Here is a 57671-nt window from a genome sequence, read left to right on the forward strand (position 1 = left end):
GCATCTTTTTTAGTATATCTTTGTCCCGTGAAATTGATCCGTATTCACGGCGTCTTTTAATACAGCTAAGTCAGACTTTTTAATACCCTTGCCAACGATAAACTCAAGGGCCCCATTCGCATAATCAATTAAATCATTAATCTCGTCTTTGTTATCTAAAACAGAGCAATCGGGTTGACTACCGTGAAGTAAAATCCGCTTAACGCCAAGTGCTATGCACTGATCAATAGCATCTTTTTTATCTTCAGCGTTAATTAAATCGAAGGCCATATGAAAAATAACATCTGATTGGGCAACACGCATAAGTTGCTTCATAGCGTCTAAATCAATCTGATTATTTTTTGTAAGAGCGCCCATTACTAAGCCATCTACATCTAGTCTGTTTAACTGTTGAATATCTTCTATCATAATAGCTAGTTCATCTTCTGTATAACAGAAATCCCCACTACGCGGTCGAACCATTGTAACAACTTGAACGTTATGAGTGTGAGCGACTTGAACCGTCTTTTTAACGACACCATAACTTGGGGTTGTACCTCCGCATGATAAATGATCGCATAGCTCAATTCGGTCAACGCCACGGTTAATCGCCTCTTCAATGAATGTGAAGTTTTCTGCGCAAAATTCAATTAACAAGTTTTCTCCACCTTTCAAATAATCCTTGTTCACACAGCTAATACCCAAGTCCTTTAGTTAATTGAACTCAAAGAACTTAGGCATGTAAGGCTGTTTCATTTAAAAAAATTTATAGTTTAAACTGCTTAACTAACTCGTTTAATTGTTCGGCAAGTTGAGCCAATTCATCCGAACTAGCAGCTACTTCTTCCATCGAACTACTCGTTTGTTGGATAGAGGCAGAAGATTGTTCAATACCAGCGGCAGACTCCTCAGAAATAGAGGCGATTTCTTCAATTGACGTATGCATTTTTTGACTATTGGTCGCAATTTCAGCTAAATTACTTGAGATTTCTTGTACGCGGTCGACCATGTCTTTTAATGCTTGATCGATATGGTTGAAGGTTTTAACTGTTTCGTTAATTTCTTCACTGCCTTTTTCTACTTCTTGATACCCTAATTGTAAAGAATCTGTAACCGATAACGTCTCCGTTTGTATGCCATCAACGATTTGGGTAATGTCAGTGACAGACGCGGTGACTTGTTCGGCAAGTTGTCTGACTTCATCGGCAACAACAGCAAACCCTCGACCGTGCTCACCGGCTCTAGCTGCTTCAATGGCAGCATTTAAAGCTAAAAGATTCGTTTGATCAGCAATATCTTTAATAACATAAACTAACTTAGAGACTTCTTTTGATCGATGATCTAAGCCCGATACTTTCTGTACCGCTTCTTGGACAATTTTATGGATTTGCGACATCTGATTACTTGAATGTGTCATCAATGTTTTACCTTGTGTCGTCATATCTAACATCTGGTTAGATGTGTCGTAAATGAGTTGCCCTTTTTCGTTTGCTTGTTCTACTACAGTAGTAAAAGCACTCATGTTATAGGCTAAATCACTTGAATGACTCGCTTGCGTTTCAGAACCTGAAGCAAGTTCTTGCATTGTCACCGCTACTTGATCAGATCCCGTTCTTACTTCGCTTGCCGACTGATTGAGCGTTTGACTATGAGTGGTCAATCGACTAGAGGTATCCGCCACGCTTGAAATCATGTCTTTTAAATTAGTTTGTAGATGATTCATCGCCTGAGCTAATCTGCCCGTTTCATCTTTAGACTTAAGTGTTAATTCCTCTTGTGTTAAGTCGCCTTTAGCCAAACGGTTCATATGCTCTGTAACGATACCAATTGGACGAGCGATACTATTAGAAAGTAACCAGATAATAAATAGACCAATGAGTAACGTCACGCCAACAGTAATAGAAACGAATAGGAGAATATGATTGGCCGCCTGATTAAAATCGCTCATATAGGTGGAAGAACTGACCGTCCATCCCCAGTTAGGATCGGTCTTTGAGTAAGCGATCCAAGGAACAATTTGCGAGTCATTATCTGGATGAGGGAAGTCGTAATAAGTAATACCCCCACCTTCATTACCTGTCTTAATCATATTTTGAACAAATTTCACACCGTTAGAATCTTCAAGTTCCCACGTGTTTTGTCCTTCAATATTAGGTTGCGCGAGACTTGTTCCTTCGTTATCTAATATGAATATGTAGCCTTCCTCACCGATTTTAATATTTTCATTTAACGGTCGAGTACCATCTGATTGTTTTTCACCTAAAATCGCCACTTTGACGCGTTCTTCAGCTTCGGCGCGGTCAAGTGTGCCTTTCTCTACTTCTTCATTCAAGTGATCAATCATCAGTAGTGTGAACTCAACACTATTCTTTAAATTTGTTTCACCTGCATCATCCAGGCTCGTACGACTTTGTTCGTAACTCATCCATCCTAAAATAATGAGAGGAATCGTTAATAGTAAGAATGATAACGCCATCAATTTCGTCTTGATTGATTTAAATGTCATAAAAAAACACCTTTCTAATTATCCAATTTAGATTTGATACACATGTTGCTTTGAAATCATCTTGCGTGAGAATACATGTTGCCATTTAATGTTTAATGATTGACGCGCCTAATGTATATATCGACCTATTGTAAAATATTTAAAGAATTCTACATATGACTTTTTATGTGACTAACAGAAATTCATGCGCTCAAAGGAACTATAGCCATATTTATATCAAGCGTAGTCGTTAGTATCGTTCAATTTTAATCATTTGAGTAGTAAGAGAAGAAATTATAAAAAAATTGCTTACATCAAATTTTCACTTCTGTTATACTGAGCTCTACTCAGAAGGGAGAGATAAATATGCCAACAACAAAAAAAGAAGGATTAATCTTTGGCGTCATGATGTGTTTTGGAATGGTGATCGTTATGTCTACTTATAACGTCATGTTAAATGGAGGGTTTAGTCACTTACCTATTAAGCATGTCATGGTAGAAATGGTTATGGGATTTTGTGTTGCGTTAATTTTAGACTTGTTAGTAGTGGGACCATTAGCGAGGAAACTAACCACCACACTACCATTTAATCAATCAAATAAGTTAGCAAAGATCCTTTGCATGTCTAGTATGATGGTTTTAGGCATGGTGTTTTTCATGTCTATATTTGGTCTAACGATGATGGTTCTTGCACAAGGTGTGAATGGAGGAAATATTTTTAAATTATATGGATCGATTTATTTAAGTAATTTCATTGTCGCTTTCCCACTCCAATTTCTCATCATGGGTCCGTTAGTACGCTATCTATTCACGAAGCTTATTAAAAATCAAGTGGTATATAGTTAAGAAGACTAGCGTTTTTTCAAAAAAGATATATTCTTTATCAATCATCGCATCTCTTCTCATCCTATACGAAAGTCAGGAAAGAGAAGGGGGATTTTTGTTTCTTGCATAGGTGTAACATTTGAAAAATAGAGATCGAAGCGATCAAAAAAAATAATAAGTTATTAGTAATAGCTAAACAGCTACATGAGTACAAGGCTATGCCGATAGATTATACGATTAATGTCGCATCTTATTACTACTTTTGATGTATCAAAGAAATTTTGTATGAATCAAAACGAAAGGAAAAGATCACGTATATGTGTCTGTTTAACCTTAGTTAATTATACGTATAAAATATAAATAAGAGCCTGTCATAATGATGGGCTCTTGTTTTATGTTAAGAATAAGATTCAGTCTCTTTTTAAGACGTTTTTAAATCCACAATTAAGTTGTTTAACTAATCTACTTGTTGATTTAAGAAATCAGCTAACTTATTTATTTCACTGATTAAATCATTTTGATGGATCACTTTTGTTTCAACATCTTCTGCATAATCAGCTATCTCTGAGGCAATCTTCGTCAGCTGTCACGAGTAAAAAGATGACGCGAATCATGACCATCATCAACGTGTATGATCACACCCTGTAGACGAAGATGGTTACGACAGGTACGAAAAAACTTAGAAGTGTTACTCAACCTTATCTTCCCTGCCGATAATGGTTAAAACACCCTCAAATGTTAACATAAGTGTTATATAAAATGCGAAATAGGGCAATCGGAACACCGAGGAAAATCATTGAAACAAGCGTAAAATAGTCGAGTTTTGTCATCATTTCTCCATGCATATTCATTATCTCAATTAACTCGTATGCGTGAAGCATATGTACTGCTCCCATTTTCATGAGGGTGATATAAGATAAACCTAACATTAATTTGTGTTCTTGCATCGTCGCCCTCCTTAATATAATCAATATAAATGCAGTACAGTGACAATATTGACAAATCCTAAATGACTATTTTCACATTAAAAGTTAGAAAGGTTATAATAGTTATAACGCAAGATGTCACGATAAATACGCCCGCATCGTCCTAAGAGAAGTGAAATCAATGACTTATTAGAATATAGACATAAAACCAGAATAAAGGATGGTAAATGACGATGGAAAAAATTATGATTGTCGAAGATGATCCGAAAATTGCTGAATATTTAGCGCAAATGTTACAGAAATATAACTATCAAGTAGTCAAAGTAACCGATTTTGAACAGGTTTTAGAAACTTTTCAAACAGTAGACCCACAACTGGTCTTGTTAGATATTAACTTACCAGCTTTTGATGGTTTCTATTGGTGTCGTCAGATTAGAAAAACATCCGTCTGTCCGGTGATCTTCATTTCGGCGCGCACAGGTGACATGGATCAAGTGATGGCACTTGAAAATGGGGGAGATGATTACATCACCAAACCGTTTCATCCGGATATTGTCATGGCCAAAATTAGAAGTCATTTAAGGCGTGCCTATGGTGAGTATGCACAAAATAATCAAGAAAGAACGCTTGAGTTGACGGGTTTAATATTAAGGCCGGAACGACTGGAATTACTCTTTAACCAACAAACGGTAACATTAACACAAAAAGAGGCCGCTATTCTAGAAGCGCTGATGGAGCGTTATCCACGGGTGAAAAGCCGGGGAGATTTACTTGAGTTATTGTGGGATGATGAAACATATGTCGATGAAAATACTTTAAATGTGAACATTACCCGAGCGCGAAAGAAGCTCCATGAGCTTGGGTTAAACAATACGATTGAAACCGTTCGTGGGAGCGGGTATCGCTTTAATGTCTCTTGGCGTGAGGATAAGTGATGCGTTTATTTTTTAGAGAACATCGACCACTTGTCTTGCTTCAATGTTTGTACCACTTCATTGTTAATAGTCTACTTCTACTTGCAGGTTTTAGAGATATCGGGGTCTTGTTGTATCTGAATCTATTATTGGTCGTATTTTTCGCTGGTTATCTGGTGTATCAATACGTGACAAGAAAAGCAATGTATCACCAATTAACCCGTGACATTACATCACTGGATGATGCCTTAGAACCAACCGGATACACACCTTTAGCAACGGCGGTAAGTGAGACGTTAAAAAAGCAATATCGTCTCTACCAAGAAGAGCTAAGCCATTTAGAACATCAACAAGCATAACATGTTCTATTTATGGACCGCTGGGTCCATCAAATGAAAACACCGCTCTCGGTACTAGAGCTGATGACGGAGGATGTTGATGAACCAGAAGCGGCGAGTATGAAAGAAGAGCTAGAACGACTCAGACATGGCTTGTCGATGGTTCTTTACACGGCTAGACTACGTAGTATGGCAGAGGATATTCACGTAAGTGCAACGGAATTACTACCGCTGATCCATGCGGTAAATAAAGAACACCGTCGCTACTACATTCGTCATCACGTCTATCCAAAAGTCATCACAGATGATGAGAAAGTCGTTGTGATGACCGATGAGAAGTGGTTAGTGTTTATCTTAACCCAACTCTTACTGAACGCGGTGAAGTACTCATCAGGTAAGAGTGATGTGATTCATATTCAAGTTACCTCAACAATAAACGGCGTCACATTAACAATAAAAGACTTTGGCGTAGGCATTCCTATCGCCGACCAAAAACGGATTTTTGATAAATTCTTTACCGGTGAAAACGGACGACGTTTTAGAGAATCAACAGGTATGGGGCTTTACCTAACGAAAGAAATGAGCGAGAAACTTCATCACCAAATCGAGGTAAGTTCTGTTCTTGGTGAAGGGACAAAGATAACACTTCATTTCACAACAACTCAAAACCTTACACCGATGTAAGGAAACTGAAAGTAAAATCGATCGTTTCGTTTATAGCTTTCACGTATAGTCAAGGTATCAACGGATTAAACGAAAAATCGAAGGAGTTTTTAAGGATGCTAAAAGTAAACAAAGTTAGTAAAGTATACGAGGGGAAAGTGAGCTATCGCGCTTTATCAGATATTGATTTAACTGTAGAAAAAGGTGAGTTTGTCGCCATTATGGGGCCGAGTGGCAGTGGAAAAACAACCTTACTTAACTTAATTTCAACAAATGACACACCAACAACAGGGAAAATCATGTTAAATGACCAACAACCGCACACACTGTCCAAAAATCAATTGGCGACGTTTCGGCGGACAGAGTTAGGGTTTGTATTTCAAGATTTTAATCTCCTACACACCTTAACTGTTGAAGAAAATATGGTCTTACCACTAACGCTTGAAGGAATAAAAGTCAAAGTAATGAAAGAAAAGGCAAGACAAATTGCGGAAAAATTAGGCATTGATAGCATCATGTCTAAACGGGTGTATGAAATCTCCGGTGGACAAGCACAGCGTGTGGCTATTGCCAGAGCAATGATCCATCAGCCGTCTTTGCTACTGGCGGATGAGCCAACAGGTAACCTTGACTCAAAAGCATCGAAAGATGTGATGCATTTACTGACTAAATTAAATAAAGAAGAAAAGACGAGTCTCTTAATGGTCACCCATGATGCGCAAGCAGCGAGTTATTCTGACCGGGTCATCTTTATCCGTGATGGTCAATTAGAGTCAGAGATTCATCGCGGGGATAACCGGCAGACGTTCTTCCAAAAGATTATTGATATGTTGTCATTGATGGGAGGAGAAACAAGTGAACTTTCGTCAATTCGCCTATCGTAATGTGACGCGGAATAAGCGGACCTATGTGGCTTATTTTCTAAGTAGTATGTTTACGGTGATGGTGTTTTTCTCATTTTTACTGTTTGCCTTTCACCCAACATTTGAAACCATTAACTCGAGCGTACGAACAGGGCTGTTAACGTCTGGTGGCATTATTTATGTCTTTTCTTTCTTTTATATTCTCTATTCTATGAGCACCTTCTTACAATCACGTAAGCGTGAATTTGGCTTGTTGATGATGCTTGGGGCATCTAATACGCAAATCAAAGCGATGGTCTTTATTGAGAATTTACTGATTGGAACATTTTCAACGATGTTTGGAATTAGTTTGGGCTTATTGTTTGCCAAAACCATTCTTCTAGTTGCCGAGAATGTGTTAATCATTGATGAGCGTCTTCACTTTTATGTCCCGTTTGAAGCGATCATTATTACGCTCATTAGCTTTTTAGCGCTGTTTGTCATAATCTCATTATTCGTTGCCTTCGTCCTCCGGACGAGTAGATTAGTAGCACTTATTAAAAGCGACCAAACCCCGAAGAAAGAACCGAAAGCATCGATTTTTCTATCGGTACTAGCAGGTCTTCTTTTAGCGATTGGCTATGGGATTGCTTTAACTGTTAAAGGTGTCGCTGTCGTAATGGCACTTATTCCGGTTGTGGTTATTGTCATGATTGGGACGTATTTCTTCTTCACTCAATTAAGTGTTTTTATCGTTCGATTTTTAAAGCGGCGTGACTATATTTTTTATAAACGGACGAATATTATATTATTTTCGGATTTATCATTCAGGTTAAAAGATAATGCCCGTACGTTCTTTATGGTTGCTATGATTTCAACCGTTGCCTTTAGTGCGATTGGGACCTTATTTGGTCTCCATTCTTATTTGACCGATGGTGTTATTGAGATAAACCCCTATAGTATCTCATACAAAATGGATTCAGATGACCAACCAGAAATAATGGCAGAAGAAGTTAACTATATTCATTCACAGCTTAAGAGTATGGGGGTAGAAGCTACTTCTGAAACGATTGATGTGGCCTTTGTTGATATGAATGAAGGGTATATTGTGCCTGTTTTAAAAGAAAGTGACTACAACAAAGCAGCCAAACTAATTGGTGAGCCGATCATTGACGTGGGTGAAGGTGAAACAATAATTAATGACCAAACTGTCGCGATGATCAGTGACGGACCTAAAGCGAGTGAAACATTAATGACTTTTTTAATTGATCTCGAAGGTGACCATACACTGACCCCAGCCAAGGTAATTCAAACAAATGTTTTTAGTTCGATGAACGGCTCTTATGTCATCAATGATGCAGACTATGTTAAGTTACCAAAGACATCGATGAACCGGACATCTAAACAGGTGTACTGGATGACTGAAGAGCTCTCAAGAGATGAGATTGTTGAGCTAGGTGAAGCTCTCGAAGAAATACCACCTTATCGGGTCTCGATGATTGATTATACCGTCTTCCAAATAGAACGTGGGTATGGACCGGCCTTATTTGTCGGCTTATTTATCGGGTTGATTTTCTTTGTCTCAGCCGGTAGTTTTCTATATTTCCGTGTGTTTACGGATGTGGATAAAGAAAAAGAAAAATTCACCATGGTAACAAAGCTAGGACTTAAAGAAACAGAACTAAAAAAAATCATTACCCAACAACTGGCGATATTATTCTTCTCACCGATTATCGTTGCGCTTATCCATGGGGGCGTCGCACTAACGGCGTTATCACATTTCTTTGATTATAATTTAATCAACGAATCTGCGCTTGTGTTAGGTGGTTTTACTGTTATACAGTTACTCTACTTTGTCCTCGCAAGACATTTCTATATTAAACAGGTGAAACGAATTTTATAAGTACAGTGTCCTCACCGAATGAACATAAAAAAGTCGAAAGAACAGCTGATGTTCTTTCGACTTTTTAAATCTGTTACTTAAGGTATTTGAGTTCAAAGTCTTGATTCGAGGTAATGTATGATGTGAAGAATTCTTGAGTTATACCGGTCAGGTTACTTAAGAAACCAACATCTATCAGCCAATCTTTATCCAACATGGTTCTCAGATCAATCAAATCTTTTTTAAAAACGAGATCAAAAATAGATCTTGTTTTTTGGGGTTTTTGAATCAAGATGATATCATCTAAAGGTTCTTGTTTTAAATAACCTTTACGATGCATGGCGGCATAAAAGTTACGATGCTCCTTGGCATCTAGTATACCTAAATGGGCCGCGCGATATCCTAGTACTTGTAAAGATGTTTTCCATTTCTTTTTTAAATCAAGATAGGCATCAGGGTTTTTAGGATTAATAACAGTTTTTATATCAACTAAGAATGCTGCTTCAGGTAAAAGAAAGGCACCGGCGAATAAATCTGCTTCTTTTTCAAGTGCTTTATGTTCCTTACGATCTAGGTGAGTGAAGGCCACTTTATAATGTAGCAATAAATGACCAAGTTCATGGGCAATGTCAAAGTTCCTACGGACACTGGATCGTTTTAAGTTCCCTAAAATAATATATGGGCGTTCAGTCTTTGTCCATAAGCTATAAGCGTCAATGTCATCTCCAATGGCCTTTTCAAAAACGAATACACCGCTTTTTTCGACAAGAAATAATAGGTCGTCATTTGTGTCTGGTCTTAACCCTAAAAAGTCTCGAGCGAGTTTTGCTACATGAGCAATCTGTGTGTCTTTCTTTTCATCTGTTTGCTGTAGATAATTAATGACACTATTTCTTAATTGAATAATTTTTTTTGAAGGAAGAACCAACTGATAAGCTAAATAATTAATTAGGCTGTCAAGAAATTCAACGTGCTTAGCTTCGGTCTGAGTTTTAGCCATTAAGTTAATAACTTTAGATCGATAAGCAATGTGCATCAGTGGTATCGTGTCTTTTTCGATGTATTTAGATAATATATCTGGTTGATAAAAATATGTGCTTTTTACTTTAAATAACTGCTTTAATTGATTGATTGTTTGTAACTTTGGGGTTGTGTAGTTGTTTTCATATTGCCATATAGCTTGTTCTGTGATCTCTAGTTGCTCAGAGAGCTGTTTGCGAGAATAGCCATATAGTATTCTTAAGTTTGATAAGTTCTCACCTATAAACATTAAGCTCTCCTCCCTCTTTAAAAATTGCCTTTTGAGTCTTAATTACTTGCCTTGTTTTCTTTATCTAAGATTCCTATATCAAAAGCGGCTGGGTCAATAATATCATGTTCTTGTTCAGGTGCTATAATGCTACGCTCTTCATCTGTTAGTTCAGCACCTGCTATATATCTAGATAAGTCTTCAATTTCGTATGCGATGTTATTTTGCGGATTTGGAAGGTAATGAATTATCTTTGAAATTTGCAGGGCTTTATCAATTTCATATGTTAGAATGTGGAACTCATCATACTCCTTTTTTAGGTTTTGAAGATCCTCATTAGCATGTTGTTCACTTACAAAAAATGAAAGTTGTTGTGTATTTTCAACTCTGTTTATCTTTGCGATGTCAGGGAAGTCTACGCTGTTATTTATTTGGGAAAGTTCATGTAAGTATGTTCTTTTAGTGCCCGTTCTATTAGTACTAGTTGGTAAAGTAGCGTAAGAAAAATTATCAGGATTGAAATAATGAGCATTTTTTATCAAAAATAAAATATTTGAATCTTTATGAGAGAATTGCAAGTAATCCCAAGAAAGTCCGGCCTTTGCTGTTTTATAAGATAATTTTAAATCTGAACTGTGTTCAGCAATTTTGCTTTCGATAAAATTTCCTTTTGTCCAAGCGAACGCACTACTTATATGCATCTTGGCTTTTCTATCTAGTCTGTGTTCAATGTATTCACGATACCCTTCAATTATAGCCGTGACAATTTTAACACTGTCTTTTGAATCAAAACGAAATCTATTCATTTGCACACTCCTAATAATATTATTTGTAATTCTGAATGAATAATATTATTTTACAACAAAATAATTAAAATATATATGATTTTTTCTGTTATTTTTAAAGTTATAGCTATATCACCTACTAATGGTTAAGATTATGCGTAACAAAAACAACATAGATTATTCGTGATAAAAAATCCATGTTGTTTTTCAATTACTTATTTTTTAAAGTAATCTAACATTTCTTTGGCACTTGTCACTTCTTGATCCGCCGTGTAAGAGCACGCTTGATCAGCTTGTCGCTGGCGATGATTCATCCAGACTGCTTGCCAGCCGACTTGTTTAGCGCCGACAATATCTTTCTCGAAGGAGTCGCCCACATAAATTGTCGATTCGGGTGTTGTTGGTAATTTGTCTTCAATGATATGAAAAATTTCTGGATTTGGTTTCGCAATCCCGTAAGCACCTGAGATAAAGGTGTTTTCTTTTGGTATCCACTTTTCTAACTGTAGCTGATCAATCTTCATTGACTGATGCGCGACTTCTCCGTTTGTGAGGATAGCTAACGTCACGTCTTTTGTTTTTAAATAATCAAGTAAGGTTTCGACTTCAGGAAAAAGGGTGATTTTTCCTTGCGCCCGTTTATATTGCTTATGAAATTCTAAAGCTAAATCGTCATTAATATCAATCCCAAAGTCTTGAAGTGCTAACTTATACCGTCCTACTTGCCAATCAAGGACAGTAATCTCCCCGCGTTCACTTTGGTCAAACAGTGTTTCACTATGTTTTCTACTTGCGTGATAAATACGATCTATTTGATCGTAGTTGTATGTGTCATTAATTAAATGTTTAAATGTCTCGTGAAAAGATAAGGCTTGGTCGTATAAAGTATCATCAACATCAAAAATAATGGTTGTCATTGTGCGCCTCCTGTTATTTATGTATATAAACCATCATATCAGAAGATTTGTCATTATAAAATTGACAAATATAAAATAATAGCGCTAGTATGTAAGTATCAGAACGTATGAGTTGTTTAAAGTGGTTTTATGAAAGCGCTTGTATTATGGGTGAGGATCTATGATGGTAAGGTTAGAGCGGATAATGAAAATTTACATGAAGGAGACTAAATGTGATAGATATAAACAAGATAACGCATGGGAAAGATTTAACCGATTTGGATGAACAGTTATTAACGTATATTTTAAGTAACATGGATACTGTCTTACAAAAGGGGGTTAGACAAATCGCAAAGGAAAACTACACCTCTCCAGCGACAGTAATAAGATTGTCAAAGAAATTAGGTTACAACGGCTTTATAGATTTATACTATCAGTTATTGCCGATGGTTAATGCGAAAACAGACTGTATTGAAGACGATTTAGACTTTTTTAAATTAGATCATGGGTTGTTGCTTCAATACAATACAGTAGAAGATATGGATATATTCATAAAGAAGGTTTTGTGTCTAGATCAAGACTTTATTTTCATTTATGCGGCAGGTTTCTCATCAATCGCGGCCGAATACATGTACAAAAAACTGCTTTTACTTGGGAAGAAAGTCATTATTGCTACAACATTAGACTCTGTAGGTGTATTAGAAAATAACATAAAAAACATTGGTGCCTTTGTATGTTTTTCGAAATCTGGAGAAACAAAGAGTGTATTAGAAAAACTGGAGGCTGTAAAGAAAGAAGGTATATTTTCCGTCTCTTTTACTAGAGAAATTCCTAATAGAATCGGAGAGTGTAGTGATTTAAATTTTAAGATTACTGATCAAAATAAACTAGATGACCGTAATCTGTTACCCAATACCTTTTTCCCTTTTGTCTTACTGTTAATAGAGTATTTACTAAGCCGATATTTAACTGAAATACATGAAGTAGAATAATATAATAATTTAGAATTCCTGAAACGTGTTTCGTCTTAACGAAACACGTTTTTCAATTGGCTGAAAGCCTTTTCTAAATATGAAAAACCCGCTAGACTATGGTTAACTTATTAAACATTGGAGGTACTGAAATGAAAGAAAAAGTCATGGGAATTATGCAACGTTTTTCAAAAGCTATGTTTATTCCAGTATTAATACTACCTATTGCTGGTATTTTAATCGCGATTGGGAACCTATTTACTAATGCAAGGTTACTCGAAGTTGTTCCGTTTTTAGACAATCCTATCACTACAGGATTTGGTACGATTCTTTCGGGATCACTCGTATCCATCTTAGTAAATTTAGGACTTGTCTTTGCGGTTGGTTTAGCCGTAGGACTTGCTAAAAAGAAAAAGTCAGAAGCAGGTTTTATTGCAGTACTTGGTTATTTAGTATTTATTAATGCGATGAACCGCTTTATGGACTTACAAGGAATATTAATTGATGGGGATTTACAAGGGACCGGACAAACACTTGTTTTAGGGGTGCAAGTGCTAGATATGGGTGTGTTCTTAGGTATTTTCCTTGGTATTATCACAGCCTTTGTCCATAACCGCTATGCTGAGAAAGAATTTGATAATGCCTTTCAAATTTATGGAGGTACACGTTTTGTCTTCATCGTTCTTATTCCAGTCGTTGTTATCTTAGCTATTTTATTTACTTACATCTGGCCATTTTTCCAAATGGGAATCAGTAATTTAGGTGAACTTATTAATCAAAGTGGTAACTTCGGGATATTCTTATATGGATTACTAGAACGACTATTGATCCCTACGGGATTACACCATTTAGTATATACACCATTCTTATATACAGAGTTAGGAGGCGTTGCCGAAGTTGCTGGGGAAGTGTTTGAAGGCGCTCGTAATATTTATTTTGCAGAGATCGCTAATCCTAATGGAGGGTTACTTGCACCAAGTGTCATTTGGGATGCTCGTGGTATATCAAAAATGTTCGGTTTAATTGGTGCATGTTTAGCGATGTATCACACAGCCAAACCTGAAAACAAGGCAAAAGCTAAAGCAATTTTAATTCCAGCAGCTGTAACGTCATTTATTGCTGGTGTCACTGAACCTATTGAATTTTCTTTCATGTTTGTTGCTCCGATATTGTTTGTTGTACACGGTGTGTTAAGTGGGTTAAGTATGGTTGTACTAAATATCTTTAATGTTAGAGCCATTGGACCAAATGGGTTTATTGATTTTCTCCTTTACAATGTCCCATTAGGAACAGAAAGAACGGTATGGCCGATGTACATTGTTGTTGGGTTGATTTTCTTTGTTGTTTATTATTTCCTATTTAGATTCTTGATTACGAAATTTAATTTTAAAACGATTGGTAGAGAAGTGGGTAATCAAGAAACTAAATTATATTCTAAAAAGGAATATAAAGATAAAAAGGAGAAAAATGAAAACAAACAAAAGGATAATGTAGGAGCCGATCTTGGTCTTGCGCATCTTATTGTGGAAGCACTTGGCGGCGAGAATAACATTAAAACGGTCACAAACTGTTATTCGCGATTACGCTTAACAGTAGATAATCCCGAGATTGTCGATGAACAAGTGTTAAAAAATGAAACAGGCGCGAGTGGGGTTATTAAAAAAGGTGAGAATGTCCAAGTCGTCTATGGGTTGCAAGTCACAAAAATACGTAAATCCGTTGATCATGTTTTAAATAGAGAAACAGCAGAAGAATAAAACAGGAAGGGATGATTTAATATGAAAAAATTTTCAGTTGTAATTGCCGGAGGAGGAAGTACATTTACACCGGGGATTGTTATGATGATGTTAGATAACCGTGATCGTTTCCCTATGCGTGAATTAGTACTTTACGATAATGATGAAAAAAGACAAGCGGTGCTAGGTGAAGCACTCGATATTCTTATTAAAGAGCAAGCTCCAGAGTTGAAATTTTCTTATACAACCGATCCAGAAGTTGCCTTTACCGATCGTGACTTCTGTATGGCGCATATTCGGGCAGGGCAATATGACATGCGTGAAAAAGATGAAAAGATTCCACTAAGACATGGTGTTATTGGACAAGAAACATGCGGTCCTGGTGGTATTGCTTACGGGATGAGAAGCATCACAGGTATGCTAGAAATTATTGATTATATGGAGAAGTACTCGCCAGATTGCTGGATGTTAAACTATTCAAATCCAGCTGCTATTGTAGCTGAAGCCTGTCGTGTTTTACGTCCAAATGCAAAAGTGTTAAATATCTGTGATATGCCAGTTGGAACGTTAAGACGGATGTCACAAATTATCAATAAACAGCCACAGGATTTAGAAGTGCGTTACTTTGGTTTGAATCACTTCGGTTGGTGGACAAGTGTTAAAGATAAAGAAGGTCATGAATATCTTGATGAAATTAAAGATTATGTTGCTGAAAATGGCTATTTAACGCAAGTAGAAGTGGACACACAACATATGGACCCTAGTTGGCAAGAGACACACAAAAAAGCTAAAGATTTATTGGCGGTTAATCCAAGATATTTGCCTAACACATATTTAAAATATTATCTCTATCCGGATTATGAAGTGGCTCATTCAAATCCTGACTTCACGAGAGCAAATGAAGTAATGGAAGGGCGAGAGAAACAAGTCTTCACAGCTGCAAGAGAAATTATTGAAAAAGGAACAGCTAAAAATAGTAATTTCCATATCGATAGCCATGCTTCATTTATCGTCGACCTTGCTCGTGCTATTGCGTTTAATACGCATGAACGAATGTTGATGATTGTTGAGAATAATGGAGCAATCGCAAACTTCCCTGATGATGCCATGGTTGAGGTACCTTGTATCGTTGGCAGTGATGGTGTCGAGCCGTTAGCTCAAGGGAAAATCCCCAACTTTGAACAGGCTTTAATGTACCAACAAGTAACGGTAGAGAAATTAGTAGTAGAAGCTTATATAGAGGGTAGCTACCAAAAATTATGGCAAGCGTTGACACTTTCTAAAACGATTCCAAGTGCAAAAGTTGCAAAAGATGTGTTGGATGATCTAATCGAAGCAAATAAAGAATATTGGCCAGAATTAAGCTAAAGCTAGATGGTTGATTATGAAGAAAGAGGCCGTTGTGAAGCGGTCTCTTTCTTTAAACTTGTCAATAAAGGAAGAGGGCATTTGGTATCTGGCATGGCAAAGACTTAACTATAAAGAACACGAGGAGTATCAAAATGAAAATAGGTATGATAGGTTTAGGGAAAATGGGATTAAACTTGGCAAAAAATTTGAATGATCATGAGATAGAAGTGTATGGGTATGATATTGATCAGACGATCAAAGGTAAAGTAGAAGAATCAGGCATTCAATTTATTTCATCAGTTGATGAGTTATTGCATCAATTAGAGGGCGAGACGAAAACAGTATGGATGATGCTTCCTGCTGGTGAGATTACCGAGACAACTTTTACTAGGTTATTAAGCAAATTAAATAAAGGTGACCGAATTATTGACGGGGGGAATGCCCATTTTGAGGACTCCAAGCGTCGAGGAGAATTATGTGGAAAACAAGGTATTCACTTTTTTGATGTAGGAACCTCAGGTGGCATTGCTGGTGCTAGAAATGGTGCTTGTATGATGGTTGGTGGTAATAAGGAAGCATTTAAAGAAATAGAATATATCTTTCGAAAAATAAATGTGGATAAGGGATACTTATATACGGGACCAACTGGGAGTGGCCACTATTTGAAAATGATTCATAACGGTGTTGAGTATGGTATGATGCAAGCGATTGGTGAAGGATTTAATTTACTACATCACTCAGAATATTCATATGATCTGGAGAAAGTCGCTACTGTTTGGAATCATGGCTCTGTGATTCGAAGTTGGTTAATGGAGTTAATGGGAGAAGCATTTGAAAAAGGGAATATCGATGAGATTGAAGGTATTATTCAGTCCTCAGGTGAAGGTAAATGGACGGTAGAAGAAGCACTCAGGTTACAAGTTCCTACGCCAGTCATTTCTCAAGCGCTAATGGTAAGATTTATGTCACTCGATCAAGAAAAATATGGAGAAAAATTAGTTTCTGCTTTACGTCAAGGCTTTGGTGGGCATACGGTAATTGAGAAGAGGCAGCCCATTGAGAGCTAGGTATACATTAGGCTTAGACATTGGAACAACAAATAGTAAAATTGTGTTATATAATGAACGATTAGAAGTTATTGATAGTGCGTATACGGTAAATAGAACGTATCGTGATTACTTAGGGATGGCAGAACAGCAAGCAGATGAAATCTATCTTGGGGTAAAAAAAATAATTAAAGAAATAATCCATCGACATGTTGAGATAAAAGATTGGATTCAATCGCTGTCTTTATCTAGTGCCATGCACAGTGTCCTACTTATTTCTGATAATTACACGCCGTTGTCACCAGTATATACGTGGGCAGATAACCGAGCTAACGATACTCTTAAAGAAGTGAGGAGCCAAGGAGATCTAGACTGGATTTACCGTCGTACCGGGACCCCCATTCATTCTATGTCGCCATTTAGTAAGTTAGTCTGGCTGAAAAGTACACAGTCTAACATTCTAGGAGAAGCCAAGAAAATTGTAGGGATAAAAGAATATATCACGTATAAATTAACAGGTGAGTGGAAAGTTGACTATTCGATTGCTTCTGCGACGGGATTATTAAATTTAGAACAATTAGATTGGGATGATGACGTACTGGAAATTATTGGCATTAACCGTGAATCGTTATCTGAACTAGTCGATACAGATTATTTATTTCATCAAAAAAATCTAAAAGAACTTGAAGAATTAGGGTTAAACCATCAATTGGATATTCATATTGGGGCAAGTGATGGAGTTTTATCAAACGTTGGTCTTGGAGCGATAAACAAAGGTGAAGCGGCTCTTACTATTGGAACGAGTGGTGCCATTCGAGTTATTAGTGATGAGATCAAACTAGATTATCAAGGTCGTACATTTTGTTATTACCTAAAGAAAGATACATGGGTCATTGGAGGAGCTGTTAATAATGGAGGTAATACACTAGCATGGCTTTCAACGTTATTAGAAGAAACCAGTTTAGATGAGATAAATGCACGTGCTGAAGAAATATCCGCAGGTGCTGAGGGGTTATTATTTTATCCTTATATAAATGGTGAACGTGCGCCTCTTTGGGATGCAACAGCAACAGGTCATTTTATTGGTATCAAGCCCATTCATAACAAAGGTCATTTTGCAAGAGCTGTTATGGAAGGGGTCATGTACAATATTTACGATGTTTATCAAATACTCACTAATTTAGTAGGAGATATTTCAACAATTAAAGTGACGGGTGGGTTTTTAAAATCCAACTTGTGGAAGCGGATTGCGGCAAATATTTTTAATCATGAGCTTATTGAAAGTAACCGCATTGAAAGTTCATGTTTAGGAGCAGTCATACTAAGCATGAAGGATAATCAAAGTGACATTACATCTATGGAACAAAGTATTAAACTAGACCAAAAAGAAGTAGAAATATATAGGCGAACTTTATCAGTGTATCAATTGTTGTCTAAGCCTGTTCTTGAGCTTCATGCTATAAAATCTGAGCTGGTAGGATAGACATCATAAATAAAGTCTATACTATAATTATGTGAGTAATAACACATATATCTAAGTACAAATAAAGCGTGAGCTAATGAGGATAACTCAAATAGCTCGCGCTTTATTAAATGATTGATAAGGATTAGTCGTTTAGAAACATCCATTCCTGTGACCAATGTTCAATAGATTTTAATATTGGCTCCATTGAACGACCTTTATCCGTTAAGGAGTATTCTATGACAACGGGCGTATCTGGAATGACGTCGCGCTTGACTAATCCTTTTTGTTCTAGGTCTTTTAATCGATCGGATAAGACTTTACCGCTAATGCCAATCGCAGACTGAATCTCATTAAAACGTTGCGTGCCATTTAATAGTTGGTAGATGACAAGTCCTGTCCAGCGCTGGCTTAAGATAGAAATCGCTTTTTCGAATTTTGGACAAATGGTTGGTTGTGCCATAATCTTCACCTCTTCTAATGGTATTATAGCATATGTTAAAACTTAATAACAAATATTAAATTAATTACTTGACGAATATTAATCAATAATATATAGTAGGTTACATAAAGTAAGTTAAAAACAAAAAGAAATGAATCCATCACTGAAAGATGGAGAGGAGGAAATACAATGGGCTTTCATGAAAAACCAACAACATTTGTCAGCCATGTCACATTAAAGGTAAGTGATTTACAACGGTCACTCAACTTTTATCAGACGGTTATTGGGTTTAAAGTCTTATCTCAAACAAATATGACGGCTGAATTAACAGCTGATGGGAAGACAACGCTTCTTACCTTGACTCAACCAGACGGTGTGACACCGAAAATCCAACAAACAACGGGTATGTATCACTTTGCTTTACTCTTACCTAAGAAGAAAGATTTAGCGGATGTAATTGTTCACCTAACGCGTCACAACATTGACTTAGGGGCAGCGGATCACTTAGTCAGTGAAGCGATTTATTTAAGTGATCCCGATGGTAATGAGATTGAGATTTATATCGACCGTGATCCTGATGAATGGACATGGCACAGTGGTCAAGTCAAGATGGCAACTGATCCATTAAATGCAGAAGCCTTAATGTCTCATCGGATTGAGGGGAGCGAGTGGCAAGGGTTACCAGAAGAAACCATTATGGGGCATATCCACTTATATGTGGCAGATTTAAATAAAACAAAAGCCTTTTATGTCGATGGATTAGGTCTTGATGTCGCGAGTGTGTTTGGCAGTAAAGCGCTCTTTCTATCTTCCGGTCACTATCACCACCATGTCGGTGTAAATACGTGGAAAGGGGAAGGGTTACCACCTGAAGAAGAAACAAGTGTCGGTATGCAGTCATTTAAGATGGTGTATCAAGACACCGCAGCACTTCATAACATCGTGCAGCGCTTAAGGGAACAGGGAGCGACCGTTGAGGAGATCAATCATCATATCTTTACTAAAGACCCATCGGGAAATCGGATTGAATTGACGGTTTAATGGGAAGAGAGAAAGTAGGTTAGCTAAATGAAATGGTTAAATAAACTATTAGGAACACAATCTAAGGAGGAAAAAAACATGAGTGAAAAAATGAACATTGGGATTATTTTAGGAAGTACGAGAGAAGGCCGCGTTAGTCCAGCCGTAGGAGAATGGGTAAAATCAATTGCTGATAAGCGCGAAGATGCAAACTATGAGATCGTTGATATTAAAGATTACCAATTACCGTTATTAGGTGAAGGAGATGCGCCGGGTATTGCAAAATGGAATGAAAAATTAGCGGAACTTGATGGTTTTGTCTTTATTGTACAAGAATATAATCATAGTTTATCAGCCTCACTTAAAAATGCGCTTGATTTAGCGCGTGACGCTTGGCATAATAAAGCAGCCGGTATGGTAAGCTACGGTTCAACTGGTGGTGCACGTGCCGCTGAACATTTACGCGGAATTATGGGTGAATTAATGATTGCCGATGTCCGTACACACCCAACGCTCTCATTATTCTATGACTTCAAAGGTCAAGAGTTTGCGCCACAAGACTTGCACTTAGAAACCATCAACTTAATGTTAGACCAAGTCAATGACTGGAGCGGAGCACTTAAGCCGTTAAGAAAATAATTAACAACTGATTTTTACTAACTATCATTTAAAGCTAGTGTCGCTCTTAGAGAGGGATGCTAGCTTTTTACGTGGATTGAAACTTGTATCAACGTGTATAGCTTAGGTTAAGTGCTTATACCGCAAAAAATATAAAGGTTAAAAGATAGGTGAGCGGGTAGATATTGATAAAGGTACCTATCAGAAAGGGGGACGCGTGTTGAATCCACTCATACGTTTTTTTAGCCAACCGTATGCGATGCAGCTTCTCGCAGCTATTGTCGGGATTATCGTAATTCTCATTATTAGAAGCTTCATTGAAAAGCGTTTGAATCATTATATTAAGGACTCCGATAGTTCTTATCGCACGAAAAAAGCGGTCGGGATTGTGGGGTATTTCTTAATTGTCTTACTCATCTCGGTCGTCTATCGTGACCGGTTAGGATCGTTAACGGTCTTCTTTGGTATAGCGGGTGCTGGAATCACCTTTGCCTTACAGGAAGTGATTGTTAGTTTTGCCGGCTGGCTGGCGATCTTGTTTAGTGATATTTATAAGTCAGGGGATCGTGTACAAGTCGGTGGAATAAAAGGGGACGTTATTGATGTTGGCATCCTTCGAACAACCATTATGGAGATCGGTGGTTGGGTTGATGGTGATTTATATAACGGCCGGATTGTCCGGATTGCCAATAGCTTTGTTTTTAAAGAACCGGTTTACAATTACTCAGCTGACTTTCCATTTTTGTGGGATGAGATTAAAATCCCGGTAAGGTTTGGCAGTAACTATAACATGGCTAGACAGATGTTTACTGAAGTAGCGAACAATGTTGTGGGTGATTACACGAAAGAAGCAGAAGAACAGTGGGATCAGATGGTTAAGAAATACTTAATTGAAGATGCGCAAACAGAACCGCTTGTCTTAATGGTGGCGAATGACAATTGGGTTGAGTTTACGGTGAGGTACGTTGTTGATTACAAGAAACGGCTCGGTATTAAAGATGAGTTATTCTCGCATATTTTACAAAAAGTTGAAAGCAGTGACGGAAAAGTCGCTCTTGCTTCTGCAACCTTTGAGCTGGTAAATACACCAACAGTAAATATAAAATCAGACAGAAAAAATGACGAAGCGTAGATAATCACTTTTCTTCCTTAAACGACTATACTAAATAAGAAACACCGCTAAATAAAGGGGTAAGCCTTTATTTAGCGGTGTTTTTGTCTATTCAAACAGTAGGTTAATTAAACATCTTCATGAAAATCAGACGTGATAATCGTTGTTAATGCCTTTTTTAATACAAGCGTTTCATCATCAGCTAAGTCTTTTAGAACGACGGTATTTAACTGCTGAGTGACCTTTTCGATAGGGTCTTTCATGGCATTTGCTTTTTCCGTTGGGATGACCCAGACGTTTCTTCGACTATTTTCATCAATCGATCGCTCGATTAAATCAGCCTTTTGCATACGATCAAGAATGCCAGACACCGTTGGCGCTTCTAAGTGTAAAAGAGCCCCAATTTGTTTTGGAGACAGAGCCCCATCTTGCCACAAACAATTTAATACCCCATACTGAGCGGGTGTTAATTTATATTCTTGAAGTAGTTTGCTGAAATGTTTGAATACCTTGTTTTGACTGACACTAAGTAAAAAATTCATACAATCATGTAATTCCATAGACAGCCCCCTTTCCTATGTTGACGTATCCATCATAGCATGTTAATCTTTTATAGCAAACATTTTTGTTTGCGAACTGTTTTTATAAAAAACAAAGGAGAATATGAGATGAATTTATTTAAGGCGCTTGTTGTTAGAGAAGAAAATGACGAAGTGAATTATGACTTAGAAGATGTAGCGGTGGAGGCATTATCTGAAGGAGACGTACTTATTAAAGTGGCTTATTCTTCGCTCAACTATAAAGATATGCTGGCGGTACAAAAAAACGGAGGTGTCATTAGAAATTACCCAATGATTCCAGGGATCGACTTAAGTGGGACGGTTGTTCGTTCACAACACGAAGCGTATGAAGAAGGACAAGAAGTCATTGTGACAGGCTTTGAACTTGGTATGACTCATACAGGTGGATTCGCTGAATATGCAAAAGTGCCAGCTGATTGGCTTGTGCCTTTACCTAAAGGCTTGACGTTAAAAGATGCCATGGTTTTTGGTACAGCCGGTGTAACAGCGGCCCTTTCGATTGCAGCTTTAGAAAAAAACGGCCTAAGACCTGATAATCATCCTGAGATTTTAGTGACAGGTGCAACAGGTGGCGTCGGTAGTCTCGCGCTGCAGATGTTAGCTAAAAGTGGCTATCCTAACATTACGGCCTTAGTCCGTAAAAGTTATCAAGTGGAGATCGCTAAAAAATTAGGAGCAACAGCAATTATTTTTCCAGAGGACTTGGGTGAACTAAAAAGACCGCTAAATAAATCTAAATATGACTATGTGTTAGATACGGTTGGCGGGGACGTTGCCTCAACCATTATCCCTCAACTATCCTATAGAGGAAGCATAAGCATGTGTGGGAATGCCGCAGGCATCCAGTTAACGTCAACGGTCTTACCACTGATTTTAAGAGGGGTGAACATCTTAGGTATTGACTCTGTCAACGTACCTATCACAGAACGGTTTGAATTATGGGATAAGCTTGCAGGTGACTGGAATGTGTCGCAAACGGCATTAGTAAACGAAGTGTCGTTAACAGGTTTAAAAGAGAAAATCACCGCAATTAAAAAGGGTGAACATCTTGGAAGAACGATCGTAAAGTTTGATTGAATGACTTCTTTTTATGAGATAGTTTAGGGGTCAATTCATCAGCTAGTTTATTAGTATGAAACCTTAAATCAAATATACATTCAAAATAACGGTAACCGACGTGATGAACATTGGTTACCGTTATTTTTATGTCTAGCATTCTTTTACTGCTGTCGTTGTTAACGTTTCCTCTAACCAAGCAATGATTTGTGCATAGATTTTTATGCCGGTCGTATCGGTCGTATCTCGGTCAAAATCATGTGTGTCATTATAGATGGTGAGACATTTAGCTGACGGTATTTTCCGGCTCATCTGTTTCGATAGTCGGTAAGGCACGTCAGGGTCATGTGTAGCGGCAGCTAGTATGGTCGGTGGAAACTGTTTAAATGTTTCATCTGAGACGTGATAAGTCTCAAGTGGTGAGTGAGGTTGTAAGTAACGTAACCAGTTGCCTTCTTGTCTTGCTTTTAAATAGAGGGCGAAGCGCTTTTCAAGTGAACCCTCTGTCACATAATGGTCTGAGATAATGCCATTAACGACGCTGTCCTCTACGGCTGGAAACTGTAAGTAATGCTTACTTGGTTTTTTGAATTCATCTACGTCAAAGCCTGGATAGCCATATAAACTTATGATAGCAGCAGGTGTCATATCTGTTTTTTCTAACAAAGTCTCAGCTAGTTTAAGAGCTAAATAGGCTCCTGCTGAGCGTCCAAATAAAATCAAACGATTATGCTCTAGTTGAAAAATGTCTTTTCTATGCGTCGCGTAATGCACACAAAGTTCATAGGTAGACTGCAAGATTATATCTAGTGAGACCTCTGGCGCCAGTGGATAGTCACACGTTAATACATCATAACCAGCCGTCACTAGCTGATCGACGTAAATGTTTGGCAAGTCATCGCGATGACCATATAATAGTCCCCCGCCATGAAAATAGACAATCGTAGCCTTCTGTCTATTCTCACTGGCACGATATAATGTCATCATCATATTTATATTGTGAGTGGATGTATAGTGGTAAATCTCAGGTGTGTGCAACAGTATGTCCTCCCTTAAAACTAATGTAACAGTTTAAATAATCGCGTGGCGATTTGAATTTGTAAAATATCCTCAGGTTGATCAAAATTAATAGTGAGTAACTCTTTCACCTTGTCTATCCGGTATCGAATCGTTTTATGATGTAAAAATAGTCGTTCAGCTGTTTTAGTGTAGCTCTGTTGCGTATCAATAAAAACAGACAGTGTTTCAAATAATTCCGGATGCTGTTCCTTAAAGTCAACAATATGCGGCGAGATAAAACTCTTAGCTTGATCTAACTTATCTAGGTCGAGTAATAGCTTATAGATACCTAATTGTTGGTAGTTTAAAACGGAGTTTTCTGGATAAAATAAATCAAGAATTTTTTGAGTTTTCAACGCTTCAGTATTTGCTCTGTGAATAGCTTCCTTGTGTACAACTGAGCTCATACTGATATGGTAATAATCTTTTTTATATCCCTTCATGACTTGTTCAACCGTTTCTTTGATTTTCTTCTCATTGAGTGACTGATCAACTTCTCTAAGGTTAGCTAATAAAACAATTCGGTTCGTATTTTCCATATAGGCAAAACGGTTGGTTGGAACCTTTAATAGATAACGCATCTTTTTTAACAGCTTGGTGTAATCCTTTTGAAGTGTGTCGACTTGCTCTTTTTGATAGAGTTTTACGATGGCGACTTGATAATAGTCATATTTATCAATATTTAAGTAATCTAAAATGTCATCGACATCTTTCTCTTCTTGAATGCGGTTATTTAATACATCGTTTAAGATGTTATTTTTTTGTTGATAAATATTTTGTGACAGCGCATATTTCTTCAACAATTCCATTTGAAGAAATTTGACCGCATTCTCTAACACCATAAAGTCTTCTTCGCTAATGTGATGAGTCCCTTCGTGAATAATCAGCTCATATTCATCATGCTCAAGACAAGGGATTTGTACACTGATTTGAGACCCCTTACTTTCTTCGCTCCCAATGGTGTAGATCACCTCACGTCGTTTATAACTATAAAACATATATTTTTCCTGTTTAATGGCTTGTTTACTAAGAATGTGGTAATTTGATAAATCGGCGTTAGTAGTGATTTGAGTCTTTTTTAACATATTCAATAAGGTGAAATCAAAATGAATCATCTGTTTAAACTCTTCCAAAATAGCTTGGATTGACGGCATCTTTAAAGCAATCTGCGTAATCTCACTATGAATCTCATAATAACGATTGAGTAAAGCAACATTTTTATTAATGATTGGTTCTAAAATAGCTAAAACAATGGCTTCATACTTAACTTCTTTATCAATTTGGATTAATAAGATGCCGTGCTGATGGCAAAGTTCAATCATCAATTCAGGCACATGATGTACGAAACGATCGACTTTAACAATAATCGCTGCAATCCCGATGATCGCCATCTTCTTAAAAAAATCGGTTAAGGTCTTTTCGGATAAATCTTTAAATGCGAAAAAACTCGTGAGAATGACTTGCCCTTTTTTGCCCCAATTTTCGATATCTAGGGCTTCTAATACATTAACACCGGTAATCTTTTTATCACAACCAGCCTCGCCTGCGATGATTCTTGCTTTTTTTAATGGTTCCAGTCGCATCAAGTTAAGCGCCTTCATTTTGCCACCCCCTTTATCCTTTTCGTCTAAAAAAACAATAAAATTCTAGATTTCTTAGCCAATGTATTCTAAAAACTCTCGTGCTATATTTATCTTACAGCAAACAAGGAGGTTTGAAAATGTTAAAAACAGTGATTAGAAAAAATAGTTATCAAGATTCAATTAACTTGATGCTACTAACCAACGCTATCAATGGTTTGGAAGGAGTGAAAAAATGCTCCATTATGATGGGGACGGATGCTAACAAAGACATTTTTAAAAACAGTGGCTTGTTAACAGACGAAGCAAAAACAGCCTCACCGAGTGATATGGTCATCGTGATCGACGCTGAGAATGAGGAGATTTTTGAAAACGCTTTATCAGAGTCGGATAAGTTTTTAGATGATTTAGCCGTGAAAGGTGAAACAAGTGGATTTGAAACAGTCAATAGCTTTAAAGCTGCTCAAGATAAGTTGCCAGAGGCAAACCTCGCTTTATTATCTATTCCAGGCGAGTACGGTGTGGATGAAATTGAAAATGCTCTAGATCAAGGTCTACATGTTTTCTCATTTACAGATAATATTCCACTTGAGGAAGAAGCCAGATTAAAACGAAAAGCCCACGAAAAGGGCGTTATGTTAATGGGGGCAGATTGTGGTACGGGTATTATCTCTAGTACACCGCTTGCTTTCACTAACGTTGTCAAACCAGGTAACATCGGTATTGTTGGTGCTTCTGGCACGGGGATTCAAGAAGTGACCACCATTATTGACCGTCTCGGAGGAGGGGTTGTTCATGCGATTGGCACAGGTGGACGTGATTTAAGCGAAGAAGTTGGAGCGATTACGGCAAAAGATGCGTTACTTGGATTAGAGGCACATGATCCCACAGACGTGATTGTCTTTATTTCCAAGCCACCTGCAAAAAAAGTGCGTGATGAGATTGTAGAATTATTGCATAGCTTATCTAAACCAGCTGTGGCGATTTTCTTAGGTGAAAAACCAGATCATCATGAAGGTGATGTTTACTTAGCACATACACTTGAAGAAACAGCACGCATCGCCGTTGATTTAGCAGAAGGAAAAGCCGTGCAGGTAAATTACAGTCAGCCGCTAGCAAATAGCGTTGACGTTGTTTTATCTGAAGATAAAACAGTCAAAGGGCTTTATTCTGGCGGAACGTTAGCGGCTGAAGCGGGTATGCTTATCTCAGATGCTCTTGACTTGGGCGGGTTAATTAAAGAGGAAGGGTATATCTTAAAAGCCAATGGCTATGAAGTCATGGATTTGGGTGATGACATTTATACGCAAGGAAAACCACACCCAATGATTGACCCAGAAGTACGTATCAATAAAATGAGAACATACGCCAACGATGCAGATACAGGAGTTATTTTATTTGATTGTGTCTTAGGTTATGGTTCACATCCAGACATGGCAGAAGCCTTATCACCAGCGATTTTAGAAGCGAAAGCAACAGCTGAAAAAGACGGAAGAACCTTATACTTTGTCGCAACAGTCTGTGGAACAGACCAAGATCCTCAAGGTTATGACAAAGCCATTCGTACATTAAAGCGGTCTGGTGTGTTTGTGGAAGAAAGTAATGCGAAAGCTGTGCGTCTTGCGCTTAAACTAAAAGGGATTGATTATGAAACAAATAATAAAGACCAACAAGAGGTTAACGCGGCTAAAAATACTTTACCAAAACTAAGTGAAGCGATTCGTGATTTACTCAATACAAAACCACGTGTCATTAACATTGGTTTGAAGAGCTTTACTGAATCCATTATTGAACATGGTGGTAAAACGGTACAGTACAACTGGAAACCAGCTGCTGGTGGAAATAAAAAGCTGATAAAAATTTTACATGCTTTAGCAAAACTAGATGAAGTAGAAGAAGGTAATGCAGCGGTTGTTGAACAGATGAAAAATACTCAGCCGTTCTTAGTCGATGTGCGTCCAGCTAAAGAAGTGATGGATGTGTTAAATGATCGTGTCATCCTTCATGCTGGACCACCGATTGACTTTAAAGATATGACAGGACCTATGCAAGGGTCATGTATTGGTGCGGTGTTATTTGAAGGTTGGGCGGATGACGAAGAAAGTGCACGGAAGTTACTTGAAACGGGTGGCGTGACCTTCTCACCTTGTCACCATCATCATGCGGTCGGACCAATGGGGGGAATTACGTCTAGTAATATGCCTGTACTCGTGGTTGAAAATAAACTCGATGGCTCACCTGCTTACTGTACATTAAACGAAGGTATCGGGAAGGTTCTTCGGTTTGGGGCTTATTCACAAGAGGTTGTCGATCGTCTTCACTGGATGAAAGATGTATTAGGACCAGTGCTTTCACAAGCGCTCAGACATAAAGAGGGTGGCCTTAACTTAAGTGTTATGATAGCAAAAGCCATCACGATGGGTGATGAGTTCCATCAACGTAATATCGCGGCCTCGCTTAATTTCTTAAAAGAAGTGACACCGCTCATTGTAAAATTAAAAATCAATGAAAAAGATAAATATGATGTCATTAGTTTCCTTGCTGATACAGACCAATTCTTCTTAAATATCATGATGGCGGCAGGAAAAGCAACGGTTGATACCGCGCGTAAAATCCAACGAGGAACCGTTGTGACAACCATGGCAAGAAATGGTCGCGACTTTGGTGTTCGCATCAGTGGTATGGGTGATGAATGGTTTACAGCGCCAGTCAACACACCAAACGGTTTGTACTTCACTGGCTATTCAGAGAGTGACGCGAACCCTGATATTGGTGACAGTGCCATTACAGAAACTGTCGGTGTCGGTGGTATGGCGATGATCGCTGCCCCAGGTGTGACTCGTTTTGTAGGTGCTGGTGGTTTCAATGATGCTCTTGATGTTTCGGAGGAAATGAATGAGATTTGCTTAGCGAACAATGCGAATTGGAGTATTCCAACATGGGACTTTAAAGGTGCATGCTTAGGCATTGATGCACAAAAAGTCGTTCATTCTGGGATTACACCAATCATCAATACCGGTATTGCCCATAAAGAACCTGGCATTGGTCAAGTAGGCGCAGGGACGGTGCGTGCACCGCTTGCGTGCTTTGAAAAAGCTTTACTTGCCTATGCAGACAAACTTGGCATTACTGTTGACTAATCATGGTTAACAACATTAAGGGTGGAGCAATTAGTAGTTTGTTGCTCCCCCTGATACACAAAATTGAAACAGGCCGTGTACATAGCCTGTTTAAACGGGGCATTAATATCGAATTTGATGATACGCATCTCTTTTTAAGTGCAGCGAGTGAGCCGCTGTCTGCTTTTGGCATTAACATAGCGCCAGACAAATTAGCTGATGTTAAAGCGGTTGTACGAGTAGGTGACTTAGTTGTTAAAAAACAACATGCACTTGTTATTTACGGCGAAGCAGCTATCATCGCGATTCATTACAATGATCTGTCAGTGATGGATCTATCTTTTCCTACTGTTATTTGTCAAAAAAAAGCTATACAAGAGACGGTGTTGTACCAAATGCTAGAGCAAAGCAAGCTAACAGAACAAATCGGGTTAGAGCTGAATGATACAGCAGTTGAACACATTGAACAGCTCATCAATCTACCTAAACAAAATAAACAAACACAGCTTGCTCTTATAGATTATTTTTTAGGTCGAGGTTTAGGGTTAACACCGAGTGGTGATGATTTGCTTATGGGTTATACGATGGCTGTGATGGCTTTTCAAGTGAGTCAAGATTGGTTAGACTGTTTAGCTTATAAAGTATCAGAAAATAAAACAACTTACATTAGTATCGCTTATTTTCACGCTTTATTACATGACCATTTAAGTGAGAATTTTGTTGCCTTAGTAAAATTATTAGATACAAATAATCGAGAAGTGATTGAAACAGTCATAAAAGAAATTCAGCAGTATGGCCATACGTCAGGCTATGATACGTTATATGGTTTTTGGTTAGGACTAACAATGGTGTCTAAAAGTTGAGGAGGGTTTTAAATGGAACAAGCAAAACAAATGAATATGGTTGATAAGTATAAAGCTATGCCGGTATCGGAACGTTATTGGTGGAAAGTAGTCGCGTTAGGCTTCTTCGGATGGATTTTGATGTATGCTGACCGGACGATTCTTAATCCGGTTATGGGTAATATTGGAGCAGAGTTTGGTTTAAGTAACGCGCAGCTCGGCTTAGTCAATAGTGTGTTCTTCTTAGCGTATGCGGTAACTCAAATTCCATTTGGTGTATTAGCAGATAAAGTTGGACGAAAGCTCGTCATTTCCCTTGGTTTTATTCTCTTTGGGGTTACCACCTATTTAAGCGGTGTGGCATCAGCTTTTGGTGTATTTATGCTTTTCCGTGTGTTAACTGGTATCGGTGAGGGAGCTTATTATGGCCCGGGTTATGCCTTGTCTACTGAAGCGATTCCAACGAAGAAATTAACCTTAGGTACAGCCATTATTAATAGTGGGATGGCGTTTGGTACATCTCTTGGTTACTTATTATCAAGTAAATTAGTGCTTGAAAATGGTGCGCACTGGAGTCAGCCATTCTATATTATGGCCGTTCCAACAGTGATCTTGGGTATTCTTTATTATACGTTATTAAAAGAAAAGATTGTGCGACCAGAAGATCAAGGCAAAGAAGAAGTAAATAATAGTGATGCAACACAAGCTGTTGCTAGTGAAAAAGTTAGTTTTAAATCAATTATTACGAATAAAAACTTAGTGGTAACATTTATTTTAGTTTTCTGTTCTATCTATGCTAACTTCGTTATCATTACGTGGTTGCCAAGATTCTTACAAGTAGAACGTGGTTTTGCGGGCACAAGTGTTGGGTTTATTTCATCGCTTGTACCATGGGCATCCATTCCAGGTGCACTTATCTTAGCGCGATTATCTGATAAGTATAAAACAACGAAGAAATTTATTTATTTCCTTGTCCCACTATCGATTATTACATCATTCGGGATTGCCTTTGTAACGGATCGTACGTTACTGATTGTCGCTTTAATTGTTTATGGTTTAACAGGCAAGTTAGCACTTGATCCTATTTTAGTGGCGTTTGTAACAAAAAATGCACCGAAAAGTTCTTTATCTACCACATTAAGTGCCTATAACTTCATTGGGATGTCAGGGGCGATTTTAGCACCGTATATCACTGGATGGATTGCGGATACAACAGGTTCTATGAAAGTTGGTTTTTACCTGGCATCCGTCTTACTGACGATCGGGATGATTATATTTGTCCTCGTGGCTAAAGATAATGATCAGATAGAAGAAGCAAAATAATGCTCAAACGATAGAGGGAAAGAGGGAGAAAGTATGATTGAAAATAAAAAAATAATTGTGGCTCTTGGTGGGAATGCGATTCTTTCAGATGACCCAACAGCAGGTGCTCAAATCGAAGCCATTCGACAGACATGTGATCGTTTAGCGGATTTAGTTGAACATCATAATCAATTGATTATTTCGCATGGAAATGGGCCTCAAGTAGGGAACTTATTATTACAGCAACAATTAGCAGATAGTGAGAAAAATCCAGCCTTGCCACTTGATACATGTGTCGCGATGACAGAGGGAAGCATTGGGTACTGGATGCAGAACGAAATGAGTAGTATATTAAAGAAGCGAAATATTGATAAATCTGTCGTTTCTCTTGTGACACGTGTAGAAGTCGATAAAGATGATCCTGCTTTTACCCATCCAACGAAACCGATTGGTCCTTTCTTAACAGAAGTGGAAGTGGCTGAAGCAAAAGAAGATGGGGCTAAATATATTGAGGATTCAGGAAGGGGTTATCGTAAGGTAGTGCCTTCACCAAAACCCGTCGGGATTGTTGAGTTTGATACGGTCAAACAACTCGTAGAAAATGATGTCATCACCATTTCTTGTGGAGGTGGCGGTATTCCAGTCCTTAAGACGGAGGACGGTTATACAGGTGTTGAAGCGGTTATTGATAAAGATTTTGCCTCAGAGAAATTAGCTGAACAGGTCAATGCTGACTTATTTATCATTCTTACCGGTGTCGATAATGTGTATATTAACTTTAATAAGCCAAATCAGAAAAAGCTTGAAGAAGTGTCTGTTGAGGAGTTAAAGCAGTATATCGGTGAAGGGCAATTTGAACCGGGAAGCATGTTACCAAAAATTGAGGCGGCAGTGAAGTTTGTTGAAACATCTGATCATGGTAAAGCGATTATCACATCACTTAGCAACTTAGATAATATTCATCAAGGAGCTGGTACTGTTGTCGTAAAACATAAAAATAACAATGAGAAAGTCGAATCGCTCAATGTTGAAATGCATGAATCTCTAATAACTAGCGAGTGAAAGCCCGTTTGTAATCAATCTATAAACAAGAAGCGGGTGCTAGCTATTAGCACCTGCTTACATGTTGTTAGTCGGGAGGCCGTTATGAAAAAGCTAAAGTTAAGTATGACAACAAAAATCATGTTGGCGGTAATACTAGGTGTCTTATTCGGGGTACTCTCTGATGGGGATTTAACAAGTTTAAAGCTTATCGGCGATATTTTTCTTCGCTTGATTCAAATGTCCATTATCCTTCTCGTTATGGGGCAGATTATTGAAGCGGTAGGTAGTTTAAATTCAAAGGAATTAGGTAGGAGAGGCTTAAAAACCATTGGGATTTTTCTTGGAACATCCTTTTTAGCCGCATTATTTGGTATTATAATTGGTTATTGGTTAAAGCCAGGTGTCGGCAATCAGTTAGATACATTGACAAACGGTGTTGACATTGACCCAAACAGTATTGGAACATCCTCTGATGTGATACTGAATTTCTTCTCACCAAACGTCATTCAATCGATGGCAGAGGGGAATATCGCACAGATTATTATCTTTTCTGTCCTATTTGGTATTGCGATGAGTCTAGTTAGAGTGGAGTCTGGCGCAGAAAAAGTACTTGGATTTATTAAAGAATTTAATCATATTATCTTAAAACTTGTCTTAATGATAATGAATTTAGCGCCGATTGGTATCTTTGCATTGATTGCAAGTACCATCGGCAAGCTTGGATTAGGTGTTATGATGCCGCTATTAAAATATTTAGGTGTCTACGGTTTAGCTACAGCTATCTATTTATTACTTTTTACTGTATTTATTTCCGTTACGTGTCGTATAAAATTACCTAAGCTTGTTCGAGGGATGTTTCAAATGTCTGTGATCGCGCTCGCAACGACATCGTCAGCCATTACATTGCCGACGGCAATGAAAGACGCTAAAGAAAAATTAGGTATTAGTGAAAGAGTATCAAAGTTTGTCTTGCCACTAGGCATGACTTTAAATAGTAACGGTGCAGCGATGCATATGGCAATTACGGTCATCACTATTGCTCAAATATACGGAGCGGAATATACGCTCACTCAATATATTTTCATTGCCGCTCTATCAACACTGGTTTCACTTTCGAATGCGGTTGTGCCAGGTGCGGGTCTTGTATCTATGGCGATAATTATTCCGCAGATGGGCTTGCCACTTGAATCGATCGCAATCTTTGCTGGGGTAGAGTGGTTTGTGGGTATGCTTCGAACGATTTTAAATGTTGACTCAGATGTCTATGCCGCCTTACTTGTGGCCAAAAGTGAAGGAGATATTGATTACTCTGTGTATGATCAATAATTGTGTCAGATAGATTATTTACTAGTAATGAAAGTATAGATGAATAAAGATAATCGGGATATTGATGGTATAGTGGAAGAAATACAATGAGTATCACGCTTATATCGAGGGGGAAATACTGAATGGTATCTATCAAATAGAGCCATTTAAACGGCTAAGCATATAAATGAATAAAGTATTCCTTACTAATGTTACTGGGCTTCTGAACGTGATCACGTTCAGAAGCCCAGTGCTTTGATAGCTGATTTTTTAAGATGATTAATCTGGTAAATTGTCAATCGCATATTGAGCTTGTTCGGCTGTAAAGTCTTCAAAAATCAGTTGGTCATATAATCCTTGATCCGAGAAGGATGAATAATCTAAGTAATCAATCGCTGCCCCCAGCGCTTGTTCGTTCCAATCCACGTTAATATTATCAATCGCATATTGTGATTCTTCAGCGGTATATTCTTCAAAAATCAGTTGATCGTATAGACCTTGTTTAGAGAAATGAGAATAATCTAGATAGTCATTAGCAGCACTTAGTGCTTGCTCATTCCAATTGGTTTCTATGTTATCAATGGCGTATTGTGCAGCATCTTCAGGAAAACTTTCAAATAGGAGTTGGTCATACAATCCTTGTTTTGAAAAGCTACTGTAGTTTAAGTAATCCTTGGCAGATTGAAGAGCATTACGAAACTCTCGCGATACATCAGATTCAGTTTCACTTGGTGCGTTTTCAACGGGAGCTTCAGTATCCTCAGTATCTTCAGTTTCATTTGTATCTGATGGGGATGTGTCGTCGTTATTCAAATCTGAATCATCTTCAGATTCAGATTCATCATTGGACATTTCCACGTTCATATTATTTTCTGTGGTGTCCGTCTCCTTCTCTGGTTCTTCGCCTGTTGAGTCAGTTTCGTCGTTTCCTCCTGTCAGGGCAGAAACAATGATTGCCGCCACAATGAGAATAAACCACCATTTCTTGTAAAAAGGCTTACGCTGTTCATTTTTGTTTGACATAATAACGCCTCCAATTTTAATAGTATTTTTTACTCAATTTTCTTTAACTATAACGGTCATTTGCGAAAGACTATCTACCAATTTTAACTTATGTAGCATCGAAATAGTAAAATAGTCTCTATTCAATTGTAACATTAACTTCTAATTATTTGAAGTTAATTTTGAAATATATGTATAGAAAATGTCGGACAATGTCTATTGAAGTAGAAGTCTGTTAACACCTGTCACAAAATTGTCATAACTAAAATGAAAGCCGACATGAGTTGTTTTCATGTCTGTTTCATCATTTTTAGACCTTTTTATGTGACAAAATTCACTATAAAATGAGAAAGGCTTATGATAGAATAATACAACATATAGTGTTCGTATCAGTTAACTATTCTATATATTGTACATACATGCTTAAGGAGTGGATTTTATGGTAGTGATGACAGAAATAAAGGAACAAGGCTTAATTGACGCCTTAACAGAAGTGGTAGAGGTGAGTAATCAAGATCTTATTCAAGAAAATGCGAATGTAGATGGTGCCTCACCAATGGGGCAAATGTCGAAGTTTGGTTCTGAAGCGGCAAAGTTTTTCGCAAAAGAAAAGCTCTTATCAGAAGAAGTTGTTAGAATGATGGAAGAGAACTTCATCCATCCACACGATTTGGATTTTTATCCAACGGGTACGACAACATGCGCCCAAATTCCGCTCGGTAAAATATTAAAGGACGGTTTTAATACGGGTCACGGATTTATGCGTGAACCAAATGATATTATGAGTGCGATGGCACTTTCATCGATTATCTTTCAATCTAATCAAAATATGCAGCACGGTGGTCAGAGTTATCCGATGTTTGATTACGACTTAGCCCCATATGTTGAAAAGACACATAAAAAACACTTAGAACGCCTACAATCTTACCCGACCAACTGGACTGAAACAGAGCTAGATGATATCGCTTGGCAAGAAACGGATCGTTCAACGTATCAAGCGTGCGAAGCTTTTATCCATAACTGTAACTCGATGCATTCACGTGGCGGGGGCCAAGTACCGTTTGTCTCGATCAATTATGGTACCGATACATCAAAAGCAGGTCGGATGTTGATGAAAAACTTACTACAAGCGACAAAAGCGGGTCTTGGTAACGGAGAAACACCAATTTTTCCAATTCAAATCTTTAAAATGAAACAAGGCGTAAACTTTAGTGAAACAGATCCAAACTATGATGTGTACCAGTTAGCCCTTGAAACAACAGCGAAGCGCTTATTCCCTAACTTTAGCTTTATTGATGCTGAATGTAATATCGTGCATTATAATGGCACGAAAGAATCGGAAGTGTCTTACATGGGGTGCCGCACACGAGTGATGGATAATCGCCACGGGGACAATAATAGTATTGAACGCGGAAATCTATCGTTTACGTCGGTTAACTTAGTGAAGCTAGGTCTTGTTGCTACTTCACTGGATGATTTCTATTACCGATTAGATCGCGTGCTGGATGTTGTCATTAAACAGCTGTTAGAACGCTTCGAGTTTCAAGCGAAAAAACAAGCCCAACATTTTTCTTTCCTTTATGGCCAAGGTGTGTGGAAACACAGTGAGACACTTCAAGCAACAGATGAAGTACGTGAGGTGTTAAAACAAGGCACGCTAAGTGTTGGTTTTATCGGTCTAGCCGAAGCACTCGTGGCGTTAACGGGTGAACATCACGGTCAAAGTACAAAGGCAGATGAATTAGGTTTTCAAATGATCTCTTATATGCGTGAAAAAGTGGAACAAGCATCTAAGCAGTACGATTTAAACTTTAGCCTAATCGCGACCCCGGCAGAAGGCTTATCTGGTCGGTTCACGAAAAAAGACCGCGCCACTTTTGGTATGATTCCAGGTGTCACTGAACGTGATTATTATACGAACTCTTTCCATGTACCGGTCTATTACAATACCCGAGCGATTGACAAGATTAATGTGGAAGGAAAATATCATAACCTTTGTAATGGTGGGCATATTTCTTATATTGAAGTTGATGGAGATGTAACGAAAAACACCCAAGCGCTCGATACATTAGTCAAAGCGATGGCAAAGGCTAATATCGGTTACGGTTCTATTAACCACCCAGTTGACCGTTGTACGTCTTGTGGTTATACCGGTATTATTAATACGTCGTGTCCGACATGTGACAATCATGATGAAGAAAAGATTGAGCGGATTAGACGTATCACCGGCTATTTAGTAGGCGATATGAAAAAATGGAACAGTGCGAAGCGTCGCGAGGAATCTGAACGTGTCAAGCACCAGGGGAAATAAGATGAGTGAGTCATTACGTGTACTCAATATTCTTCATGATTCTGTCGTTGATGGACCTGGACTTCGAACGGTCCTCTTCTTTAGCGGTTGTCCGCACTTCTGTAAAGGATGCCATAATCCAGAAAGCTGGAATATTCGAAACGGCAGTGAGATGACGATTGATGCGGTTGTTGAGGAAGTTTTATCGAATCCGCTGACAGATGTCACCTTATCAGGAGGCGATCCGTTCTTTCAAGCGAGCGGTGTGAAACATGTCGCAAAAAGACTGAAAGAAGCGGGTAAAAACATCTGGGCGTATTCAGGATATACACTCGAAGAACTACTTACACTCGGTGGTGACTATACAGAGTTGTTAAGCTACTGCGATGTCTTAGTCGATGGGCCGTTTATTTTGGCCGAGCGTGATTTAAGTTTAGATTTTAGAGGCAGTCATAATCAACGGATCATCGCGTTAAAAGATGTCCCAGAACTCCAACGTTAATCAACACGACTCAATCAAGAAAAATAGAATCAAGTCATCAAAAAACCACGGTTGCCTGTGATATACTACAGATTAACGGTGGTTTTTTTGATGCGTGCTATGTAAAAGAGTTAAAATAACGAGAATCAACAGAAGGAGTGTTCATGATGGGTGAACCAAAGATTTATCAGATGTCATTTGGAGAGATTTATCCGTTATACATTAAAAAAGTTGAACGAAAAGACCGAACGAAAGAGGAAGTCGATACCATCATTGAGTGGTTGACCGGCTATCATGATGAAACATTAATACAAGCACTAGAAAAACCAATGAAAGACTTCTTTCGTGATGCACAAAAGCTCAATCCCAATCGTGACCAAATTACGGGTGTGATTTGTGGTGTACGGGTTGAAAACATTGAAGAAGAAGTGATGCGCGAGATTCGTTACTTAGATAAATTAATTGATGAATTAGCAAAAGGAAAAAGAATGGAGAAAATCCTCCGCAATAATTAAGAAAGATGTGACAAAATGAAACCTTTTATAACTTTGGATAACGTCACGTATCAAGTGGGTGGACACGTGATTTTCGACCAGCTGAATATGACATTGGACGAAGGGAAAATCTATGCGGTGATCGGCCCATCTGGTGTCGGAAAAACGACCCTCCTGCACTTACTAGCAGGCTTTATTAAGCCGGCCAAAGGACACATGACTATCGCAGGAGACGAGATCCGTGATGTCAGAGAGAAGACGAGTTTTCTCTTTCAAGACTTAGGCCTTTTCCCGTGGCAAACAGCTGCTGAAGCGGTGGCGATGCCGCTCAAGATGTCAAAGGATAGAAGTAAAACAGATACCGACGAAACAGTCGATCATTTACTATCGTCACTTAATATATTAAACTGTAAAAATTACTATCCTCATCAACTGAGTGGGGGTCAAAAACAGCGGGTGGCGCTTGCGAGAACACTGATTACACAACCTGATTTATTATTAATGGATGAGCCAACATCCGCTCTTGACGCGATGACAAAAGAAACGATCCAACAATTATTTTTAGACTTACAATCAGAACGCCTTATGACGAGTATCTTTGTGACGCATGATATTGAAGAAGCGGTGTTTTTAGGTGATGACATTATTATTTTACATCCACAAGGTCACTGCCAATTTTTAATGAATAAAGAAAAACAGGAAAGCTTGAGCCGTGAGACTAAAGCTTTTTATGATCAATGTTTTTACGTGAGAGAACAGTTAAAGTTAGGGGCGAGTAAGGCATGAGTAAGTTAAAAAGAAGTTTTCATCAACCCCTGCTGATTGGTTTCGTGCTAATGATTGTGATCTGGTATGTGCTTCATTTAGTTATTGCGACGCGAACCATTCCTGCACCCGTAGAAACGTTCGACTACTTTTTTCGTCATCTTAATCCATTAATCATCCATATGGGTGCGAGTCTACTGAGGGTCCTGGTGGCCGTTATCCTCGCCTTACTGATTGGGTTACCGATCGGTATCGCTATTGGTCGAAGGAAGGTGTTAGATAAGTTGTTGTCACCACTCCTCTATGTGATCTACCCCATTCCTAAAGTCGCTTTTTTACCTGTTTTTATGTTGTTGTTTGGTTTAGGGAATGTATCGAAGGTGATGTTAATGTTGTTTATCATTGTCTTTCAGTTAATGTTGTCAGTCAGAGACGGGGTAAAAGACATCCCCCCACACTATTTTAAGGTGATGCAGTCTTTTTCAGCTAAACGACAACATCAATATCGTTACGTCGTTCTCCCGGCGATTTTACCTCGGGTTTTTTCGAGCTTAAGAATTAGTATCGGGATATCACTTGCGACACTTTTCTTTGCGGAGAACTATGCGACAACGTATGGGGTCGGATATTTTATTTTAAGTGCGTGGATGAAAATGAACTATGTCGAAATGTTTAGCGGGATTATGGCGCTGAGTCTTTTAGGGAGTGTTTTTTTCGGGTTTATCGATGTGTTAGAAAAGAAGTTAACACCGTGGCTTTAATGAAAAGCGCTGGAGATAAAGCTTGAAAAATACGAAGTGAAAACCGGATGTGATTATCTTTTGAGAAGATCACATCCGGTTTTATTTCATCTTAATATTTTTAATGCTTGAGTTAATTACTTATTGATAAACGAAAAGTCCGTTAACTGATCATAGGTATAGCTACTCGTAATCTGTCCTTTTGATTCGGTCCATTCAATGATCCGGTTAAATTGGTCTTCATCAATCACACCCGCGTGTTCATATGGATCGGGTTTATTATTAAGGTAAGTACTCATCGCCTCAGGGAATTGATAGGTTGTTAGAATGTCACTATATTCCGTGGCGTCTGTTTTATTCATGTAGTCAACAGCCTGGTTGTAGGCTTGATAAAAGGCAGTTAAGTCGGCCGGATAGTCGGTGATGGTTTCTTCTGTAAAGAGAAGCGTCCCACCTTTGATGCCCGCTTCTTTTGAACTTCCGAGTAAATGAGCGCCTTGCTGAACGAGTAGACCGGCTTGTGGTTCAGTGAAAATCACGCCGTCAATTTGGTTTTCAAGTAAAGCTTCTGCACGACCAGCAAATGATGGGATTTCAACAATAGTGTAAGTGAAGTCACCTTCAGCTGCGAATTCATCCATAATGTACTCTAAAATAAAGTTTGGCACAAGGGAAACATCTTGACCAGCTAACTCATTCATCGATGTAATACCTGAATCAGGCGAAGATAAAATTTTAAAATCTTCATTGATATCTGATGTGATCTTTAGTGCAATCCCTCTGTCAACAAAAGCAGCGGTTGTCATCACATCACCAATCGTACCATCTAACTCACCTGCTTGTAAGGCGACATTACGATCATTTGGTGAGGTGAATGTTTTAATCTCAACATTAACACCTAAGTCCTCAAAATACCCTTTTTCTAAGGCAAGAATAATCGGTAAGCTCCCTTCTGCTGGAAGTGTACCAATCGTGATCGTTTCACCAGTTGGTGACAAGTTTTCTGAAGCGTCATCTGTATTGTTTTCCTCTTCTGATGTGTCGTTATTTGACCCGCAGGCTGCAAGTAAACTTAAGCCTAGTAATAATATAAGTAGTACGTGTAATGTTTTTTTCATTTTCATTCATCCCTTCTTCATAACAAATCGTCTCTCTTTTTTATGCTTTTTTAATGTAGATTAATCTTCTGATACAAGTTGTTTAAACCCTTCAAATGGCATCATATAAGGCACAACATCTCGGCGGAGCTTAAGTGGTTCTGTTTCTTTCGTGTTCACACCAGGCTCTGTCGTAAAACTAAGATTAAAGTCGGCTTTTTTCAATGTCTCAACGTTATCGTCATTAAATAGACCAAACGGAAAAGCAAAGACATCCTTTTCAGATACAATAGCGTAATTGTTACATGTCGCCAAGTCATACAAAAACGCATCAGCTGATTCTGTCATCAGCATACTCGTCGTTTCACTGCTGCGCTGATGGAAGTGATGCGTATGGTTACAAAAGGTGAAGACATCGCTCATCTCGCTTAAGTCTTTTTCAGCCAGGCAAACAGACTTGTCGGGATTGAAAGGCAATGTTTCACTATGCAGCCAGCCCGTGACGACAAAGCTCAGTGCTTTAAAACCGTATTTTTTTAACACGGGATACGTGTAGTGTTTGAGTGATTGGAAACAATCATCAAATGTGAGTAAGATACTTTTTTCTGGTAACGGTTTGCCTTCGAAATAAAAAGCTTTGACCTCGTCAATCGTTAAGGTGTGAAAGCCTGCTTCATAAAGGTACTGCATCTGTTGGTTAAATTGTTCTAACGTAACAAAGAGTGGTGACGGTAAGATATCGTCATAATTTTGTTTGACGTCAATGTGACTCTTATGTGCTGGATTAAATTCATTTTCTTTTCTTACTTCATGGTACATCAGTGTTCGAAATGTCATAGGTCATTCCTTTCTTAAAACGTATTATAAAGCCCAGATTCTTTCTTGTGCATCTTGTAGATACAGTTCAAGTTCATCTCTACTCATATATGGGACACGACCATAAAAGACGTGGTCAATAACGTCTACTTTATTGGCGTTAAATAACCAGCCTGACGTGACCGTTCTTATGGCGGTTGTAAGGGGATTCTCTTTACCATCAATCACTTGGGGTTGACCGGTAGGGGTGAAAAATAGAGCACGTTTCCCTTTAAAGTGATGAGCGACTGTTTCATCTTTAAAGCTGTAGAAGAACCCGTGTTGACATACACGATCGATATACCCTTTCATGATTGCTGGCATACCATTCCACCAACTTGGGAAGATAAAAATATAGACGTCATTCTCCAACAGATGTGTCATTTCCGTTTGTACATCTGGCGGGTAGTGTGTATTTCCCCTAACAAACTGGCCTTCTTCAATGTGAATCATATCTTCTGAATCAAGGATCGGGTTAAAATTCATCGCATATAAGTCTCTTACGGTTACATCATATTGTTTTTCTTTGAGTGTTGATGTCACACGATCTAATAAAGCGTGAGAAAAGCTCTCTTTCCGTGGGTGTGCAAATATAACTAATGCTTTCACATCCATTCTCTCCTTTCATGTTAAGTCATTCACAAACAATAGTAAAAGTATAGCACGTCACTTTGTGGATGACAATTTCAAAAAAGAATAAACTGTAAAGTTTATAAAAGGAATGACCTAAAAGAAAACAGGCTCTATGAGCCTGTTGTTGAGACACTATTGATTTAATAAATGATTTATGCCGAGTGATTATGAGACTTATCTTTTGATAATAAATTAACGAGACCAAGTAAGGAAGCGTAAAGAATACCAGCGATGGGCCACACAATCCAGGTATAGCCCCAGCCCATCGTCCACAAGCTCCAACCGATATAAATGGCGGTCACGAGTGGCCAGTAAAAGGCTGCGAGTTGTTCGTCTCGACTAGCGCCTTCTTTCTTTTCTTTAGAATACTCTCCTTCACCTAGGACACATTGATAGGCACTAAAAGTTGTTGCGACCGGTATGAGTAGATACGTAGCTAAACCGACAATGAACATTAAGGTGACAAGCATCAGCAAAATAACTGTTTCCGATGCTTCAAGCAGGCTCATTGTAATCAGTGGAGTAGCCGAAAGAACATACATCGCAACCGATAAAGACACGCGTTTGTGATAAGTAGGACGGAAATCTTCTAACTTTTGTTTGAAAACACTATCCACACCGTAAGTGAGTTCAAAGGGCGTTTTCTCAAACGTGTTAAACAATGTTTCATATTGGTTACTGCGAATGAAAATCGCCACAGCAATTGCGATCATCACAAATAATGACATAAGACCAAATATAACGGCTATGTTCTCGGGTAAAGTTCCGCTTTCAGCTAAAGCAAGAAAGAAAAAGAGTGGAATCACCGCATAAATACACAACAGTACACCTTTAGCGACGTTTTTAATTGTTTGTTGTTTTTTCTCAACATAATCATTAGCTTCTTCTAGTGAGACTTGTTTTAAGAGAGGGTCATTATCTTCTGTCAGTTGTTCTGCTTCTTCTACCTCATCTCTTAATAGGTAGTCTGTGCTCACGCCAAAAATATCGGCCAATTTAATAATCTTATTAAGATCAGGAATACTAGAAGCACTTTCCCACTTTGAGACGGATTGTCTCGAGACGTTCATTTTCTCAGCTAAATCTTCTTGAGACCACCCAAATTGTTTTCTTAGTTTGATGAGCTTATCCGCGAGGATCATTTGAATCATCCTTCCATCTTTTGATGCTTTCAGTATAGCAATACCCGGTTTGAATCACTACCAACCCTAGTTGGAAGTTTGTCAACTAGCGGTTGCATATCAGTCATATCAACGTTTATGTACTTGATAATTATAGTATAGGGTTGATGAATATGATAGATAGAGTGTAAGATTATATAAATGCTTTTTCACCCCACTATTGAATTGGTCTCTATTTAAAAAGTGGAGTTATGCTATACTATAAACAGATTTTTTACGGAAATAACGGTAGAGGTGACAACGATGCAATTATTCACATATGAAGAGGTAAAAGCGCATTTCAGCCCGACTTTTTTCAAGAGGGGGTATGATTATTATAATAACTTTCGTGTCCATAATGTCGTGCGTAACCGAAAACTGCACCAATGGGAAGCAACGGTTGAGGGGTCAAAGTTTGATTATGATGTGATCATTTACACGGAACATCCTTTTAAAGATTATGACTGTGATTGTCCGGCTTTTAGTGATTACGGAACATGTAAGCATGTGGCGGCAGTGATGCTTGAGTTAGTTGAAAAATTTGAAGATAACGGTATGAAGCAACCAGGACAAATGATGTCACAAGAAGCCGAATGGAGTCAAGTTTTTGTTAATCACTTAAAAGCGATGCGACAAAAACAAATATTTCAACAGACAGCGTCAACGGATCGAGTGCCTTTAACGGTCGAGTATTTTATCAGTATTCAACATAGTTATTATAACGGTCTTCATATGATGCTTGATTTAAAAATTGGTGAAAAACGGGCCTATGTTGTGAAGTCAATCGATCAATTGTTAAAACATATCGATCGGCATCAATCATTAAATTTTACGTCTAAATTTAGCTATGAACCGGATAACCATACGTTTACACCGGAAGATGAGACGATTCTTTCATACTTAAGAACCTATATCAATGAACAAAAACGTTTCGGTGACGGACGGTTTGATTATGAAGCTCGCGCGATTATGTTAACGTCTAAAGCAGCAAGAGATTTATTACCCTTACTGGCAGAACGGACAACAATCGTTAACGATACGACCTATAAGCCGACAAAAGTATTAAAGGTGATGGATAAAAAGCCACCACTGAAATTTGAACTGTCTAAAAAAGAGGATCGTTATGTGTTGCTATTTAAGAACTTAGAAACGTATCAATTCCTAGAAAATTATCTGTATCTAAATAAAGACAACAAGTTTTACACTTTAGCGGAAGAACAAGAAACGGTTGTGTGGACATGTTTCAGTTTGATGCATGATTCAGGCGGGGACAGGCTCTATTTCAACCATGAACAAATGCTGGATTTCTTATCAGACGTTGCCCCTGAGCTTGATAAAATTGGCGAGGTCATCATTGACCCAGCCATTAAAGATGAGATTGAAAAGCATCCATTACAAGCAAAACTTTATGTCGATTATGACAATCACATACTGACGGCGAAGCTTGAGTTCCAATATGGCTTAACGACCTTTAACCCGTTTTTAGGTCCTGTAGAAGACAAACTGTTGGTGACAGATTCCAATAAAGAACAACAGATTATGTATTTATTAGGCCAAGCGCAGTTCGTGCGAGATGAAGACATCCTTTACCTGTTAGAAGAAGCCGATCAATTTAACTTCTTTTATCAACATCTCTCCATCTTAAGCGAGTACTTAGATATCTTTATGAGGGAGAAGGCAAAGAACTTATTCCTTGAAGAACGTCACTACCCAACGATGACGTCAGATGTTGACCATGACAATCAATTACTTGATATCGCCTTTGATTTTTCGCATATCCCATCTGAAGAGATTGGTAGTGTCTTAACGTCAATGAGAGAGAAGAAAAAGTTCCATCGCCTGGCAAACGGTCAATTTATGCCGCTTGATACCGACGTTTTCCAAACAATCAATCAGTTCGTTGAACGTTTTGATGTCAAGGCGAATGACCTTGCGAATGAACATGTCCATTTACCGCTCTATCACAGTATGGAAATCGATGACATGATGAGCGAATCCAATCAAGCCACTTATAAACAAGCCTTTAAGCGTCTCTTACGAGACTTAAAACAACCAGAAACGCGAGAAGTATCGTTACCAGAAGGAATTGAAGCGACTTTACGTGATTATCAAGTTGATGGTTTCCAGTGGTTTAATACGCTCGCGCATTACGGTTTTGGTGGGGTACTGGCAGATGATATGGGTCTTGGTAAAACCGTTCAAGCGATTAGTTACATCTTAAAGTTATGGGAAGAAAAAGATCATACTTTTCAATCACCAGCCCTTATTGTTGCACCGGCCTCACTTATTTTTAACTGGGAGCGCGAATTTAAAAAGTTTGCCCCATCTTTACATGTCAAAGTGTTCTACGGGACAAAAGATGAACGCGAAGCTATGTGGCAAACAACATCACCAGATGTCTGGATCACATCGTATCCGATGGTCCGTCAAGAAATTGATGTGTTAAAACAAGAGACGTATCCGATTCTGTTTTTAGATGAAGCACAAGCGATTAAGAATAATGCGACGAAAATATCCAAAGCTATTCGTTCGCTAAAAGCTGGCAAACGCTTTGCCTTAAGTGGGACACCGATTGAAAACTCACTGGATGAGTTATGGTCACTGTTTCATGTGTTAATGCCAGGCCTTTTTCCGGCGAAAAAAGACTTTAAAAAGCTCGCACCAGAAAAAATTGCCCGTATTGTCCGGCCGTTTATTTTACGCCGGGTTAAACAGGACGTGTTAACAGAACTCCCAGACCGGGTTGATTCCTTACAGTATTCAGAACTCACTGATGATCAGAAGAAAGTCTACTTAGCTTACTTAAGTAAGATTCAAGAAGAAACAGCGGCGCAGTTAAAAACCGAAGGTTTCCAACAAAGTCGAATGAAAATCTTAGCGGGACTCACAAGACTGAGACAAATTTGTTGTCATCCGGGGTTGTTTTTAGATAACTATGAAGGCGAATCAGGTAAGTTACTTCAACTCTTAGATTTAATTGAAACAGGACTCGCCAATAATCACCGTCTACTGATTTTCTCACAGTTTTCAAGTATGTTGAAAGTGATGGCAGAAAAGTTAACTGAGGCAGGCTATGATTTCTTTTATCTTGATGGCCAAACGAAAAGTCAGGCGCGCGTTGAAATGGCTGAGCGTTTTAACGAAGGAGAAAAACCGATTTTCCTTATTTCACTAAAAGCTGGCGGAACCGGACTAAATTTAACCGGGGCAGATACAGTAATTCTGTATGACTTATGGTGGAACCCGGCTGTCGAAGAACAAGCGGCCGGTCGTGCCCACCGAATGGGTCAAAAAGAGGTTGTCCATGTCCATCGCTTAATCGCTGAAGGGACCATTGAAGAGAAGATTTATCAGCTTCAAGAGAAGAAACGCGAATTGATTGATACAGTGATTCAACCAGGCGAAACAACGAGTCAATCCCTTTCAGAAGAGGATATTAAACTGTTGTTAAACTTAACATAACGAAATAATGAGAGAAAATGACGAACAGCCCACGCGGAGTATAAATGCGTGGGCTGTTTTATGTTTTATACAATGATTTGATTAGACTGAATTATTTAAAGGGTGAGCCTAACTATTTAGCGATGGCTTTTTTCTTAACCGGTACATTGCCATCGATTGCACGTGAGTAAGGACACACTTGATGCGCCTTTTCCATTAACTCTTCAGCTTCTGCTTGGGTAACCCCGGTCATTTCAGCGGTCAGTTTCACGCTTAATCCAAAGCCTTTTAATTTCTTCTCAATACTTACTTCTGCGGTCACTTCTGATGTGATTTGTTTCTTTGCTTGTCCTGCCACGAGCTGCAGTGCACTGTCAAAACAAGCGGCATAACCGAGGGAGAAGAGTTGTTCTGGATTCGTTGTCCCAGCTTCTTCTTTTCCACCTAAGCCTTTAGGTAATGATAACGCGAGTTCCATTTGTCCATCAGATGTTTTAACAACCCCTTTTCTGCCGCCTGAAGCGGTTGATTTTGCGGTATAAAGTGGTAGTCCCATAATGAATAACCTCCTAATTTAATTGTTTACAAATTAATTGTACACAATTAATTTAACGAAAGCAACTTGAACGCTTAAAAAATCCCGATCTCGTTTGAGATCGGGAAAGAGTGTTAAAACTATTTTTAATAAGGCGAGAGCACCTTATATTATTAAACAATCTGTTTAGCTGCTGATTCCGTGCGTTTCATATCGTCAGCAATCGTTTTGTTTTGCTTGTTTAATGTTTCAACTGTTGCGCTCATTTCTTCTAAACTTGCAGACGATTGTTCAATGATAGCAGCGAGTTCACTTGTGCGGTCGCTGACATGATTTGTGTTACCTTCAACTTTTTCTGCGATGACTTGGAAAGCACTAAATTGTTCGCGTAAGTTGGTTAAGTAGCTACCAAGCTTAGTGAAAGCTTGGTCTACATCGGTGGCTTTTTTTAAATTATCTTCACTCATTTGTAAGTTTTGGGTCATTTTTTCGAGAGTGAACTCGTGTGTGTCGTTCACTTCTTTTAAGTTTGCGGTAATATTTTCGGCCGCATGGTTACTGTTTTCAGCAAGCTTTCTAATTTCATCAGCCACAACCGCAAAGCCTTTACCCGCTTCGCCCGCTCGGGCGGCCTCAATAGAGGCATTTAAAGCCAAGAGGTTCGTTTGTTCACTAATATCGATAATACTATCTGAAAAACTATTCGTTTCTTTAATTTTTATCGAGAGGAGGTTAAACGCTTCATTCATCTCTTTAAAGTAACCGAGTAATTGTTTCGTATTATTGACCAAGCTATCAAGTAATTGATTGCCTTCATTCGCTGTTTCAGTCGACGACTTCACCAGAGATTCCAACGTATCGGTTTCTGTTAACATCGCTTGTGTTTCACGCATCGTTTCTTTTTGGTAGGCATCAATATCAGAGATTTTCTCGGATTGATCGGCACTACCTTCAGCGAGTTCTTGAATCGCCATCGCCATTTCTCCTTGCGAATCAAGGTTACTATGAATATGTTCGTTCATCGTTGTTAATGCACTCACAATGGTTTCAACGTGGGATTCTAATTGTTGGTGTTGATGAACTTCAGTATTTTTTGCTTCCTCACTCTCAATGAGAATCTGTTCCAATGTTTTTTGTTGCTTATTGTTTAGAACAATAAGTAAAAACGCAACAATTCCCGCTAAAAAGTATGTAGCTATCGTAAATGTTAAGTTATCAGTCAAGATGACTAACGCATCTGGTGCAGCGATTGTATTAATATAAATACCAAGGAGTCCGAGTACACTGCCAATGATAAAAATTACTTTTCGTAAATAAAGCGTCGATAGGAACAGTAAGAAGAAAAAGATTAGCGTAATCGATAAGCTGCTACCGAATAAATAAGCACCTGTCATGGTAAATAGATAACCTGACGTGACGAGAATGTATGGGAATATCATGGGTTTCTTAAATAGGTAACGTAATAAGAAAAAACTTACCCATAAGAGAATAATCTCACTAACATAAAGCAAGCCTTTCATCATCAAACCATCTAAAAGGGCAATGACTCCGCCACTCACGAGTGAAAATGAAAAAGCTAAGATGGCCAGTAAGTTTTTCTGAGTGAGGTCTTTGTATTGTAGATCTTGAATCGTATGCATAAATATGTCCTCCTGTCTATCTACCTATTGTATTAATTAGGTAACTTAATTGTTTAATTGATACCACTAGTAGTATCGGAAAAATACAATCAATGTGAAGCGTGTTTACGTGCTATTAACAAAAAAATATAATAGTTGAAGACTTTCTATTATACAATGAATCCTGAAGTGTGTGATAAACTATTTATTGAAGAGGTGATTGATATGGCTAAAGACCAATTAAAATTAGATAATCAAATATGTTTTCCGCTTTATGCGGCGACACGTGAGATGACGAAGCGTTATCAACCGTTATTAAAAGAACTTGATGTGACATACCCTCAATACTTAGTTCTTCTTGTCTTATGGGAAGAAGGAATGATTACAGTAAAAGCATTAGGCAAACGGTTATACTTAGATTCTGGTACGCTTACACCCATGCTTAAGCGTATGGAAGAGCGCGGTATCTTAACACGTCGACGTTCAACGGAAGATGAACGAGTAGTAGAAGTTGAATTAACCGCCTTAGGAAAAGAAAAAGAACATCTAGCGGAAGAAATCCCGATGAAATTTATAGAAGGAACGAAACTATCAGAAGAAGAGTATCATCAATTGAAGGCCATTCTAGCTAAGTTGATGCAAGAAACGCAATGATCAATTGAGAAACTTATATTATTCACTTTAAAATTAGTAATAAGGATGTATCGTGGTTCTTTCTATTATTTGCTAAGATAGTTTAATGAGTGATATATAGATTAGCAGATTAAAGAGGGGTTTACATGACAGTCATCCAGAAGGTTTATGCAACATTAGTTTTTTTATTGTTACTATTAGTGGGGTTAACGTTCTCTTTAATAGTGACCGAAAGTGACACAGACAAACAAGTGAAAGCAACCGAGGAAGTGACACAATCACATTATCCCGGCATCAATATTGGTACAGAAGTAATAGAAGACCCAAACTATCATATGGCGATTCACCGTCCGGTATTTGAAGATGAGCCATTAACTGAACAGATTCTGACGTATGTCAATCAAAAACAAGAGGAATTCTTAGAAGAAGTGAAACAAAACCAGCCTTACTTAGAAGAAAGACAATGGCAAGCAAACTTTTATCTTACATTCGATATATACCAAGTGAATGAAACGTTATATTCGTTTGTATTTAATGCAGAAAGTTATGTTGCTGGGGCAAATGGCCGTCAGTCTTCAAAGGTGTTTATGGTAGATTTACAGAAAAATGCCACGATCTCTGCTCAGACCCTATTTGAAGAGTCGACGGAAATGTATGACGACGTGCATCAACAGCTAAAAAAAGCTTTTGAATCGTCACCAGATTATCAAGATATGTTTTTTGAAGAAGCGTTGCTAGAGTGGAAACAAGAGACGGATTTGTCAAATCTATATGTGACAGAAGATGCGCTTATGTTCACGTTTGATAAGTACGAGGTAACTGCAGGAGCAGCGGGTTCTCCGGAGATAGCTTTACCGCTATCTGACTTTCATACTTTCTTAAAAGAGGACTGGCGCGCGCGATTAAATATTGAAATAGAAAACGACATATCAACTGGTGACACAACATCCGGTGCCCCTGATGAGGAACAAACAGACATTGATGATCATGACGATGAAGAAAACTCACAAGAAACAAAAGTAGTAGCCTTGACCTTTGATGATGGGCCACATCCAGAGAATACATTAAAGGCCCTACAACTATTAGAGAAGTATGACATGACAGCCACATTTTTCATGCTAGGCAGTCGCATTGACTTCTATCCAGACCTTGTTCAAGAAGTTTTTAAGCGCGGACATGAAATAGGTAACCATACATGGAATCATAAGCAACTAACTAAGATTAGTGATGCGGCTATTCAAGAAGAAGTCAATCGCGTGGATCAAGCTTTGCTGAACATTAATGGTCAGGCGTCCACCGTCTTTAGACCCCCGTATGGGTCGACAAACACTCGTGTGGAACAATACGTCGATGTGCCAACAGTGTTATGGACGATTGACACATTGGATTGGAAAACGAAAGATCCCGATGCGATTTTGGCAGAAGTGAAAGAAAACTTAAAACCAGGAGCCATTATATTGATGCATGATATTCATGCGACAACGATTGAAGCATTGGAACTTGTGTTACCCTACCTTGAAGAACGAGGTTATACATCTGTTGAAGTCTCTAAAGTCTTAAGGATACATGATAAAAAGTCATAAAAGTATAAGAAAGGGTGAAAGATCATGGATCAACATTCAGTCGTTAGTTTATGGAATCAATTTAAAGTCAAGCACCCAATCGTAAAAGATGATTACCAAGCTTGGGCGTTCGGGTACGGAAAAGAGGTGGCAGATGAATTAAGTGACTTAGTCATAAAAGGAATCAAGACAGCGACTGCCTCAAACTTTGCCCTGTATGAAGTGGAGAATGAGCCATTACCGAAAGTCGGTGACTATAGTGTCATCTTAGATGGTGACGGAAAAGCGGTCGCAATTATTGAAACAACGCGTGTAGAGATTTGTCCATTCGATGAAGTCACTGCCGCCCATGCATTCTTAGAGGGCGAAGGAGATAGGAGTCTAGCATATTGGCGAGATGTTCATGAGACATTCTTTAAACAAGAACTTGAAGAGATCAATCAGACATTTCACGAAAAGATCCCTGTCGTATGTGAACGATTTGTCCGTGTATTCTAGTCACTATAGATGAAAAAACAACCTTTAGTGATGCGTGTATCGCTAAGGGTTGTTTAATTTATATACGTAAACTAAAGCGTGTACGTATTTCTTGATACAAGCGACTCGCCTGTTGTTGGCTAATGGCTCTCAGTTAGTTCAAATTGTTGCTGGCGATAAGACGAAGGCGTCATGCTTGTTTCGCGCTTAAATGCTTGCGTGAAAAAAGACTGCGATGAGAACCCGGTAATATGTGAAATTTCACCCACAGTCATCGTTGTTGTCGCTAATAGATGTTTTGCTTCGTTTATCCGCAAGTTATTAAGGTAAGCAATTGGTGTCATCCCAAGCTCTTCTTTGAACAAATGCACAAGGTAATACTTATTAATATTACTAATACGTGCTAAGATATCGAGCGTAATCGGATCATGAAAGTTTTGTGTCATGTAGTATTTGGCTAAGGCAATTGCATGACTAAGTTGTTTCGCTTCACTTTTTTCAATCGATAGTTTTTTAGATCGGAGTAATTTAACAATGAGAATTTCAATGATGTTTTGGCAGACGTGCTCATAGCGTACGTCTTTTTTTTCAACTTCATAGAGCAATTTTTTTAGTTGGTACAGAATATCGTCTTGATCATCTTGATACGTAAATAACCCATAGGGGTCATTATCGGTTAAGGTAAAGGCAATGCCCTCAATGCCTAAAGCAATATATTCTAATGAGTCTTTGAAATTAGAACGTTCGGTATGTTCAACGTTAGGGTTAATCACGATCAAATCATTTTTCTGCACCGATATTTCATGTGTCGGTAAGACGAAGGATCCTTTACCGCTGACGATATAAAATAACTCAGTAAAGTGGTGGGTATGGGTTAAACTGTGCCAGTTCTTATCGTATTCTGAGTGGGTAATGTAAAGAAGTTTAAATGATAACGCTTCCTTTTTATTGTTCATTAATTGATAAAAATCATGTGCCATAGTAATCACCTCATGAAAAAATTGGTTATAACAACTATACTTTTCTATGAATACCTTAACGCTTTTTCGTTCTTTTTACAACTAAAATGCAAAAAAGCAATAATCCTAAAAAAACTAACAAGATGTTTATTGTGGAAGCGTTATCAAAAAACGTATCATAAAGATATAACATACCAAGGAGGTAGATGAAATGAAATTGAAACACATTCTTTTAGCGTTGATGTTTATGTTGCTCGTAGGTTTAGTCGCATGCGGTGACAGTAGTGAAGACACTGATACAGGTGGAGATACAACGGGGGATGATAATACAGAAGAACCGAGTGGAGATACGGAAGAACCAGCAGAACCAGAAACACTTCACGTGGCAGCGCTAGAATCTGCTTATGGCGTCGAAGTATGGGAGAATATTATCGCTGCGTATGAAGAAGCGCACGGTAATGTGACCGTTGATTTAACGATTGAACGCAATATCGAAGAAGTTATGCGACCGAATATGCAAGCAGGCGAATATCCAGATGTATTCTTACTTGCGACCGATCGTGAAGAAGGTTTAACCGAAACAATGATTAAAGAAAATGCGTTAGCGTCATTAGATGACATGTTGGCGATGAACGTCTTCGGTGAACAAGTCACAGTAGAAGACAAATTACTTGACGGTTTCACAGATACATTAGCAACGAATCCGTATGCGGATGATGAAACTTATTTAGCGCCAATGTTCTATAGTCCAACCGGTCTTTTCTATAATGCGCAACTTTTAGAAGAGTATGGCTGGGAAGCACCAACAACGTGGGATGAGATGTTTGAATTAGGTGAGAAAGCGTTAGAAGAAGATATTTACCTATTCACTTACTCTGTAGCGGGTTACTTTGATACGTTACTTCGATCCATGTTGTATGCTTCAGGTGACGTCGATTTATTTAATGCGGCAATGACGTACGAAGAAGGTATTTGGGAGTCAGAAGAAGCGTCACGTGTATTAGAAACCATCGCAAAACTAGCTGATTATACACATCCTGATACAGTGGCGAATGCGAATCCGAATGATTTCGTACGAAATCAGCAACTGGTACTAGATAATGAAGCGATCTTTATGCCAAACGGTACATGGGTTGTTGGAGAAATGGCAGAAGCACCTCGCGCGGATGGCTTTGAATGGGGCATGATGCCAGTACCTGCCTTTGAAGAAGGAGATACGCGCTACGCGTTCACTTTCTTTGAACAAATTTGGGTGCCATCACAAGCTGAGAACGTCGAAGGCGGTAAAGAATTTATTAGCTTCCTTTATTCAGATCAAGCAGCTGAAATTTTCTTAGCAGCTGGTGCGGCTCAACCAATTGAAGGCATTGTGAATATGATGGATGACGAGCAAGCGTTCTTCTATAGTATCTATTCAAATGATGTACTTCCAGCGATGGGAACCTTCGCCTCAACGGAACCTGTACCGGGTGTCAATATTGGCGATGAGTTATATGTGAAAATTGACAGTGTGATGAGTGGACGTGTCACAGTCGAAGAGTGGATCAATTCACTAGAAAGTGCCAATGATAGCTTACGTCCCGCAATGAATTAACAAATCTAATCAAAAAGACTGGGCGGCCTTGTCCGCCCAATCTTTATGAATGAGGTGAATCCAATGAATAGAAACCGATCAAGAAATATCTTTATTTTTACATGTATTACCCCAGCTTTAGTGCTGTTTTCATTATTTATGGTCGTTCCAACCTTTGAGGTATTTCGGATGTCCTTATATAACTGGGGAGGATTATCCGGTAATAAAACCTTTATAGGTTTTGATAATTTTAAAGTGCTTTGGAATGATATGAATTTCATCCAATCATTTCAAAACTCCGTCTTATTAATTGTTTTAGTGGCGGTTATTACGATTGTGATTGCTGTATTTTTTGCGTCAGTACTAACAAAAGAAAAAATCTTTGCGACGAATTTCTTTAGAATTATTTTTTACATTCCAAATATTCTATCTGTCGTTATTATCGCAGGTATCTTTTCAGCGATTTATAACCCGAGAACAGGTTTACTTAATAGTGTACTTGGTCTATTCAAACTAGATCAGTGGCAACAACAGTGGTTAGGCGATCAAGACATCATCATCTATAGTTTAGTTGGCGCGCTTGTATGGCAAGCGATTGGTTACTATATGGTGATGTATATGTCAGGGATGGCCAGTATACCGGAAAGTTACTATGAAGCAGCTTCGATTGAAGGAGCGGGTAAGTTTAAACAGTTTTCTGCCATTACGCTACCACTTATTTGGAATAACTTAAGAACAACGTTAACGTTCTATATTATTAGTACGATTAACTTAAGCTTTTTACTTGTAACGGCTATGACTGGTGGTGGACCAGACGGTTCAACAGAGGTTTTCTTATCCTACATGTACTCACAAGCTTATAGTAATTCAACCTATGGCTATGGTATGGCGATTGGTGTTGTTGTCTTTACGTTCTCTTTCGTACTTGCAGCTGTCGTTAGTCGCATTACTAAACGAGAAGTACTTGAGTTTTAAGGGAGGGATCACTGATGAAACAGGAAAAACGACTAAATACAGATACGTTATATAAAATTTTTATTTATGTCGCGTTAATCACACTGGCAATCGTTATTATTATCCCGGTTGCGTGGGTGTTTATGGCATCGATAAAAGAAAATCAAGAATTCTATGGCAGTCCGTGGGCCCTACCAAACGGGTTTCATTTTGAAAACTTTAGAGAAGCGTTTGTAGAAGCCGGTATGGGCGATTACTTTTTAAATTCCATTGTGGTAACAAGTTTAGCCCTTGTGTTTTTACTCGTGCTCTCTTTACCAGCCGCATATGTATTATCACGCTTTAAGTTTGTCGGTAGTAAATTTATTAACGGTTTTGTGAAAGCAGGCTTATTTATTAATGTTAGTTATATCACGGTGCCGATCTTTTTAATGCTACTAGGCTGGGATCAATCACTGCGAACACTATTTGATGAGGGCTTTTTCCTTAACAACCTGGTCGTTTTAGCACTTATTTATGCGGTAACAGCGTTACCTTTTACCATCTTTTTATTATCGAGTTATTTTGAAACGTTACCTTCTGACTTTGAAGAGGCAGCGAATATTGACGGAGCCGGTTATTTTAGAACGATGTTTTCAATTATGTTACCGATGGCTAAGCCAAGTATTATCATTGTGATCCTCTTTAACTTCTTACTATTTTGGAACGAATATATTTTAGCACTTACATTAATTCCGGGAGACAAAAAAACATTACCAGTGGGGCTATTAAACTTACTTGCAGCCGACCGGGCAGCGGTTAATTACGGACCGATGTATGCCGGTATGGTCATTGTTATGTTACCAACCTTGATTTTATATATTATCGTTCAAAAGCGTCTCACGCAAGGTATGACTGTCGGTGGTGTCAAAGGATAATAGTCGCTTAAAGAAGAGGAGTGTATCACATATGGAGGAAAATAAAACAAAAATATTTCTAGCTATAAAAGCGGTTCTCTTTGTCGTTTTTATCGCTATGGTGATTATCGGACAAAGAACAATCGGACACATGTATTTACTGATGCAACTCGTCGGTTTAACAGGTCTCTTAGTTTTATTGTGGAATTACAACCGGAAATATTTATAAAAATATAGGTGGGGGGATGACAGGTGAATTATTCTATTGGTGTTGATATAGGCGGAACGAAAGTCGCTTGCGGTTTAATTAATGAAAATGGCGATGTCATTGATCAGAAAATGGCACCCAGTCAAACAGAAACAAGAGAGACAATGTTTCAATGTGTGATTGATTGTATTGAAGAACTTTTAAGTAGTAGTAGTCTACCGAAAGAACAATTGAAAGGCATTGGTGTCGGTGTTCCAGGTAAAGTCGATCGTGACAATGGCATCGCCGTGTTCCAAAATAATATCCCGTGGAAAAACTTCCCGGTAGTGGACAGGTTAAAGGAAGTCTTAGATATCGATCACATTGTGATTGATAACGATGTCTATATGGCAGCGTATGCTGAATGGAAAGATAATCAATTAATCGATGAATTGATGGTATATGTTACAGTGAGTACCGGTATTTCGAGTGCGATTATCGATGCTGGAAGTTTTATCCGTGGCGCAGGCTTTGCAGGTGAGATTGGCCTCATTCCTATTTGTACCGATCATGGCAGAGCCCCACTAGAAAAAGTCGCAGCTGGTCCTGCTTTAAGTCAAAAAGCAAAGAAAATATGTGTGGATGAATCAGCAGAAGCAAAAACGCTCTTTAAACATTACTATGAAGGACAACCAGAGGCAAAACAACTCGTGAACCAATTTATTGATCATTTGGCGCAAGGGATTTATATGATTAATAGCCTACTAGACCCCCATCGCATCGTTTTTGGCGGCAGTGTGGCGATGTATAATCCCGTTATTTTAGATTTGTTAAAACAGCGTCTTCAAATAGATATGTTAGAAGAGCAAAAACATTTGTTGGATCAACTCTACGTCAGTCAACTTGGTTCAAATCAAGGCATTATCGGAGCTGGATTAATGGTATTTGATAATAGTAACGGAATCTAAAGTAGGAGAGGAAGAAGAAACATGACTAAAGGACGTGTGACCTTACCGGCACAAGAAGGTATGGATGAAGAGATTAAAAAAATTGTGAAGCGCTGGGGCGCTGATGCCGTGAGGGATTCAGATGGAACGAAGATTCCTGACGTAATAAAAAAAGAAGCAGATAAGGTTTACTCAAAATATTTCTTTACGCGAGGAGACCAAGATTTTGCGAAAGAAAATCTAGATGAACTTCAGCATATGTTCATAATGTCAGAACCCGTTACCGCAACAGAAGAAGAGATAACGATACCAATATTAGCAGGTTATTTTAAAGATCAATTAAAACCGGATACGGACAATGATCCGAAAAAGTGGTGGCAAGTCATTGATCGGACAACGGGAGAAGTCGTCTCAACCGATCAGTGGGAGTACTTAGAAGAGACAGAAGAAGTAAAAGTCACAGACGCAAAATTATGGCACCGTTATACGGTTAACGTATTGGTCTACCAAATTTGGGATCCCGTTCATATGTACAATCACATTACCAATGACTGGACAACCGAGCATCAAATGCCGTACGACCCTCGTTACCCAAAAACACGACACTATATTTTAGAGAGATTACGGACATGGTTAGATGAGCATCCTGATACAGATGTTGTGAGAATCACCACGTTCTTTTATAACTTTACTCTCGTATTTAACGATGTACGAGAAGAAAAATATGTCGATTGGTTTGGTTACGGAGCAACGGTTAGTCCTAAAGCGCTTGAAGCTTTTGAAAAAGAAAAAGGCTATAAACTAACCGCGGAAGACTTTGTTGACCAAGGTTATTATAACTCACCGTTTCGGATGCCTAAAAAAGCCTTCCTAGATTGGATTGATTTTCAGTCGAAGTTTGTTAGTGAATTAGCCAAAGAGTGTGTGGATATTATTCATAGCT

The 57671-nt window shown here is 38.4% G+C and carries 53 protein-coding genes and 1 pseudogene (1 of these 54 cut by a window edge); 36 read left to right on the forward strand and 18 right to left on the reverse strand.

The window, feature by feature from the left end:
- Nucleotides 1-9 precede the first annotated feature (9 nt).
- Both BM390_RS00720 and BM390_RS00725 read right to left on the reverse strand, forming a co-directional pair.
- Nucleotides 10-636 carry a copper homeostasis protein CutC gene (locus tag BM390_RS00720; RefSeq protein ID WP_062320227.1) on the reverse strand — a complete coding sequence of 209 codons (627 nt, stop codon included), beginning with the start codon at nt 634-636 and terminating at the stop codon, nt 10-12.
- A 109-nt stretch (nt 637-745) separates the two neighbouring features.
- Nucleotides 746-2485, reverse strand: a complete 1740-nt coding sequence (locus tag BM390_RS00725) for a methyl-accepting chemotaxis protein (protein WP_062320229.1) — start codon at nt 2483-2485, stop codon at nt 746-748.
- Nucleotides 2486-2830: 345 nt separating this feature from the next.
- Between BM390_RS00725 and BM390_RS00730 the strand changes: the two genes are divergently transcribed.
- Complete coding sequence (locus tag BM390_RS00730; protein WP_062320231.1) at nt 2831-3310, forward strand: DUF2798 domain-containing protein; 480 nt, start codon at nt 2831-2833, stop codon at nt 3308-3310.
- Between the two features lie 710 nt (nt 3311-4020).
- Here BM390_RS00730 and BM390_RS00735 read toward each other — a convergent pair.
- A complete protein-coding gene (locus tag BM390_RS00735) occupies nt 4021-4236 on the reverse strand; it encodes a hypothetical protein (protein WP_062320233.1) in 216 nt (71 codons plus the stop codon).
- Nucleotides 4237-4448: 212 nt separating this feature from the next.
- Between BM390_RS00735 and BM390_RS00740 the strand changes: the two genes are divergently transcribed.
- The 5 genes from BM390_RS00740 to BM390_RS00760 all read left to right on the forward strand — a co-directional run bounded on the left by BM390_RS00740 (nt 4449) and on the right by BM390_RS00760 (nt 8875).
- Nucleotides 4449-5150, forward strand: a complete 702-nt coding sequence (locus BM390_RS00740; protein WP_062320236.1) for a response regulator transcription factor — start codon at nt 4449-4451, stop codon at nt 5148-5150.
- The gene (locus BM390_RS00745) at nt 5150-5488 is read left to right on the forward strand and encodes a hypothetical protein (RefSeq protein ID WP_089852708.1); all 339 of its coding nucleotides are present in this window, start codon (nt 5150-5152) and stop codon (nt 5486-5488) included. The genes BM390_RS00740 and BM390_RS00745 overlap by 1 nt, the downstream gene beginning before the upstream one ends.
- Nucleotides 5489-5521: 33 nt before the next feature.
- Nucleotides 5522-6151, forward strand: a complete 630-nt coding sequence (locus BM390_RS00750; RefSeq protein ID WP_177220589.1) for an ATP-binding protein — start codon at nt 5522-5524, stop codon at nt 6149-6151.
- A gap of 95 nt (nt 6152-6246) precedes the next feature.
- Nucleotides 6247-7014, forward strand: coding sequence for an ABC transporter ATP-binding protein (locus BM390_RS00755; protein WP_062320240.1), 768 nt, complete (start codon nt 6247-6249; stop codon nt 7012-7014).
- Nucleotides 6986-8875, forward strand: a complete 1890-nt coding sequence (locus BM390_RS00760; protein WP_062320242.1) for an ABC transporter permease — start codon at nt 6986-6988, stop codon at nt 8873-8875. Before BM390_RS00755 ends, BM390_RS00760 begins: the two co-directional genes overlap by 29 nt.
- 73 nt (nt 8876-8948) lie before the next feature.
- Here BM390_RS00760 and BM390_RS00765 read toward each other — a convergent pair whose 3' ends face one another.
- The 3 genes from BM390_RS00765 to BM390_RS00775 all read right to left on the reverse strand — a co-directional run bounded on the left by BM390_RS00765 (nt 8949) and on the right by BM390_RS00775 (nt 11805).
- The gene (locus tag BM390_RS00765) at nt 8949-10124 is read right to left on the reverse strand and encodes a spr1629 family repressor/antitoxin (RefSeq protein ID WP_089852710.1); all 1176 of its coding nucleotides are present in this window, start codon (nt 10122-10124) and stop codon (nt 8949-8951) included.
- A gap of 38 nt (nt 10125-10162) precedes the next feature.
- Nucleotides 10163-10909: a spr1630 family ClpXP-sensitive toxin gene (locus BM390_RS00770; RefSeq protein WP_062320244.1), complete on the reverse strand. Its 747-nt coding sequence runs from the start codon at nt 10907-10909 to the stop codon at nt 10163-10165.
- A 194-nt stretch (nt 10910-11103) separates the two neighbouring features.
- On the reverse strand, nt 11104-11805 hold the full coding sequence (locus BM390_RS00775; protein WP_062320246.1) for an HAD family hydrolase: 702 nt from the start codon (nt 11803-11805) through the stop codon (nt 11104-11106).
- A 212-nt stretch (nt 11806-12017) separates the two neighbouring features.
- Between BM390_RS00775 and BM390_RS00780 the strand changes: the two genes are divergently transcribed.
- From BM390_RS00780 to BM390_RS00800, 5 genes are all read left to right on the forward strand, one after another.
- The gene (locus BM390_RS00780; protein ID WP_062320248.1) at nt 12018-12776 is read left to right on the forward strand and encodes a MurR/RpiR family transcriptional regulator; all 759 of its coding nucleotides are present in this window, start codon (nt 12018-12020) and stop codon (nt 12774-12776) included.
- 131 nt (nt 12777-12907) lie between these two features.
- On the forward strand, nt 12908-14512 hold the full coding sequence (locus BM390_RS00785) for a PTS transporter subunit EIIC (protein WP_062320250.1): 1605 nt from the start codon (nt 12908-12910) through the stop codon (nt 14510-14512).
- 21 nt (nt 14513-14533) lie between these two features.
- Nucleotides 14534-15859 carry a 6-phospho-alpha-glucosidase gene (locus tag BM390_RS00790; RefSeq protein WP_062320252.1) on the forward strand — a complete coding sequence of 442 codons (1326 nt, stop codon included), beginning with the start codon at nt 14534-14536 and terminating at the stop codon, nt 15857-15859.
- A gap of 110 nt (nt 15860-15969) precedes the next feature.
- Nucleotides 15970-16908 carry a phosphogluconate dehydrogenase (NAD(+)-dependent, decarboxylating) gene (gene gnd, locus BM390_RS00795; protein ID WP_256212356.1) on the forward strand — a complete coding sequence of 313 codons (939 nt, stop codon included), beginning with the start codon at nt 15970-15972 and terminating at the stop codon, nt 16906-16908.
- A complete protein-coding gene (locus tag BM390_RS00800) occupies nt 16898-18370 on the forward strand; it encodes a gluconokinase (protein ID WP_062320253.1) in 1473 nt (490 codons plus the stop codon). The genes gnd and BM390_RS00800 overlap by 11 nt, the downstream gene beginning before the upstream one ends.
- Before the next feature lie 124 nt (nt 18371-18494).
- On the opposite strand, the gene BM390_RS00805 is transcribed toward BM390_RS00800, so the two are convergent.
- Nucleotides 18495-18812, reverse strand: coding sequence for a winged helix-turn-helix transcriptional regulator (locus tag BM390_RS00805; protein ID WP_062320255.1), 318 nt, complete (start codon nt 18810-18812; stop codon nt 18495-18497).
- A 168-nt stretch (nt 18813-18980) separates the two neighbouring features.
- On the opposite strand from BM390_RS00805, the gene BM390_RS00810 reads away from it, so the two are divergent.
- The 3 genes from BM390_RS00810 to BM390_RS00820 all read left to right on the forward strand — a co-directional run bounded on the left by BM390_RS00810 (nt 18981) and on the right by BM390_RS00820 (nt 21561).
- The gene (locus tag BM390_RS00810) at nt 18981-19832 is read left to right on the forward strand and encodes a VOC family protein (protein WP_062320257.1); all 852 of its coding nucleotides are present in this window, start codon (nt 18981-18983) and stop codon (nt 19830-19832) included.
- 27 nt (nt 19833-19859) lie between these two features.
- Nucleotides 19860-20450 (forward strand): NADPH-dependent FMN reductase, encoded by a 591-nt coding sequence (locus BM390_RS00815; protein ID WP_062320259.1) that lies wholly within the window; start codon nt 19860-19862, stop codon nt 20448-20450.
- Nucleotides 20451-20646: 196 nt separating this feature from the next.
- A complete protein-coding gene (locus BM390_RS00820) occupies nt 20647-21561 on the forward strand; it encodes a mechanosensitive ion channel family protein (RefSeq protein ID WP_369813752.1) in 915 nt (304 codons plus the stop codon).
- A 107-nt stretch (nt 21562-21668) separates the two neighbouring features.
- On the opposite strand, the gene BM390_RS00825 is transcribed toward BM390_RS00820, so the two are convergent.
- The gene (locus tag BM390_RS00825; protein ID WP_062320261.1) at nt 21669-22100 is read right to left on the reverse strand and encodes a MarR family winged helix-turn-helix transcriptional regulator; all 432 of its coding nucleotides are present in this window, start codon (nt 22098-22100) and stop codon (nt 21669-21671) included.
- 108 nt (nt 22101-22208) lie between these two features.
- Between BM390_RS00825 and BM390_RS00830 the strand changes: the two genes are divergently transcribed.
- Nucleotides 22209-23198, forward strand: a complete 990-nt coding sequence (locus tag BM390_RS00830; protein ID WP_062320263.1) for a YhdH/YhfP family quinone oxidoreductase — start codon at nt 22209-22211, stop codon at nt 23196-23198.
- 132 nt (nt 23199-23330) lie between these two features.
- Here BM390_RS00830 and BM390_RS00835 read toward each other — a convergent pair whose 3' ends face one another.
- Both BM390_RS00835 and BM390_RS00840 read right to left on the reverse strand, forming a co-directional pair.
- Nucleotides 23331-24215: an alpha/beta hydrolase gene (locus BM390_RS00835; protein WP_062320265.1), complete on the reverse strand. Its 885-nt coding sequence runs from the start codon at nt 24213-24215 to the stop codon at nt 23331-23333.
- Between the two features lie 20 nt (nt 24216-24235).
- Nucleotides 24236-25837: a PucR family transcriptional regulator gene (locus BM390_RS00840; RefSeq protein ID WP_062320267.1), complete on the reverse strand. Its 1602-nt coding sequence runs from the start codon at nt 25835-25837 to the stop codon at nt 24236-24238.
- 119 nt (nt 25838-25956) lie between these two features.
- Here BM390_RS00840 and fdrA point away from each other — a divergent pair.
- The 6 genes and pseudogenes from fdrA to BM390_RS00865 form a co-directional block, all read left to right on the forward strand.
- Nucleotides 25957-27678: pseudogene (fdrA, locus tag BM390_RS15670) on the forward strand (acyl-CoA synthetase FdrA); the annotation flags it as partial.
- A gap of 60 nt (nt 27679-27738) precedes the next feature.
- On the forward strand, nt 27739-28956 hold the full coding sequence (locus BM390_RS15675; protein ID WP_231631391.1) for a YlbE family protein: 1218 nt from the start codon (nt 27739-27741) through the stop codon (nt 28954-28956).
- A 2-nt stretch (nt 28957-28958) separates the two neighbouring features.
- Nucleotides 28959-29798, forward strand: a complete 840-nt coding sequence (locus BM390_RS00850) for an oxamate carbamoyltransferase subunit AllH family protein (RefSeq protein ID WP_082394405.1) — start codon at nt 28959-28961, stop codon at nt 29796-29798.
- Nucleotides 29799-29810: 12 nt separating this feature from the next.
- Nucleotides 29811-31100: an MFS transporter gene (locus tag BM390_RS00855; protein ID WP_246806731.1), complete on the forward strand. Its 1290-nt coding sequence runs from the start codon at nt 29811-29813 to the stop codon at nt 31098-31100.
- A gap of 33 nt (nt 31101-31133) precedes the next feature.
- The gene (gene arcC, locus BM390_RS00860; RefSeq protein WP_082394406.1) at nt 31134-32141 is read left to right on the forward strand and encodes a carbamate kinase; all 1008 of its coding nucleotides are present in this window, start codon (nt 31134-31136) and stop codon (nt 32139-32141) included.
- Nucleotides 32142-32225: 84 nt separating this feature from the next.
- The gene (locus BM390_RS00865) at nt 32226-33449 is read left to right on the forward strand and encodes a dicarboxylate/amino acid:cation symporter (RefSeq protein WP_062320271.1); all 1224 of its coding nucleotides are present in this window, start codon (nt 32226-32228) and stop codon (nt 33447-33449) included.
- Between the two features lie 258 nt (nt 33450-33707).
- On the opposite strand, the gene BM390_RS00870 is transcribed toward BM390_RS00865, so the two are convergent.
- Complete coding sequence (locus BM390_RS00870; RefSeq protein WP_062320273.1) at nt 33708-34451, reverse strand: Ltp family lipoprotein; 744 nt, start codon at nt 34449-34451, stop codon at nt 33708-33710.
- A 418-nt stretch (nt 34452-34869) separates the two neighbouring features.
- Here BM390_RS00870 and BM390_RS00875 point away from each other — a divergent pair, with 418 nt between their 5' ends.
- The 5 genes from BM390_RS00875 to BM390_RS00895 all read left to right on the forward strand — a co-directional run bounded on the left by BM390_RS00875 (nt 34870) and on the right by BM390_RS00895 (nt 39221).
- Nucleotides 34870-36741: an anaerobic ribonucleoside triphosphate reductase gene (locus BM390_RS00875; RefSeq protein WP_089852712.1), complete on the forward strand. Its 1872-nt coding sequence runs from the start codon at nt 34870-34872 to the stop codon at nt 36739-36741.
- A 1-nt stretch (nt 36742) separates the two neighbouring features.
- Complete coding sequence (gene nrdG, locus BM390_RS00880; protein ID WP_062320275.1) at nt 36743-37222, forward strand: anaerobic ribonucleoside-triphosphate reductase activating protein; 480 nt, start codon at nt 36743-36745, stop codon at nt 37220-37222.
- 146 nt (nt 37223-37368) lie between these two features.
- On the forward strand, nt 37369-37716 hold the full coding sequence (locus BM390_RS00885; protein ID WP_062320277.1) for a DUF2200 domain-containing protein: 348 nt from the start codon (nt 37369-37371) through the stop codon (nt 37714-37716).
- Nucleotides 37717-37731: 15 nt separating this feature from the next.
- Nucleotides 37732-38481 carry an ABC transporter ATP-binding protein gene (locus tag BM390_RS00890; protein WP_062320278.1) on the forward strand — a complete coding sequence of 250 codons (750 nt, stop codon included), beginning with the start codon at nt 37732-37734 and terminating at the stop codon, nt 38479-38481.
- Nucleotides 38478-39221, forward strand: coding sequence for an ABC transporter permease (locus BM390_RS00895; protein ID WP_062320280.1), 744 nt, complete (start codon nt 38478-38480; stop codon nt 39219-39221). The genes BM390_RS00890 and BM390_RS00895 overlap by 4 nt, the downstream gene beginning before the upstream one ends.
- A 116-nt stretch (nt 39222-39337) precedes the next feature.
- On the opposite strand, the gene BM390_RS00900 is transcribed toward BM390_RS00895, so the two are convergent.
- From BM390_RS00900 to BM390_RS00915, 4 genes are all read right to left on the reverse strand, one after another.
- Nucleotides 39338-40318, reverse strand: coding sequence for an ABC transporter substrate-binding protein (locus BM390_RS00900; protein WP_062320305.1), 981 nt, complete (start codon nt 40316-40318; stop codon nt 39338-39340).
- Nucleotides 40319-40378: 60 nt separating this feature from the next.
- The gene (locus tag BM390_RS00905; RefSeq protein ID WP_062320282.1) at nt 40379-41134 is read right to left on the reverse strand and encodes a polysaccharide deacetylase family protein; all 756 of its coding nucleotides are present in this window, start codon (nt 41132-41134) and stop codon (nt 40379-40381) included.
- Nucleotides 41135-41158: 24 nt separating this feature from the next.
- Nucleotides 41159-41761 (reverse strand): NAD(P)H-dependent oxidoreductase, encoded by a 603-nt coding sequence (locus BM390_RS00910; RefSeq protein ID WP_062320284.1) that lies wholly within the window; start codon nt 41759-41761, stop codon nt 41159-41161.
- 176 nt (nt 41762-41937) lie between these two features.
- Entirely contained in the window at nt 41938-42936 is a 999-nt protein-coding gene (locus BM390_RS00915) for a helix-turn-helix domain-containing protein (RefSeq protein ID WP_197274734.1), read from the reverse strand.
- Nucleotides 42937-43209: 273 nt separating this feature from the next.
- On the opposite strand from BM390_RS00915, the gene BM390_RS00920 reads away from it, so the two are divergent.
- Nucleotides 43210-46407 carry a DEAD/DEAH box helicase gene (locus BM390_RS00920; protein WP_089852713.1) on the forward strand — a complete coding sequence of 1066 codons (3198 nt, stop codon included), beginning with the start codon at nt 43210-43212 and terminating at the stop codon, nt 46405-46407.
- Nucleotides 46408-46519: 112 nt separating this feature from the next.
- On the opposite strand, the gene BM390_RS00925 is transcribed toward BM390_RS00920, so the two are convergent.
- The gene (locus BM390_RS00925; RefSeq protein WP_062319441.1) at nt 46520-46942 is read right to left on the reverse strand and encodes an organic hydroperoxide resistance protein; all 423 of its coding nucleotides are present in this window, start codon (nt 46940-46942) and stop codon (nt 46520-46522) included.
- A gap of 152 nt (nt 46943-47094) precedes the next feature.
- Nucleotides 47095-48561 carry a methyl-accepting chemotaxis protein gene (locus BM390_RS00930; protein ID WP_089852714.1) on the reverse strand — a complete coding sequence of 489 codons (1467 nt, stop codon included), beginning with the start codon at nt 48559-48561 and terminating at the stop codon, nt 47095-47097.
- Between the two features lie 204 nt (nt 48562-48765).
- On the opposite strand from BM390_RS00930, the gene BM390_RS00935 reads away from it, so the two are divergent.
- The 3 genes from BM390_RS00935 (at nt 48766) to BM390_RS00945 (ending at nt 51233) form a co-directional block, all read left to right on the forward strand.
- Entirely contained in the window at nt 48766-49194 is a 429-nt protein-coding gene (locus tag BM390_RS00935; RefSeq protein ID WP_062319783.1) for a MarR family winged helix-turn-helix transcriptional regulator, read from the forward strand.
- A gap of 125 nt (nt 49195-49319) precedes the next feature.
- Nucleotides 49320-50756 carry a polysaccharide deacetylase family protein gene (locus tag BM390_RS00940; protein WP_089852715.1) on the forward strand — a complete coding sequence of 479 codons (1437 nt, stop codon included), beginning with the start codon at nt 49320-49322 and terminating at the stop codon, nt 50754-50756.
- A 24-nt stretch (nt 50757-50780) separates the two neighbouring features.
- Nucleotides 50781-51233 (forward strand): ASCH domain-containing protein, encoded by a 453-nt coding sequence (locus BM390_RS00945; RefSeq protein ID WP_062319451.1) that lies wholly within the window; start codon nt 50781-50783, stop codon nt 51231-51233.
- 119 nt (nt 51234-51352) lie between these two features.
- Here the strand turns inward: BM390_RS00945 and BM390_RS00950 are convergent, their stop codons facing one another.
- Nucleotides 51353-52192 carry an AraC family transcriptional regulator gene (locus BM390_RS00950; protein WP_089852716.1) on the reverse strand — a complete coding sequence of 280 codons (840 nt, stop codon included), beginning with the start codon at nt 52190-52192 and terminating at the stop codon, nt 51353-51355.
- 190 nt (nt 52193-52382) lie between these two features.
- Here BM390_RS00950 and BM390_RS00955 point away from each other — a divergent pair, with 190 nt between their 5' ends.
- The 6 genes from BM390_RS00955 to gnpA all read left to right on the forward strand — a co-directional run.
- On the forward strand, nt 52383-53765 hold the full coding sequence (locus tag BM390_RS00955; protein WP_089852717.1) for a carbohydrate ABC transporter substrate-binding protein: 1383 nt from the start codon (nt 52383-52385) through the stop codon (nt 53763-53765).
- Nucleotides 53766-53828: 63 nt separating this feature from the next.
- Nucleotides 53829-54719: a carbohydrate ABC transporter permease gene (locus tag BM390_RS00960; RefSeq protein ID WP_062319456.1), complete on the forward strand. Its 891-nt coding sequence runs from the start codon at nt 53829-53831 to the stop codon at nt 54717-54719.
- Nucleotides 54720-54733: 14 nt separating this feature from the next.
- Nucleotides 54734-55615: a carbohydrate ABC transporter permease gene (locus BM390_RS00965; RefSeq protein WP_089852718.1), complete on the forward strand. Its 882-nt coding sequence runs from the start codon at nt 54734-54736 to the stop codon at nt 55613-55615.
- 31 nt (nt 55616-55646) lie between these two features.
- A complete protein-coding gene (locus BM390_RS15350) occupies nt 55647-55823 on the forward strand; it encodes a DUF6903 family protein (protein ID WP_177220591.1) in 177 nt (58 codons plus the stop codon).
- A 23-nt stretch (nt 55824-55846) separates the two neighbouring features.
- On the forward strand, nt 55847-56749 hold the full coding sequence (locus BM390_RS00970; protein ID WP_089852719.1) for an ROK family protein: 903 nt from the start codon (nt 55847-55849) through the stop codon (nt 56747-56749).
- A gap of 21 nt (nt 56750-56770) precedes the next feature.
- On the forward strand, nt 56771-57671 hold the 5' end (the start) of the coding sequence (gene gnpA, locus BM390_RS00975; RefSeq protein WP_062319459.1) for a 1,3-beta-galactosyl-N-acetylhexosamine phosphorylase. 1256 nt of this gene lie beyond the right edge of the window; only the first 901 of its 2157 coding nucleotides appear in the window; the start codon lies at nt 56771-56773; the stop codon falls past the right edge of the window.

This window comes from Halolactibacillus miurensis, from assembly GCF_900116255.1.
GTDB lineage: Bacteria > Bacillota > Bacilli > Bacillales > Amphibacillaceae > Halolactibacillus > Halolactibacillus miurensis.

What these genes read in the sequence shown, in the direction of transcription:
- BM390_RS00755 (WP_062320240.1), top strand. Translation starts at nt 6,247, where the DNA reads ATGCTAAAAGTAAACAAAGTTAGTAAAGTATACGAGGGGAAAGTGAGC.
- BM390_RS00765 (WP_089852710.1), bottom strand. Translation starts at nt 10,124, where the DNA reads ATGTTTATAGGTGAGAACTTATCAAACTTAAGAATACTATATGGCTAT.
- BM390_RS00895 (WP_062320280.1), top strand. Translation starts at nt 38,478, where the DNA reads ATGAGTAAGTTAAAAAGAAGTTTTCATCAACCCCTGCTGATTGGTTTC.
- nrdG (WP_062320275.1), top strand. Translation starts at nt 36,743, where the DNA reads ATGAGTGAGTCATTACGTGTACTCAATATTCTTCATGATTCTGTCGTT.
- BM390_RS00840 (WP_062320267.1), bottom strand. Translation starts at nt 25,837, where the DNA reads ATGAAGGCGCTTAACTTGATGCGACTGGAACCATTAAAAAAAGCAAGA.
- BM390_RS00740 (WP_062320236.1), top strand. Translation starts at nt 4,449, where the DNA reads ATGGAAAAAATTATGATTGTCGAAGATGATCCGAAAATTGCTGAATAT.
- BM390_RS00965 (WP_089852718.1), top strand. Translation starts at nt 54,734, where the DNA reads ATGAAACAGGAAAAACGACTAAATACAGATACGTTATATAAAATTTTT.
- BM390_RS00885 (WP_062320277.1), top strand. Translation starts at nt 37,369, where the DNA reads ATGGGTGAACCAAAGATTTATCAGATGTCATTTGGAGAGATTTATCCG.
- BM390_RS15675 (WP_231631391.1), top strand. Translation starts at nt 27,739, where the DNA reads ATGAAAAATACTCAGCCGTTCTTAGTCGATGTGCGTCCAGCTAAAGAA.
- BM390_RS00865 (WP_062320271.1), top strand. Translation starts at nt 32,226, where the DNA reads ATGAAAAAGCTAAAGTTAAGTATGACAACAAAAATCATGTTGGCGGTA.
- BM390_RS00960 (WP_062319456.1), top strand. Translation starts at nt 53,829, where the DNA reads ATGAATAGAAACCGATCAAGAAATATCTTTATTTTTACATGTATTACC.
- BM390_RS15350 (WP_177220591.1), top strand. Translation starts at nt 55,647, where the DNA reads ATGGAGGAAAATAAAACAAAAATATTTCTAGCTATAAAAGCGGTTCTC.
- BM390_RS00805 (WP_062320255.1), bottom strand. Translation starts at nt 18,812, where the DNA reads ATGGCACAACCAACCATTTGTCCAAAATTCGAAAAAGCGATTTCTATC.
- BM390_RS00770 (WP_062320244.1), bottom strand. Translation starts at nt 10,909, where the DNA reads ATGAATAGATTTCGTTTTGATTCAAAAGACAGTGTTAAAATTGTCACG.
- BM390_RS00775 (WP_062320246.1), bottom strand. Translation starts at nt 11,805, where the DNA reads ATGACAACCATTATTTTTGATGTTGATGATACTTTATACGACCAAGCC.
- BM390_RS00890 (WP_062320278.1), top strand. Translation starts at nt 37,732, where the DNA reads ATGAAACCTTTTATAACTTTGGATAACGTCACGTATCAAGTGGGTGGA.
- BM390_RS00925 (WP_062319441.1), bottom strand. Translation starts at nt 46,942, where the DNA reads ATGGGACTACCACTTTATACCGCAAAATCAACCGCTTCAGGCGGCAGA.
- BM390_RS00950 (WP_089852716.1), bottom strand. Translation starts at nt 52,192, where the DNA reads ATGGCACATGATTTTTATCAATTAATGAACAATAAAAAGGAAGCGTTA.
- arcC (WP_082394406.1), top strand. Translation starts at nt 31,134, where the DNA reads ATGATTGAAAATAAAAAAATAATTGTGGCTCTTGGTGGGAATGCGATT.
- BM390_RS00815 (WP_062320259.1), top strand. Translation starts at nt 19,860, where the DNA reads ATGAAATGGTTAAATAAACTATTAGGAACACAATCTAAGGAGGAAAAA.
- BM390_RS00810 (WP_062320257.1), top strand. Translation starts at nt 18,981, where the DNA reads ATGGGCTTTCATGAAAAACCAACAACATTTGTCAGCCATGTCACATTA.
- BM390_RS00920 (WP_089852713.1), top strand. Translation starts at nt 43,210, where the DNA reads ATGCAATTATTCACATATGAAGAGGTAAAAGCGCATTTCAGCCCGACT.
- BM390_RS00870 (WP_062320273.1), bottom strand. Translation starts at nt 34,451, where the DNA reads ATGTCAAACAAAAATGAACAGCGTAAGCCTTTTTACAAGAAATGGTGG.
- BM390_RS00750 (WP_177220589.1), top strand. Translation starts at nt 5,522, where the DNA reads ATGAAAACACCGCTCTCGGTACTAGAGCTGATGACGGAGGATGTTGAT.
- BM390_RS00725 (WP_062320229.1), bottom strand. Translation starts at nt 2,485, where the DNA reads ATGACATTTAAATCAATCAAGACGAAATTGATGGCGTTATCATTCTTA.
- BM390_RS00830 (WP_062320263.1), top strand. Translation starts at nt 22,209, where the DNA reads ATGAATTTATTTAAGGCGCTTGTTGTTAGAGAAGAAAATGACGAAGTG.
- BM390_RS00940 (WP_089852715.1), top strand. Translation starts at nt 49,320, where the DNA reads ATGACAGTCATCCAGAAGGTTTATGCAACATTAGTTTTTTTATTGTTA.
- BM390_RS00730 (WP_062320231.1), top strand. Translation starts at nt 2,831, where the DNA reads ATGCCAACAACAAAAAAAGAAGGATTAATCTTTGGCGTCATGATGTGT.
- BM390_RS00875 (WP_089852712.1), top strand. Translation starts at nt 34,870, where the DNA reads ATGGTAGTGATGACAGAAATAAAGGAACAAGGCTTAATTGACGCCTTA.
- BM390_RS00825 (WP_062320261.1), bottom strand. Translation starts at nt 22,100, where the DNA reads ATGGAATTACATGATTGTATGAATTTTTTACTTAGTGTCAGTCAAAAC.
- BM390_RS00785 (WP_062320250.1), top strand. Translation starts at nt 12,908, where the DNA reads ATGAAAGAAAAAGTCATGGGAATTATGCAACGTTTTTCAAAAGCTATG.
- BM390_RS00855 (WP_246806731.1), top strand. Translation starts at nt 29,811, where the DNA reads ATGGAACAAGCAAAACAAATGAATATGGTTGATAAGTATAAAGCTATG.
- BM390_RS00955 (WP_089852717.1), top strand. Translation starts at nt 52,383, where the DNA reads ATGAAATTGAAACACATTCTTTTAGCGTTGATGTTTATGTTGCTCGTA.
- BM390_RS00900 (WP_062320305.1), bottom strand. Translation starts at nt 40,318, where the DNA reads ATGAAAAAAACATTACACGTACTACTTATATTATTACTAGGCTTAAGT.
- BM390_RS00905 (WP_062320282.1), bottom strand. Translation starts at nt 41,134, where the DNA reads ATGACATTTCGAACACTGATGTACCATGAAGTAAGAAAAGAAAATGAA.
- BM390_RS00945 (WP_062319451.1), top strand. Translation starts at nt 50,781, where the DNA reads ATGGATCAACATTCAGTCGTTAGTTTATGGAATCAATTTAAAGTCAAG.
- BM390_RS00745 (WP_089852708.1), top strand. Translation starts at nt 5,150, where the DNA reads ATGCGTTTATTTTTTAGAGAACATCGACCACTTGTCTTGCTTCAATGT.
- BM390_RS00935 (WP_062319783.1), top strand. Translation starts at nt 48,766, where the DNA reads ATGGCTAAAGACCAATTAAAATTAGATAATCAAATATGTTTTCCGCTT.
- BM390_RS00735 (WP_062320233.1), bottom strand. Translation starts at nt 4,236, where the DNA reads ATGCAAGAACACAAATTAATGTTAGGTTTATCTTATATCACCCTCATG.
- BM390_RS00915 (WP_197274734.1), bottom strand. Translation starts at nt 42,936, where the DNA reads ATGATTCAAATGATCCTCGCGGATAAGCTCATCAAACTAAGAAAACAA.
- BM390_RS00790 (WP_062320252.1), top strand. Translation starts at nt 14,534, where the DNA reads ATGAAAAAATTTTCAGTTGTAATTGCCGGAGGAGGAAGTACATTTACA.
- BM390_RS00930 (WP_089852714.1), bottom strand. Translation starts at nt 48,561, where the DNA reads ATGCATACGATTCAAGATCTACAATACAAAGACCTCACTCAGAAAAAC.
- BM390_RS00850 (WP_082394405.1), top strand. Translation starts at nt 28,959, where the DNA reads ATGGTTAACAACATTAAGGGTGGAGCAATTAGTAGTTTGTTGCTCCCC.